The sequence below is a fragment of the Nonomuraea sp. JJY05 genome, from assembly GCF_043496855.1.
In the GTDB taxonomy this organism is placed as follows: domain Bacteria; phylum Actinomycetota; class Actinomycetes; order Streptosporangiales; family Streptosporangiaceae; genus Nonomuraea.
Genome location: NZ_JBIEIS010000057.1, coordinates 1 through 55,030, shown reverse-complemented (window position 1 = coordinate 55,030; position 55,030 = coordinate 1). Strand labels below are relative to the sequence as shown.

Annotated in this window: 53 protein-coding genes and 3 pseudogenes (1 of these 56 cut by a window edge); 33 read left to right on the top strand and 23 right to left on the bottom strand. The window is 71.9% G+C overall.

Features of this window, described 5'->3' with window-relative positions:
* A protein-coding gene (locus ACFKCF_RS53370; protein WP_394504061.1) for a tyrosine-type recombinase/integrase crosses the window boundary here: on the top strand, positions 1 to 347 show its 3' end. The gene continues 757 nt to the left of window position 1, outside the view; 347 of the gene's 1,104 nt are visible here — the last part of the coding sequence; its start codon lies off the left edge, out of view; it ends in the stop codon at positions 345 to 347.
* Between the two features lie 497 nt (positions 348 to 844).
* Here ACFKCF_RS53370 and ACFKCF_RS53365 read toward each other — a convergent pair whose 3' ends face one another.
* Positions 845 to 1,621 (bottom strand): class I SAM-dependent methyltransferase, encoded by a 777-nt coding sequence (locus tag ACFKCF_RS53365; RefSeq protein ID WP_394504059.1) that lies wholly within the window; start codon positions 1,619 to 1,621, stop codon positions 845 to 847.
* A 167-nt stretch (positions 1,622 to 1,788) separates the two neighbouring features.
* Here ACFKCF_RS53365 and ACFKCF_RS53360 point away from each other — a divergent pair, with 167 nt between their 5' ends.
* Both ACFKCF_RS53360 and ACFKCF_RS53355 read left to right on the top strand, forming a co-directional pair.
* Complete coding sequence (locus ACFKCF_RS53360) at positions 1,789 to 3,003, top strand: sensor histidine kinase (protein ID WP_394504057.1); 1,215 nt, start codon at positions 1,789 to 1,791, stop codon at positions 3,001 to 3,003.
* Positions 3,000 to 3,626 (top strand): response regulator, encoded by a 627-nt coding sequence (locus tag ACFKCF_RS53355; RefSeq protein ID WP_394504055.1) that lies wholly within the window; start codon positions 3,000 to 3,002, stop codon positions 3,624 to 3,626. Before ACFKCF_RS53360 ends, ACFKCF_RS53355 begins: the two co-directional genes overlap by 4 nt.
* Before the next feature lie 231 nt (positions 3,627 to 3,857).
* Here ACFKCF_RS53355 and ACFKCF_RS53350 read toward each other — a convergent pair whose 3' ends face one another.
* The 6 genes and pseudogenes from ACFKCF_RS53350 to ACFKCF_RS53325 form a co-directional block, all read right to left on the bottom strand.
* Positions 3,858 to 5,636: a Tn3 family transposase gene (locus tag ACFKCF_RS53350; protein WP_394504099.1), complete on the bottom strand. Its 1,779-nt coding sequence runs from the start codon at positions 5,634 to 5,636 to the stop codon at positions 3,858 to 3,860.
* An 823-nt stretch (positions 5,637 to 6,459) separates the two neighbouring features.
* Positions 6,460 to 6,855 (bottom strand): annotated as a pseudogene (locus tag ACFKCF_RS53345) (DUF4158 domain-containing protein); the annotation flags it as partial.
* Positions 6,856 to 7,165: 310 nt separating this feature from the next.
* Complete coding sequence (locus tag ACFKCF_RS53340) at positions 7,166 to 8,407, bottom strand: RNA polymerase sigma factor (RefSeq protein ID WP_394504053.1); 1,242 nt, start codon at positions 8,405 to 8,407, stop codon at positions 7,166 to 7,168.
* Entirely contained in the window at positions 8,404 to 8,727 is a 324-nt protein-coding gene (locus ACFKCF_RS53335) for a YciI family protein (protein WP_394504051.1), read from the bottom strand. The genes ACFKCF_RS53340 and ACFKCF_RS53335 overlap by 4 nt, the downstream gene beginning before the upstream one ends.
* Positions 8,728 to 9,599: 872 nt before the next feature.
* Positions 9,600 to 9,995, bottom strand: a complete 396-nt coding sequence (locus ACFKCF_RS53330) for a hypothetical protein (RefSeq protein ID WP_394504049.1) — start codon at positions 9,993 to 9,995, stop codon at positions 9,600 to 9,602.
* Positions 9,996 to 10,120: 125 nt separating this feature from the next.
* Positions 10,121 to 10,735 carry a class I SAM-dependent methyltransferase gene (locus ACFKCF_RS53325; RefSeq protein WP_394504048.1) on the bottom strand — a complete coding sequence of 205 codons (615 nt, stop codon included), beginning with the start codon at positions 10,733 to 10,735 and terminating at the stop codon, positions 10,121 to 10,123.
* Between the two features lie 20 nt (positions 10,736 to 10,755).
* On the opposite strand from ACFKCF_RS53325, the gene ACFKCF_RS53320 reads away from it, so the two are divergent.
* Positions 10,756 to 10,974 (top strand): hypothetical protein, encoded by a 219-nt coding sequence (locus tag ACFKCF_RS53320; protein ID WP_394504046.1) that lies wholly within the window; start codon positions 10,756 to 10,758, stop codon positions 10,972 to 10,974.
* Between the two features lie 125 nt (positions 10,975 to 11,099).
* Positions 11,100 to 11,267: a hypothetical protein gene (locus ACFKCF_RS53315; protein ID WP_394504101.1), complete on the top strand. Its 168-nt coding sequence runs from the start codon at positions 11,100 to 11,102 to the stop codon at positions 11,265 to 11,267.
* A gap of 296 nt (positions 11,268 to 11,563) precedes the next feature.
* On the opposite strand, the gene ACFKCF_RS53310 is transcribed toward ACFKCF_RS53315, so the two are convergent.
* Complete coding sequence (locus tag ACFKCF_RS53310) at positions 11,564 to 12,478, bottom strand: hypothetical protein (RefSeq protein ID WP_394504044.1); 915 nt, start codon at positions 12,476 to 12,478, stop codon at positions 11,564 to 11,566.
* 831 nt (positions 12,479 to 13,309) lie between these two features.
* Between ACFKCF_RS53310 and ACFKCF_RS53305 the strand changes: the two are divergent.
* Positions 13,310 to 13,884: pseudogene (locus tag ACFKCF_RS53305) on the top strand (response regulator); the annotation flags it as partial.
* Here the strand turns inward: ACFKCF_RS53305 and ACFKCF_RS53300 are convergent.
* Positions 13,872 to 14,162: a phosphatase PAP2 family protein gene (locus ACFKCF_RS53300; protein ID WP_394504097.1), complete on the bottom strand. Its 291-nt coding sequence runs from the start codon at positions 14,160 to 14,162 to the stop codon at positions 13,872 to 13,874. The pseudogene ACFKCF_RS53305 and the gene ACFKCF_RS53300 sit on opposite strands and share 13 nt — an antisense overlap.
* Before the next feature lie 403 nt (positions 14,163 to 14,565).
* Between ACFKCF_RS53300 and ACFKCF_RS53295 the strand changes: the two genes are divergently transcribed.
* Together ACFKCF_RS53295 and ACFKCF_RS53290 are read left to right on the top strand one after the other, a co-directional pair.
* The gene (locus ACFKCF_RS53295; protein ID WP_394504042.1) at positions 14,566 to 14,781 is read left to right on the top strand and encodes a hypothetical protein; all 216 of its coding nucleotides are present in this window, start codon (positions 14,566 to 14,568) and stop codon (positions 14,779 to 14,781) included.
* The gene (locus ACFKCF_RS53290) at positions 14,750 to 14,881 is read left to right on the top strand and encodes a hypothetical protein (RefSeq protein WP_394504041.1); all 132 of its coding nucleotides are present in this window, start codon (positions 14,750 to 14,752) and stop codon (positions 14,879 to 14,881) included. Before ACFKCF_RS53295 ends, ACFKCF_RS53290 begins: the two co-directional genes overlap by 32 nt.
* Positions 14,882 to 15,017: 136 nt before the next feature.
* Here the strand turns inward: ACFKCF_RS53290 and ACFKCF_RS53285 are convergent, their stop codons facing one another.
* Positions 15,018 to 15,914 carry an NAD(P)H-binding protein gene (locus ACFKCF_RS53285; protein ID WP_394504039.1) on the bottom strand — a complete coding sequence of 299 codons (897 nt, stop codon included), beginning with the start codon at positions 15,912 to 15,914 and terminating at the stop codon, positions 15,018 to 15,020.
* A 62-nt stretch (positions 15,915 to 15,976) separates the two neighbouring features.
* On the opposite strand from ACFKCF_RS53285, the gene ACFKCF_RS53280 reads away from it, so the two are divergent.
* On the top strand, positions 15,977 to 16,717 hold the full coding sequence (locus tag ACFKCF_RS53280) for a helix-turn-helix transcriptional regulator (protein ID WP_394504037.1): 741 nt from the start codon (positions 15,977 to 15,979) through the stop codon (positions 16,715 to 16,717).
* On the opposite strand, the gene ACFKCF_RS53275 is transcribed toward ACFKCF_RS53280, so the two are convergent.
* On the bottom strand, positions 16,699 to 17,022 hold the full coding sequence (locus tag ACFKCF_RS53275) for a MerR family transcriptional regulator (RefSeq protein ID WP_394504095.1): 324 nt from the start codon (positions 17,020 to 17,022) through the stop codon (positions 16,699 to 16,701). The two genes, ACFKCF_RS53280 and ACFKCF_RS53275, sit on opposite strands and share 19 nt — an antisense overlap.
* Before the next feature lie 143 nt (positions 17,023 to 17,165).
* Between ACFKCF_RS53275 and ACFKCF_RS53270 the strand changes: the two genes are divergently transcribed.
* The 4 genes from ACFKCF_RS53270 to ACFKCF_RS53255 all read left to right on the top strand — a co-directional run bounded on the left by ACFKCF_RS53270 (position 17,166) and on the right by ACFKCF_RS53255 (position 19,733).
* Positions 17,166 to 17,291, top strand: a complete 126-nt coding sequence (locus ACFKCF_RS53270) for a hypothetical protein (RefSeq protein WP_394504036.1) — start codon at positions 17,166 to 17,168, stop codon at positions 17,289 to 17,291.
* A gap of 28 nt (positions 17,292 to 17,319) precedes the next feature.
* Positions 17,320 to 18,651: an MATE family efflux transporter gene (locus ACFKCF_RS53265; RefSeq protein ID WP_394504035.1), complete on the top strand. Its 1,332-nt coding sequence runs from the start codon at positions 17,320 to 17,322 to the stop codon at positions 18,649 to 18,651.
* Entirely contained in the window at positions 18,615 to 18,860 is a 246-nt protein-coding gene (locus ACFKCF_RS53260) for an SDR family oxidoreductase (protein ID WP_394504033.1), read from the top strand. Before ACFKCF_RS53265 ends, ACFKCF_RS53260 begins: the two co-directional genes overlap by 37 nt.
* Before the next feature lie 318 nt (positions 18,861 to 19,178).
* Positions 19,179 to 19,733, top strand: coding sequence for a dihydrofolate reductase family protein (locus tag ACFKCF_RS53255; protein WP_394504032.1), 555 nt, complete (start codon positions 19,179 to 19,181; stop codon positions 19,731 to 19,733).
* 87 nt (positions 19,734 to 19,820) lie between these two features.
* Here ACFKCF_RS53255 and ACFKCF_RS53250 read toward each other — a convergent pair whose 3' ends face one another.
* From ACFKCF_RS53250 to ACFKCF_RS53230, 5 genes are all read right to left on the bottom strand, one after another.
* Positions 19,821 to 20,750, bottom strand: coding sequence for a hypothetical protein (locus tag ACFKCF_RS53250; RefSeq protein ID WP_394504030.1), 930 nt, complete (start codon positions 20,748 to 20,750; stop codon positions 19,821 to 19,823).
* Positions 20,751 to 20,869: 119 nt separating this feature from the next.
* Positions 20,870 to 21,265 (bottom strand): hypothetical protein, encoded by a 396-nt coding sequence (locus ACFKCF_RS53245; RefSeq protein WP_394504028.1) that lies wholly within the window; start codon positions 21,263 to 21,265, stop codon positions 20,870 to 20,872.
* Positions 21,266 to 21,325: 60 nt separating this feature from the next.
* Positions 21,326 to 21,970: a response regulator gene (locus ACFKCF_RS53240; RefSeq protein ID WP_394504026.1), complete on the bottom strand. Its 645-nt coding sequence runs from the start codon at positions 21,968 to 21,970 to the stop codon at positions 21,326 to 21,328.
* Positions 21,961 to 23,046 (bottom strand): sensor histidine kinase, encoded by a 1,086-nt coding sequence (locus ACFKCF_RS53235; protein WP_394504024.1) that lies wholly within the window; start codon positions 23,044 to 23,046, stop codon positions 21,961 to 21,963. Before ACFKCF_RS53235 ends, ACFKCF_RS53240 begins: the two co-directional genes overlap by 10 nt.
* Complete coding sequence (locus ACFKCF_RS53230; RefSeq protein WP_394504023.1) at positions 23,030 to 23,647, bottom strand: DedA family protein; 618 nt, start codon at positions 23,645 to 23,647, stop codon at positions 23,030 to 23,032. Before ACFKCF_RS53230 ends, ACFKCF_RS53235 begins: the two co-directional genes overlap by 17 nt.
* Positions 23,648 to 23,748: 101 nt before the next feature.
* Here ACFKCF_RS53230 and ACFKCF_RS53225 point away from each other — a divergent pair, with 101 nt between their 5' ends.
* Positions 23,749 to 26,481, top strand: coding sequence for a DEAD/DEAH box helicase (locus ACFKCF_RS53225; protein ID WP_394504021.1), 2,733 nt, complete (start codon positions 23,749 to 23,751; stop codon positions 26,479 to 26,481).
* Positions 26,478 to 27,605, top strand: a complete 1,128-nt coding sequence (locus tag ACFKCF_RS53220) for an SWIM zinc finger family protein (RefSeq protein WP_394504019.1) — start codon at positions 26,478 to 26,480, stop codon at positions 27,603 to 27,605. Before ACFKCF_RS53225 ends, ACFKCF_RS53220 begins: the two co-directional genes overlap by 4 nt.
* 32 nt (positions 27,606 to 27,637) lie before the next feature.
* On the opposite strand, the gene ACFKCF_RS53215 is transcribed toward ACFKCF_RS53220, so the two are convergent.
* On the bottom strand, positions 27,638 to 28,513 hold the full coding sequence (locus ACFKCF_RS53215; protein ID WP_394504018.1) for a LysR family transcriptional regulator: 876 nt from the start codon (positions 28,511 to 28,513) through the stop codon (positions 27,638 to 27,640).
* Between the two features lie 70 nt (positions 28,514 to 28,583).
* Between ACFKCF_RS53215 and ACFKCF_RS53210 the strand changes: the two genes are divergently transcribed.
* A complete protein-coding gene (locus ACFKCF_RS53210; protein ID WP_394504017.1) occupies positions 28,584 to 29,270 on the top strand; it encodes a gamma-glutamyl-gamma-aminobutyrate hydrolase family protein in 687 nt (228 codons plus the stop codon).
* Between the two features lie 11 nt (positions 29,271 to 29,281).
* Here ACFKCF_RS53210 and ACFKCF_RS53205 read toward each other — a convergent pair whose 3' ends face one another.
* Genes ACFKCF_RS53205 through ACFKCF_RS53185 form a run of 5 tightly spaced genes read right to left on the bottom strand, consistent with a single transcriptional unit; the run spans position 29,282 to position 36,993 of the window.
* Positions 29,282 to 30,514 (bottom strand): hypothetical protein, encoded by a 1,233-nt coding sequence (locus ACFKCF_RS53205; RefSeq protein WP_394504015.1) that lies wholly within the window; start codon positions 30,512 to 30,514, stop codon positions 29,282 to 29,284.
* Between the two features lie 7 nt (positions 30,515 to 30,521).
* A complete protein-coding gene (locus ACFKCF_RS53200; protein WP_394504013.1) occupies positions 30,522 to 30,968 on the bottom strand; it encodes an SRPBCC family protein in 447 nt (148 codons plus the stop codon).
* Complete coding sequence (locus ACFKCF_RS53195; RefSeq protein ID WP_394504011.1) at positions 30,968 to 34,054, bottom strand: BTAD domain-containing putative transcriptional regulator; 3,087 nt, start codon at positions 34,052 to 34,054, stop codon at positions 30,968 to 30,970. The genes ACFKCF_RS53200 and ACFKCF_RS53195 overlap by 1 nt, the downstream gene beginning before the upstream one ends.
* Positions 34,055 to 34,089: 35 nt before the next feature.
* The gene (locus ACFKCF_RS53190; RefSeq protein ID WP_394504009.1) at positions 34,090 to 35,421 is read right to left on the bottom strand and encodes a serine hydrolase domain-containing protein; all 1,332 of its coding nucleotides are present in this window, start codon (positions 35,419 to 35,421) and stop codon (positions 34,090 to 34,092) included.
* An 18-nt stretch (positions 35,422 to 35,439) separates the two neighbouring features.
* Positions 35,440 to 36,993, bottom strand: a complete 1,554-nt coding sequence (locus tag ACFKCF_RS53185) for a hypothetical protein (protein WP_394504008.1) — start codon at positions 36,991 to 36,993, stop codon at positions 35,440 to 35,442.
* A gap of 268 nt (positions 36,994 to 37,261) precedes the next feature.
* On the opposite strand from ACFKCF_RS53185, the gene ACFKCF_RS53180 reads away from it, so the two are divergent.
* From ACFKCF_RS53180 to ACFKCF_RS53155, 6 genes are all read left to right on the top strand, one after another.
* Positions 37,262 to 37,972 (top strand): phosphoribosylaminoimidazolesuccinocarboxamide synthase, encoded by a 711-nt coding sequence (locus tag ACFKCF_RS53180; RefSeq protein ID WP_394504006.1) that lies wholly within the window; start codon positions 37,262 to 37,264, stop codon positions 37,970 to 37,972.
* Positions 37,969 to 38,589, top strand: a complete 621-nt coding sequence (locus ACFKCF_RS53175) for an SDR family oxidoreductase (protein ID WP_394504004.1) — start codon at positions 37,969 to 37,971, stop codon at positions 38,587 to 38,589. Before ACFKCF_RS53180 ends, ACFKCF_RS53175 begins: the two co-directional genes overlap by 4 nt.
* Before the next feature lie 62 nt (positions 38,590 to 38,651).
* The gene (locus tag ACFKCF_RS53170; RefSeq protein WP_394504003.1) at positions 38,652 to 39,806 is read left to right on the top strand and encodes an NAD(P)-dependent oxidoreductase; all 1,155 of its coding nucleotides are present in this window, start codon (positions 38,652 to 38,654) and stop codon (positions 39,804 to 39,806) included.
* Positions 39,803 to 40,759: an HD domain-containing protein gene (locus ACFKCF_RS53165; protein WP_394504001.1), complete on the top strand. Its 957-nt coding sequence runs from the start codon at positions 39,803 to 39,805 to the stop codon at positions 40,757 to 40,759. Before ACFKCF_RS53170 ends, ACFKCF_RS53165 begins: the two co-directional genes overlap by 4 nt.
* Complete coding sequence (locus ACFKCF_RS53160; protein WP_394504000.1) at positions 40,759 to 41,961, top strand: MFS transporter; 1,203 nt, start codon at positions 40,759 to 40,761, stop codon at positions 41,959 to 41,961. The genes ACFKCF_RS53165 and ACFKCF_RS53160 overlap by 1 nt, the downstream gene beginning before the upstream one ends.
* Positions 41,958 to 42,755 carry an HAD family hydrolase gene (locus ACFKCF_RS53155; protein WP_394503999.1) on the top strand — a complete coding sequence of 266 codons (798 nt, stop codon included), beginning with the start codon at positions 41,958 to 41,960 and terminating at the stop codon, positions 42,753 to 42,755. The genes ACFKCF_RS53160 and ACFKCF_RS53155 overlap by 4 nt, the downstream gene beginning before the upstream one ends.
* Here the strand turns inward: ACFKCF_RS53155 and ACFKCF_RS53150 are convergent.
* A complete protein-coding gene (locus ACFKCF_RS53150) occupies positions 42,676 to 43,593 on the bottom strand; it encodes a sigma-70 family RNA polymerase sigma factor (protein ID WP_394503997.1) in 918 nt (305 codons plus the stop codon). The genes ACFKCF_RS53155 and ACFKCF_RS53150 overlap by 80 nt on opposite strands.
* 164 nt (positions 43,594 to 43,757) lie before the next feature.
* Here ACFKCF_RS53150 and ACFKCF_RS53145 point away from each other — a divergent pair, with 164 nt between their 5' ends.
* The 11 genes and pseudogenes from ACFKCF_RS53145 to rsgA all read left to right on the top strand — a co-directional run bounded on the left by ACFKCF_RS53145 (position 43,758) and on the right by rsgA (position 54,987).
* On the top strand, positions 43,758 to 45,488 hold the full coding sequence (locus ACFKCF_RS53145) for an FAD-dependent oxidoreductase (protein WP_394503995.1): 1,731 nt from the start codon (positions 43,758 to 43,760) through the stop codon (positions 45,486 to 45,488).
* Positions 45,489 to 45,618: 130 nt separating this feature from the next.
* The gene (locus ACFKCF_RS53140) at positions 45,619 to 46,374 is read left to right on the top strand and encodes an SDR family oxidoreductase (RefSeq protein ID WP_394503993.1); all 756 of its coding nucleotides are present in this window, start codon (positions 45,619 to 45,621) and stop codon (positions 46,372 to 46,374) included.
* Between the two features lie 26 nt (positions 46,375 to 46,400).
* Positions 46,401 to 47,189: a class I SAM-dependent methyltransferase gene (locus tag ACFKCF_RS53135; protein ID WP_394503991.1), complete on the top strand. Its 789-nt coding sequence runs from the start codon at positions 46,401 to 46,403 to the stop codon at positions 47,187 to 47,189.
* A complete protein-coding gene (locus ACFKCF_RS53130) occupies positions 47,189 to 47,419 on the top strand; it encodes a hypothetical protein (RefSeq protein ID WP_394503990.1) in 231 nt (76 codons plus the stop codon). Before ACFKCF_RS53135 ends, ACFKCF_RS53130 begins: the two co-directional genes overlap by 1 nt.
* Positions 47,420 to 47,461: 42 nt before the next feature.
* The gene (locus ACFKCF_RS53125) at positions 47,462 to 49,234 is read left to right on the top strand and encodes a ferritin-like domain-containing protein (RefSeq protein ID WP_394503988.1); all 1,773 of its coding nucleotides are present in this window, start codon (positions 47,462 to 47,464) and stop codon (positions 49,232 to 49,234) included.
* Positions 49,231 to 49,782 (top strand): annotated as a pseudogene (locus ACFKCF_RS53120) (alpha/beta fold hydrolase); the annotation flags it as partial. The gene ACFKCF_RS53125 and the pseudogene ACFKCF_RS53120, both read left to right, overlap by 4 nt.
* A gap of 259 nt (positions 49,783 to 50,041) precedes the next feature.
* Positions 50,042 to 50,944 (top strand): RNA polymerase sigma-70 factor, encoded by a 903-nt coding sequence (locus ACFKCF_RS53115; protein ID WP_394503986.1) that lies wholly within the window; start codon positions 50,042 to 50,044, stop codon positions 50,942 to 50,944.
* Between the two features lie 170 nt (positions 50,945 to 51,114).
* Positions 51,115 to 51,840: a sigma factor gene (locus tag ACFKCF_RS53110; RefSeq protein ID WP_394503984.1), complete on the top strand. Its 726-nt coding sequence runs from the start codon at positions 51,115 to 51,117 to the stop codon at positions 51,838 to 51,840.
* 50 nt (positions 51,841 to 51,890) lie between these two features.
* A complete protein-coding gene (locus ACFKCF_RS53105; protein WP_394503982.1) occupies positions 51,891 to 52,388 on the top strand; it encodes an Ohr family peroxiredoxin in 498 nt (165 codons plus the stop codon).
* 79 nt (positions 52,389 to 52,467) lie between these two features.
* Positions 52,468 to 53,580 (top strand): ABC transporter substrate-binding protein, encoded by a 1,113-nt coding sequence (locus tag ACFKCF_RS53100; RefSeq protein ID WP_394503980.1) that lies wholly within the window; start codon positions 52,468 to 52,470, stop codon positions 53,578 to 53,580.
* Between the two features lie 324 nt (positions 53,581 to 53,904).
* Complete coding sequence (gene rsgA / locus ACFKCF_RS53095) at positions 53,905 to 54,987, top strand: ribosome small subunit-dependent GTPase A (protein WP_394503978.1); 1,083 nt, start codon at positions 53,905 to 53,907, stop codon at positions 54,985 to 54,987.
* Positions 54,988 to 55,030: the final 43 nt, after the last annotated feature.

Here is a 55,030-nt window from a genome sequence, read left to right as displayed (position 1 = left end):
AACGCCCTAGCGACGCCGCCGCCAGCACCGGCCCGTCCGCCCTGTTCCTATCGGCCGCCTCCATCGCCGCCCGCCGCCCGAACGGCCGCTTGTCGCCGCGCTCGATCAACACCATTCTCGGGGAGATCGGCCACCTGCACGACGCCCAGACCCCCGACCCGAGCCGCAAGCTCGGCCTGCTGCGTCCGCACGACGCCCGGCACACCTTCGCCTTCCAGCTGTCACAAGCCTCCGGGCACAACCGCGCCGAGCTCGAACGCCGCCTGGGCCATGCCAACGACCGCTACCTGCGCCTGTACACCAACCCACCCGACGACATCGCCGCCAGCTATATCGAAGATCTCTAGGACCTGGAGCAGGGACGGTCCAGGGCGGGGCCACGCTTTCCTCACCGAGGTTGTCGAAGGGGGACCCCAGAACTCGCCACTCCAGGCCGAGGTGAGCACCCACATCGGCAAACATCCCAGGGCCCGTGCGATTGAACGGGAACGTACGCCAACGTCCTCCACTCAACGACGATCACGCACTACCAGTGAGCTGGGCGAACGGGCTTAGCGTACGTTTTCGGTCCTCCACACTCCAAGGGCCGTGTCCTTGGTTGCGTTCGTCAAACGTTCGTTAGATGAACGCGCCGGACACGGCTACGGAAGGTCGTCTGCGTCCGTGGAGCGGGCGTCTGGGAAGGCCCCGGTTGGTGTCAGGCCGTTAGCGGAAGACCGAGATCCGGTCGTTGAGCATGGCGAAGCTGGCGGTGGGGTGCTGCGACGGGGTAGCGGGTTTTGCGGCTTATGCGGCGGCGGATGGGCCGCATACCGACCCACCTACCAAGATCTTCAAGACATTCCTAGCGCCGGTTGGTGACCCGGAGCTTGGACTGGCCGTGCGGGAGTTCCTCCCAGTCCGTCATGAACTGTGCGGTCAGGCCGTGCTTCTCGGCGAGGGCGACAAGCGTCTCGGTACGGTAGTAGAAGTCCTCCCGCAGGACGTGGTGTTCCTTTCCCTCCGTACGGTCGTAGGTGAAGTCGAACCAGCCGCCCGGCGCGAGCACCCGGCCGACGTTGGCCAGGCACTCCTCGATGACCGGGAGCGGCGAGTGCGAGAAGACGCTGTGCGCGTGGACGACGTCGAAGTGGGCGGCGGGCAGGAACCTCAGGGTGAGGTCTCGCACGGGCGTCAGTGTGGGGAGCCGCGTCTCCAGCCCCATCTCCACGATCGTGTCCTGGGCGGCGATGAGGATGTCCGGCGAGATGTCGATGCCGTGGTAGTGGCCAGGCTCCAGGTGCCGGATGAACCGCCAGCCGCCACGCAGGTTGCCGCACCCGATCTCCAGCATGCGGTGCTCGGGGCGCAGACCATGGCCGAGAAGGTAGTCGAACTGCATCGCGCCCAGCGCCAGCCAGCGCTCCCGGTTGCGGCTGCCGACTGCCGCGTCCGGATCCGCGCGGGTGTCGGAGCGCATCACAGCGCGGTAGTAGGCGATGTGGTCGGGGTGACGGTAGCGCAGCCAGGCGTCCCGGGCGGCGCGAGCCAGGTGGCGGGGTACCCGGGCGGGGTGGCGCAGGGCGTAGGCGAGGCGGTGGCGAAGGGTGGAGCGGTCGGCGGTGAGGTTCTTGGCGGGCACGCGCTTCGGTCCTTTCCGAGGTGGCCGGATCCTTGCTGGACAGCATCGGGGCGCGGGCAGGGCGTCCGGTTCGGTCAACTGGAGCTGGTTCAGAAGTGGTTCAGGTGACCCCGATGTCAGCCGATCGGATGATGCGGGTCCCGTGTCGGTCACGCTAGACATGGACGATGGACCGCACCGACCCGGACGAACGCTGGCTGGTCACGATCGTGCACGTCGCGTTCTTCCTGCTGCTCGGCTCCTCGTTCGCCCGCTTCCTGATCCGCGGCCAGGGCGGGGCGCTGACGGGCTGGGTGGTCGCACTGTTCGCGATCTTCTGCCTGCTTTACACCCTCGGGCACTTCCTGGCCCCAGGGCCGCGACCGGGCTCCGCGCCCACCGCCCGCCATCTGGTCTGGCTGGCCTCTGTGTCCGCAGTCTGGCTCGTCCTGGTCGCCCTCGCGCCGAGCGCCACCTGGTGTGCGATGCCTCTGCTGTTCGCCGGTGTGCACGCGCTGCCCTCACGGATCGCAGTGGCGCTGGCCGCCGTACTCACCATTCTGGTCGTCGCCTCCCAGATACGCGTGTCCGCCGGGCCGCTCAACCCCAACATGGTCGTTGCCCCGATCGCCGTCGCCGCGGCCGCCACCGCCGCACTGGTGTATCTCCAGCGGCAGGCGGCCCGGCAGCGCCTGCTGATCGACGACCTGGTCCGGGCCCGTCGTGACCTCGCGGCCACCGAGCGGCGGGCGGGTGTCCTGGCGGAGCGGCAGCGGCTGTCCACAGAGATCCACGACAGCCTCACGCAGGGCCTGTCCAGCCAGCAGATGTTGCTGCAGGCCGCGGAGCGCGTGTGGCTGACGGACCCGGACACGGCTCGCGAGCACATCAGGAAGGCGTCCGGGCTCACTTCGCGCAGCCTTGCCGAGGCCCGCCGTTTCGTGCATGACCTGGCGCCGGCCGACCTCGCCGAGCTTTCCCTCCCCGCGGCCCTGCGCGCGCTCGCCGAGCGGGAGAGCGGCCCGGGCCTCACGGTGGAGTTCCGGCTCGACGGCGACCCGCGCCCTCTCCCGGAACGCACCGAGGCGGCCCTGCTGCGCATCGCCCAAGGCGCGCTGGCCAACGTACGCGAACACGCCGCCGCGACTCGCGCCGCGCTCACCCTGACCTGTCTGGACGACCAGATCTCGCTGGACATCGCCGACAACGGACGGGGTTTCGACGTGGCCGCCCTGCCGGCCGCGGCCCCCGGCCGGGCACGCGGCCACGGGCTGCCGGCCATGCGCATCCGGGCCAGGCAGTCCGGCGGCACGCTCACGGTGGAATCCACGCCGGGCGAAGGCACGGTCGTATCGGTCGCGATCCTTCTGATGCCCGCCCCTCAGAAGGCGCCGGTCGCATGAGAACGCCGATCCGTCTCCTCCTCTGCGACGACCACGTCGTCGTACGGGCCGGGCTGCGAGCCCTGCTGTCGAGCGCCGACGGCATCGAGGTGGTGGGCGAGGCGGGCAGCGGCGATGAGGCGCTCGCCATGGCCGCCCGCACCCACCCGGACGTCGTGCTGATGGACCTTCAACTCGGCGACGGAATGGACGGCGTGACGGCCACGAGGAAGCTGACCGCGGGGGAGGGCCCGCGCGTCCTGGTGCTGACCATGTTCGACACGGACGCCGACATCACGCGCGCGATCGAGGCGGGCGCCACAGGGTATCTGCTGAAGGCGGAACACCCGGAGGAGCTCTTCACGGCGATCCACAGCGCGGCGTCCGGCCGTACGGCCCTGTCGGCTCCGGTGGCCGACCGCCTCCTGGCCCGGATGCGCAGCCCGCGCCCCGCCCTCTCCGAACGCGAACAGGAGATCCTCGGCTACCTCGCCCGCGGCCTGGGCAACCGCGCGATCGGACGGGCCCTGTTCATCAGCGAAGCAACGGTGAAGACCCATCTCGGGAGGATCTACGGCAAGTTGGGGGTGGAGACCAGGGCGGGCGCGGTGGCGGTGGCCAAGGAGCGACGGCTGCTGCCGTGACGCGGGCAACACAGGCGGCCGTGGCCCCGGTCGCTCGCGCCTCTCCTCCAACTCGTCCAGCAGTTCGTCGAGTTCGAGGAACGTGGCGAGGACTACGAGCGGCAAGCCGCCATGCTCGCGGCCATCGACCAGACCACAGGAGCAAGGTGCGAGGGGGCTTGCGCTCGAATTGCTCGATCACGTTTTCGATCATGTTGTGGCGGGCGTTCAACACCCGCTGTTCGCCGCTGGTCAGTTGGGGCGGGTGAGTGAGACGCCCTCCAATTCCAGGTGGCGGCTCATGTCGAGCTCGAACCGCCCGTACAGGTTCAGATGGGACCAGAACAGAGCCGTCAGCCCGCGCCGGTCGGCCGGGCTCAGCCGTTTTCGCCAGACCGGGTCGCGCAGCACGATCTGGATCAGGTGCGTGTTGAGGTAAGTGATGGCGGCGGCGATCAGATGCAGCGCCAGCGCGGAAACTTCAACGTTCTCGCGGTCGTCGCCGGTCAGGTCGCCCGCCTTGCCGTAGAACAGGTCCTTGCTGGCCGAGTTGAAGTTCTCCACCACGTTCAGGCCCTCGCTGATCTCCCTCCTGAGTCCCTCGTCCGCAAGGTAATCACAGATGGAGATCGTTCTGATGACGCGGCCGAGTTCCTCGATCGCCTGGTAGGTGGGATGCTTGGGGCCGCCGCGGGTGAAGCGGCACAGCATCTGGTGGGACTCGGCGGTGCGCAGCCGCAGCGCGGTCGCGTACTTGATCATCTGGTCGTAGTGGCGGGCGATCACATCCCAGTCGATGGTCTTGTTCGACAGCACCGCCTCCAGGCGCGGCCACGCCTCATCCTCGCCGGTCCCGGGCCGATACAGTCGGGCCGAGCCGATGTTCTTCAGCCGCGGCAGCAGCTTGAATCCCAGCAACTCCGAGAAGGCAAACCCGACGATCGAGGCGCCGTGGGTATCGGTGTACTGGCGATCGATCTCCGCATCCGTCAGGTGCCGAAGCAGACCCTCGATCATCGAGGCCACCTCGGAGGCGGTCGTGGAGGTCACCTGGCTGTAGATGCACACCGACCGCCGTTCGACGTGCCAATACACCATGATCCCCGGCCCGTGATAGCGCTGATGCCACTCGGTCATGAAATTCGCCGACCACGACCCGAACTTGCGCGAATCGGACGCGCACGAGGTGCCCTCGCCCCACAGCACAGTATCGCGCGCCTTCAGAGTGGCGTTGACGATCAAGCGGATCGCCTCGCGCAGGTTGTCCCGGTTGATGAACAACCGGCGGGTTCGTCGCAGCGCCGCCTCGTTGTCGATCTGCCCGGGCGGCAGCGCGGCCGCGGCCACGCCGTCGGCCACTCGCTTGATCCCGACGTTCGTCCCCAGCCCGTACAGGCAGAGCAACAGCCGTCGCTGCAGCACCGCCGGGTCGATGACGATTCGCGAGGCCACCGAGGTGAAAGCGTCGGTGTAGTCGGTGACGTGGGCCACGTCTTTGAGCACGTCCAGCAGGTCGATCACGCCCCAGCGGCGGGAGATCTCCGTCTTCAGCGCCTTCAAGCCCCTCGGCTCCTCCTGCTTGCCCAGCGGCGGGACGCTGATCCACGGCTCACCCTTCTTCCGGGTGATCTTCACCCCGCCGGTGGTGTCATTGTGCATCGCCTTGTCCAGCCGGTCGAGGGCGGCGGTGTGGCGGCGCTGCAGGTCGGCGATGAACGCCGCCGGGTCACGGGGCTTTTTCAGGGCCTCGTAGTGCACGTCCCGGTTGTCGTCGAAGTCGGCCGGCAGGTCCGCCTCGGGGTTGCGCCAGATCGTGCCGCCCTCGACCCAGATTTCCCGCCGGCGGATTGCCTTGCGCAGCGCCACAAGAACGCACAGCTCGTACGGGATGCGCTCGATCCGGCCGCGTTCGTCGACCACTGCCTCCTGCCAGTCCTCCGGTACTACATGCTCGATCGGGGCCGTCTCGGCGCGGTCGTAGAAGACGGCCTCGGAGTCGGCGTAGCGGTCCAGCAGCTTCAGTGCGTCCATCACCGGCTGGAAGGTGGGTGTTGTTGCAGTGAAAGTCCAGCGCGCGCAGCAGTTTGGGCAGCCCACGCCGATAGTGGCGCGAGTAGGAGCCACGCAGCTTGACCCGCACCCGCGTACGGAGCTCTTTCTCGTTCGCCTTGGCCTCGGCGATGATGTCGGCCAGCGTGGCCGTGCCCACCACCGGGTAGATCGCCTTGCGGACGAGTTCCTCGGGCAGGTCCAGCGCCGCCTGGGCCAGCTGGGCCAAGATGCCGTACTTGCCCTGCACCCGCCGGAACTCACTGCTCAGCTCGTTCTCGACCTTCTTCTCCGCCCGCACGCTGATCTTGTGCACGAGCTGGATCAGCAGCTCCACCAGCCCGTCGATCATCTCCGCCTTGCGCACCCAGCACAGCGCCGCCAGCAAGGTCAGCCGGATCGGCTCCGGTGCGGCGGCGAAGTCGGACGGGTACATGCGCATCGCCCGTGCCCGCCACGCCTCCACCACCTTCTCCGACACACCCTCGAACAGGCCCTCCGGTAACCCGATGGCCTTGACCCGCTCCAGCTTGACGATCTCGGCCAGCAACGTTTCCAACTGCAGAGGCCCGGGGTCCTCCTTCAGCTCCTGCAGGAAGCTGCGCGCTCCGGCGGCCCCGGCCTCGCCCTCGCCCTCCGGGTCCGGGTCGGGAACCGCGATCAGATCCTCCAGCGCGGCCACCGCCGAGACCGGCAACCTCCGCGTCGTGGTGGCGGTGAATTCCCGCTCGAACAACGCCTCGGCCGCACCGGCCAGCCGCTCGATCTGCTTGGGCGTGGGCGGCTCGGTTCGCTCCTCGCGGCAGCGGGCCAGCAGCGCGGCACGCAGCCGCTCCCGCGACGTCTCCACCGGGCACATCTTGTCGGCCAGCCAGAACGTCAGTTTGTCCTCATCGGCCACCGTCGGCTCTCGAAAGCCGTGGAACCGGCGGACCTGCGCCCGGTGATACTCGATCGTGCTACCCGACCAGCGGTACTCGGCGAACCGGGCGGCATCGACCTTCACCTGGCCGGCCATGTAGTCGACCGCGGCCTTCGGCACGTCCTCCCGGCGCGGAAAACGGCCTTCCAGCTCGAAGAACTTCAGTATCAGCGCGAACCCGAGACGGGTGGCACCGCTCTTATTCGCCAGTAACTCGACCTCGGCCTCATCCAATGTCCAGCACTCGATGAGGTCTTCCAGCTCCCACTCTCTGCGCATCGACAGGGACCCTTCTCCCCCGATCGCACTGAAGATTCGCAAGCACCCTGCTCCGCACAGATGTCGCTACGGTCTGGTACTGCTCATCCGTGACCGCTACGTGGCGATCCTGAGACATTACAGACAGCTAGTTTGGGGCCGGTCGCATGGACCCGAGTGAGGGGCCATCGCCGCAGCGTACCGCCGTACGTGTCGATGGGCCGACCCGCGGCCTTGCCCCGGGGCGGCGGTCCGGGCGGCTGGTGTTTCGGTGGGGGATCGCCTTGGGGAACACCCACCGGACCTCCCGCGCGAGATGAGTCCGTGGGCGCTACCGCAGTTGGTCGCGGCGGCGGGTCAGGGAGGCGGTCTCGGCGGTGTTGCCCGCCAGCTCGATGGCTTTGTCGTAGGCCGCGCGCGACTCATGACCGCGGCCCAGCCGGCGCAGCAGGTCGGCGCGGGTGGCGTGGTAAGCGTGGTAGCCGGCCAACCTGGGCTCAAGACGGTCGACGACCGCCAGCGCCGCCTCCGGGCCGTCGAGCTCGGCGACCGCGATGGCCCGGTTGAGGGTGATGATCGGCGAGGGGTCGAGGCGGACGAGCTGGTCGTAGAGGGCGAGGACCTGCGACCAGTCGGTGTCGCGGATGTCGCGGGCGGAGGTGTGCACGGCGTTGATCGCGGCGAGGATCTGGTAGCGCCCCGGGGCCGCTCCGGCGGCGGCAGCGGCGAGGCGCTCGCGCACCAGCCGGTGGCCTTCGGCGATCAGTTCCGCGTCCCAGGCGCCGCGGTCCTGCTCGTCGAGAGCGACCAGTTCGCCGCAGGCCGAGACCCGGGCGGGGCGGCGGGCCTCGGTCAGGAGCATCAGCGCCAGCAGCCCGGCCACCTCACCGTCGTCCGGCAGGAGGGCACGGATCAGGCGGGTGAGCCGGATCGCCTCGGTGGTCAGGTCGTGCCGTACGGGATCGGTGTCGGGGCTGGTGGCCAGGTAGCCCTCGTTGAAGACGAGGTAGAGGACGGCGAGGACGCCGGAGACGCGGGCCGGGAGATCGTCGGCGGAGGGCAGCCGATAGGGGATGCGCGCCGCCTTGATCTTGGCCTTGGCGCGGGTGATCCGCTGCCCCATGGCGCTCTCGGCCACCAGGAAGGCGCGGGCGATCTCGGGCATGGTCAGGCCGGCGACCATGCGCAGCGTCAGCGCCACGCGGGTCTCCATCGCCAGTGCGGGGTGACAGCAGGTGAAGATCAACCGGAGCCGGTCGTCGTCGATGGCGCCGACAGGCTCGGGCGGTTCATCGTCATAGACCATCTGAGCCTCCTTCTGCTTGTCGTCGCGCTTGTTCTCGCGCCGGATCCGGTCGATGGCCTTGCGGTTGGCGGTGGTGGTCAGCCAGGCGCCCGGATTGGGCGGTACGCCGTCGGCCGGCCACCGCTGGACGGCGGTCGCGAACGCCTCGGCCGCCGCCTCCTCGGCGATGTCGAGGTCACCGAAGCGCCTGGTCAGGGAGGCGACCACCCGTGCCCACTCCTCATGGTGCGCCTGGGTGATCGCCTCACGGACGTCGATCCTCTTCACAGGAACGGCCGCACCTCGACTTTCCGATTGCAGGCCTTCGACCCCTCGGCTTCCAGCTTGAGCGCCACGTCGGGGCCGGCTGCCTCGATGATCCAGAAGCCGGCGAGATACTCCTTCGGCTCCAGGAAGGGCCCGTCGGTGACCATCGTCTCCCCACCCCGGTTGTCGATGACGGTGGCCGTGTTGGGCGAGGCGAGGCCGCCGGCGAAGACCCAGTGGCCCTCGGCCTGGAGCCGGTCGTTGAACACGTCGATCGCAGCCTGCTCGTCCGGGGTGGCGAGGCCGGCCTGGTCGTGGATCACGGAAACCAGGTACTGCATCTGAAGATCATCTCCTGTGGTGTCAAGACAGTGTGGTACGGGCGGTCGGGGATTTCAAGGCGGTGCATACTGCGGGCGCCCGGCCGGCCGGTAGACCTGGATCGTCACGCCCTTGGAATCGACTCGCGACTCGACCAGGTCGAGCGCAAGATCCGGGCCGGCGTGCGGGAACAACCGCGCGGTCGACCAGATCGTTCTCCAGTAGCCACCGGGTGAGGGTGCCGCTGCCGTGTACCTGCAGCTCACCCCCCTGGCTCGGCCTTCAGGTCCGCGATGGCGGTCGCAAGGTCGTCGGACACGACGGTGGATCGGCGAGGGTGGTCGAGGCCACGTACTTGGGCCGTGTGTTCAACGCCCGCACGACGGGCTCCCAGCCAGGGACATCCTGGACCGTCCAGGTCCCCAGGAGCCGGCGAACAGCTCGTAGATCCGCCGGCCGAACAGGAACGGCGCCGCCCCCTTGCGGGCGGCCTCACCCCTGCTACGAACGCCACCGCCCCGATCCGAAACCGCCTCCCGGACTTCCTTGCACGTCGTCGGCGCTCGCCGCCCCAGATACTGCGCCGCCAGCCGAAGATGGCCCGCTGGCAAGAATCGCGTCATGTGGCCCAAACGGCGGCATCGTCGCACGTCACCGTGCGCAACTACGACGGCTGCTGAGGACGAGTTTCGGTCCGGGCGTTCGGGGATGAAACCGGCGCACGGCCGCACGACAACGCGGTGGGAGGCGTTTTCCCAGGTCGCGTCGCCCGGTGAGGACTCTTAGGTCAAGCCGTCCGAGACCCTCCGGTTGCGAAGGGCTGCTTTTCCCCTGGTGACACGAGCCCGAGGGTGGGCCTTCAAGATCGACTCAATGCGGGGACGGTGCCCGCTCAGCCGTCGGCAGTGTCTGGGTTGCCACCGATGCGCGCGAGCACCTGTTGACTGAGCACGACGTCGTGTGGCAGCCGCCTGAGCACGGCCGCGTCGACAATGACTCCCTGCCGCTGGGCGATCTGCTGGAGCGCGGCCCAATGGTCTGCTTCCATGTCTTCCCGGGAGCGGCCGCTGGACGGCTCATCGGGCCCAACCACCGTCCGCGTCGTCTCTTGTACGTCTGCCACCGACGTCGCGGCCCAGCCTTGCGATGAGCCCCAACCTCTGTCGTTCAGCAGCAGCACCCGAGTTCCGTCGACGAGCTCTGCCTCGTGACGCGCCGACACCGAGACGGTGTCAGCCGCCTGATCGTCGACGTCGACGAACGTCACCAGACGTGTGACAGCAGTCATACACCTCATCCTCCTGCAAGTATCTGCGACTGCAGCGGCGCCGGCCGCGCCTGCCCGCCGGACGACAGCAGCGGCCCTCCTCGAGAGCTGGCGTAGTTCGTGTGTGAGCGGTTCCAACGGCACAACTAGCGGCCGGGTTTTTCCCAGGTCAGCGAGTACCGGCGGAGCACGTGTCGGCGGTAGCGCATGCCAGGCAGCAGTCGCCCCGCCGCGGCCCGCACCTGCCCGTAGCTCATCCGTGCGTCGGTCGCCGGCATCCCCTGCGGGCCGTGCGCGCGGCGCAGTACCTTGATGATCCGCACGACGGGGGCGGCCGCGATCGTCACTGCCCAGTCCGCCGGGGTCGTCTCGCGGGCCAGGCCGACCACCACCAGCGTGCCGCCGGGGCGCAGCAGCCGGCGCATGCGGGTCAGGGCCGCCTCGAAGTCCATGTGGTGGATCGCAGATACCGAGCAGATGAAGTCGTAGCCCGCGGCGGACAGGTCGGCGGTAAGGAAGTCATCCTCGACGAAGGTGAGATCCGGGAAGCCGTCGGCGAGCTCACGGGCGCGGGCGATCATCCGTGGCGAGTTGTCGATGCCGGTGACACGCTTTGCCCGCTCGGTCAGCTTCCGCGCGAGCAGGCCGTCCCCGCAGCCGACGTCCAGCGCATCGCGGCATCCCTCGGGGACGGCGCGGAGGATGCCCGGGTGCCGGGCGACGTTGGTGTTCCAGTAGGGCTTCGGGTCGGCCTGGCGCATCGGATCATCCTAGGGGTGTAGTGGCAGCCCTTCTGCCCCGACTGTTGCGCCTGCCGGACGGCACCATCCGCACCCACGGCCCGCTGTTCCTGTCCGAGCGTCGCCCGGTCCCAGCCCAGCTCATCATGGGCAAGACCCGGCACAAGAACCCCCGCACCGCCATGCGCTACGTCAAACCCGGCGCCGAGGCCATCGCGGCCGTCACCGCTCACCTCGCGCCGCCCCGCCGTACCCACTAACCAGCTCTTTCCCCGGAGAGAAGAGGGCACTGTCCCTTTCTCCCGTACTTGGTCTGCCCCCCTATCTGCCCGATGCAGTCGCGGCGGGGAACGTCACCGCGTACCGGCATTTTTGGGCGCTGGCGGTGCTGTTGTGCCTGCGCGATGGGCTGCGCTCGGGGGATGTGTTCGTGCCGGGCTCGCGCCGGTACGCCGCCCCGGCCTCCAACTTGTACACGCCGGTGCAGGGGCAGGCCAAGCGGATCGAGTTCGGGTGCGGCTCTCCTGAAGTGAGCCTGTTGGTCAGGCTGTGAGGGCGTATCCGTCCTGGTAGCGGGTTCGGTGGACACGGTCGTGTTGGCGGGCGAGGTGGTAGCGCCAGTAATCAGCGAGATGACCGTTGGCAGTCACGGCGCGTAGCTTCAACACCGCTTCGGCTCCGGCCAGGCCCCATCTGGCTCCGGCCAGGGCGAATCTGTCGGCGATCAGATGGCGGCAGGCGCCTTCGATCACGCCGGTCGCGACCGGCCATCCCGCTTCAAGCGCTCCCCACTGGTCTCGACCAGGCCCGGACGGCGGCGCAGGCATCCGGACGACGCACTCCGTACGCTCAGTGTGGCCGACGGGCGAATTGGCGGGCGACCGCGTGGAAGGACTGTTTCGGTTCCCAGTGCCATCTCGACGGAGAGTCTTTGATCGTTTTGACCAGGCTGTAGCTGGCCATGTCGAGGTCAAGGCGCGGCTCGCGGCGGTGCGGGGCGTCGGGGGTGACGAACTGGTAGACCATCGCCCCGTACAGGTTCATCGAGTCGAAGACCTCCAGGACGGTGGACAGGTAGTCGGCCTGGGTTCGCTCGCTGCGGACCAGGTTGCCGACGACCTCCTCCTGCGGCTTGCTGTAGTCCACGACCTGCCAGGCCATGCCGCCTGCCTTCGGGGCGCCCTCATAGGTGCAGGCGCCGCACTCGCTGACCAGCACCGGTTTGCCCCACCTCTGGTAGGCGGCCAGCTCCTTGACGTACCCCGACCTGCGGCGGAAGTAGGAGTAGTAGTTGACGCTGACGATGTCGAACAGATTCCAGTCGACCTGGTCGCCGTCGGCCGCGCCGTACGTCAGAGGGCCTTGAAAGACCGACCTGCCGACGGCCGCGGAGCGGTTGATGAAGTCGGCCAGCCGCTGCCGCAGCCGTTTCGGGTCCGCCTTTCCCTTGGACAGGTTCTCGATCCGCTCCACGGCGTTGTCACCGGGGACGATGCCCGGCACGAACAGCACGAACTCGCAGCCGACGCTGAGGATGACGCGGGCGCCCTGCCTGCGCAGCCGTTCGGCGTGCCTGCCCGTCTCGGCCAGGTGTTCGAGGATCTCCCGCTGCGGCCGATCGCCCAGGCGCGGCTGCAGGTAGACGTGCAGTCCACGCTCGGCCGCCTCCGAGGCCGTGGCCTTGAGCCGGTCGACTCCATCGCCGAAGACCGCAAGCGTGTTGGCGTGCAGCCGATCCCTGATCGTCCGGATGTCGGTACGCATTCTCGTCGCGTTCCACCCTGTCGCGGGGGTCTCTCCAGTGGCAACCTCGTACATGACGCCCCGATGTCTCAGCCCGCTGTCAGTCGCCCGTGCCGGGGCCGGCATCAGCAACGGGCCTGCCACGGCGGCGGCCCCGACGGCGGCCGCCCGGGTGAGGAACTGCGCTCGGTTCATTGGGCTTCCCATGTGCGCGGACATACAGCCCAAGTGTGGTCAGAGGCGGCAGGGGGACGCATCAGCCGTTGGTCTGCCTGACCACGACCAAGGTATGCCGCCGCCCAGGCCCAAGCCGACAATATGCGCGAGCAGATCGCCGAGCTGACGCAGCGGCTGAGCGCGGAAGACGGGCCTGGTGGTGGACCTGCGCACGGAAGAGGACGGCCCGCCGCCGGAGGCGATGGCGGAGCGGGCTTTGCGGCGGGTCGTGCAGGAGGGCCTGACAAACGCGGCCAAGCACGCACCCGGCGCTCGCGTGAGCGTCGTGCTGGAGCACTCCGCTGACGAGAGCGCGGTGACGGTGACCACGTACCGGGCGCGCACCCGCGAGCTGGAGGCGCCGACGGGCGGGCGCGGGCTGGAAGGGCTCAGGGAGCGGGTGCTCCTGTGCGGGGGCACGCTGCGTGCCGGGCCGTCCGGGGACGGGTTCGAGCTGAGCGTCAGGCTGCCGCGCCGCCCGCCGAGCCGCCCCGGCCGCGAGGGGCTCTCTGTCGTTTCTACGGCACGCACCTCAACCCCTTCGACGAGGCCCGGCGTGAGCTGTACCGGGTGTGCTTCCGTGACGGCCGCCTGGTATCCAAGGATTTCCTGCCCCACTCGTGAAGGAGCTATGACGTGGTGCGAGTCGTCCTCGCCGACGACGAGGCGGCGATCCGCGCGGGGGTGCGGATGATCCTCTCGGCCGACCCGGACATCGAGGTGGTCGCCGAGGCCGCCGACGGGCACGCCCTGATCGAGTCCGTCCGCGCGCACCGCCCCGACGTCGCGCTGGTCGACATCCGCATGCCGCGCCTGGACGGGCTGACGGCCACCCGGGAGCTGCGCTCGGTGGCCCCCGCCACGCGGTCCTGATCATGACGACGTTCGGGTCGGACGCCTACATCGCCCGCGCGTTGGGCGACGGGGCGGCCGGGTTCCTGCTGAAGACCGGCGATCCACGCGAGTTCGGCCTGGGGGTGCGGGCGGTGGCCGAGGGCGGGGCCTACCTGTCGCCCGGAGTGGCGGCTCGAGTGATCAAAGAGCTGACCGGGGATCACCTCGCCAGGACGGTGGTCGCGCGTGACCGCGTCGCAGTACTGACATCGCGTGAACGGGACGTGCTGGCGCTGGTCGGGCTGGGACTGTCCAACGCCGAAATCGCCCGCAGGCTGCACCTGGCCGAGGGCAGCGTCAAGACCTACACCAGCAGCAGGCCCGACACCACGTCGAGCGGATAGTGGACGCCGAGGAACACCCGCGTCCCGCCGCCCAACAGCGCCAGCGGCACCGCGAACGGCGCCAGCGCCCGCCAGGCCAGCACCAACCCGGCCGCCGCGGCGGCCGCCGGCGTGGCGTGATTGCTCGGCCAGGACCAGTCGCCGGCCTCGGGACACGGCAGGATCGTAGCCACCCCACGCAGCGCCCGGCACGGCCGGTCCTCCCGCACCAGCTCCTTGACGACCTCGCTGACCGCGTAACTCGCGACCATGCCCACCGGCACGAGCAGCGCAAGAGCCATCGACTCGCCTGCCATCCGCCGGGCCCGCCACCACGCGGCGAGCATCAGCCCGGCGAATACCACCAGCACCCCGTCGGTGCCCATCTCCGCCGGCGCCCGCACCCACCCGGGGGCGTCCGCAGCGATCTCCACAACCACCCCGTACAAAGGGTCGTCCACCACGTTCTCCTCGTTTCTCCTGATGAACAGCTCTGCAAAGGTAGAAATGAGGAGAGCCCGCGCACGGTCCCCGATCGTCGCCGACCACCCTTGACTTTCGTCAACCGCTCACACGCGGGATGGGGGTCCGGGAGTCTACTGGTGGGTAGTAACTCTGGCGCTACGCCACCAGGGGCTTGCATTCGGTACCTAGGTACAGGTTCGCCGTCGAGGTATGACTCAGAACGTTGCCCTTGACCTGGGATGGGCCCCCTCCGCTTGCACGCTGCCCACCGCAGAGCAGCCGCTGCGCGCGGCGGAGTTCGACGCCTTGTTCGCCGAGGCGGTGCAGGGCGTGGCACGGCCCGAGCACATCCGGCTGCGGCTGGAGCTCGTCTTCAGCCCGGACAACGCCGCCCGTGCGGTGGCCGACACTGTGGCTGCGCTCTGAGTCCGAAGAGGCGATCGTGATGGACCGCATCAGCCGCGAGGACCTGCTCGCGCTCCTGGAGCCCGGGGCCGTGCAACTGGTGGAGGGGCTGCCGGCCTAGGCCTTCGCCGCCGAGCACATTCCCGGTGCCCGCGATATCCCCGTCGAGGTGTCCGCTGAGCTCGCCGAGCAGGTCGCCCCCGATCGGGCGGTCCCGCCGCCGGCGTACCGGAGGTTCTGACACCAGGTAGTGGTCGTCACCCGGTCGCGTCGAGGGCGGGACGGAGTTCGGCCCAGGCCCATGCTCCGAGCGTCGTGTCGGTCGTGGTCACGGGGGTCCGCGGCTGCTCTGGGACGAATCCCTCGCGCAGTCCGGTCGACATGCCCGTGATGGCCTCGACCTGCGCCGGGGACATGCCGGCGCCGGCCAGCGTGGCGCGCATGTCGTCGTCGGCGACGCGGTGGGCGGTGACCGTACGACCCAGGACGTCGCCGACCACGGCCAGGGCGTCGTCCCAGGACAGATCCTGTGGCCCGTGCACGCCCTGCACCAGGCGTCCCGACCAGTCGGCGCGCAGCAGCAGGGACGCGGCCACCGCGGCGATGTCGGCCGGAGCGACCCACGAGAACGGCTTGCCGGTGGGCAGGAGCACGGGCACGGTGCCCGAGCGGATGCTGTCGAGCTCGAACAGCAGGTTGCTGAAGAAGTAGCCGCACCGCAGGTGGGTGACGGCGAGACCGGCGTCCTTGGCGACGACCCGGTCCAGCGTCTCCTCGACGCGGGCCAGCCCGTCGATCTCCCCGGCGCCCTCGCGCAGCTCCGCTCCGACGCTGCTCTGCAGGACGGTGCGGGGGATGCGGTTCTCGGCGACCGCGGCGGCGACGATCTCGCCGACCTCGGCGTACGCCGCGACGGGGTCGTCGGCCTCGCCGGGCGGCACGATCAGGAACAGCGCGTCGACGCCGCGGGTCGCCTCGGTGACGGCCGCGGCGTCCCGCAGGTCGACCTCGCGGGCGTCGACGAGGTCGCCCCAGGTCGCGCGGGGCTGCTCGGGGTGGCGGCTCAGCAGCCGCGGACGGACACCGGCGCGGACCAGGTGACCGACCAGGAAGCGGCCGACGTTGCCGGACGGTGCTGTGATAGCGATCTCCATGACGTCCACCGTACGGGGAGATGTGGCCGGATCCTGTCCGCGATTGTGGCGACACTAGAGTCATGACCGACTTCGTCCCCGCCGACGGCGATCCCGCCGGGCGGACCCTCCGGCTGCTGGAGTTGCTGGCCGCCCGGCCGAGCTGGTCGGCTTCCGAGCTCGCCGGGCGTCTCGAGGTCAGCACCCGCACCGTGCGTCGCGACGTGGCCCGCCTGCAGAGCCTCGGCTACGCCGTCGAGAGCCGGCCCGGGCCGGGTGGCCACTACGCGCTGCGCCCGGGGAGCCGGATGCCGCCGCTGGTCTTCCAGGACGACGAGGTCGTGGCTCTGGTGGCGGCCCTGCGCATGGTCGAGGGAATCCTGGCCGGGGACGCCGCGTACCGGGCGCTGGCCAAGCTGTCGCAGGTGCTCCCGCGGCGGCTGCGCACCGTCCTGGACGCCGCCGCCGCGGGCAGCGAGAACGTCGGCGGCGAGCACGAGGGCGTGGAACCCTCGACCCTGGCGGTGCTGCTCCGCGCGGCCGATCAGGACCTCGTGCTGCGGTTCGTCTACCGCGACCGGCACGGGGCCGTCAGCCGGCGGAGGGTGGAGGCGGTGCGGTGCCTCTACGCCCGCGGACGCTGGTACGTGCTCGCCCACGACCTCGACGCCGACGACTGGCGGGTGTTCCGCCTCGACCGCGTGCGGGAGCCGGAGGCGGGGGAAGCGGGCTCCGGCGACCGCGGCCGGCCGGCCGAGGACCTCGCGACCTGGCTCGCCACGGACTTCGGCCGTCATCCAAGGGCTCAGAGCGGCACCGGCTGACTACTCAGAGTGCGCCGGTCTCGGCCCTCGCACCACGGCCCGCCAGTCCTGGCCGTCACCGTGCCGATCTCTTCCAGGCTCATCAGGCCGGTCTCCTGCCACGTCCGGATCGAAGCGATGCGGTGCAGGTCCTCGGCCCGGTAATGACGCCGTCCTGACCGGCGTTCGGGCGCCGGCAGCAGGCCGCATTCGTCCCAATAGCGCAGGGCGGAGGTTGCCACCCCGAACCGCGCCGCTACCTCACCGATCGGAAGGAGTCCACCAGCCGTGATCCTATTTGACCAACAACGTGGCCCTGGCCTCACGGTGCGACAAATCCCGTCACCCCTGCCGGTTTCACCGATGGCGCCCACGTCCGGATCGACATCGGCTGGGACCACGACGAGATCCGCTCGATGCCGCGACCGAGCCCAGTTTCGTTCACGTCGATCTCTGGACGAAGAACTCGATGATCCGCGATGGTCAGATCGTGCCCATCCTCGACCACGAGCGTGCCGTCTGCGGCGATCCGATCATGGAGGCCGGACGCGGTCACACCGCCACCACGACTTACAACTTCGGCCGTACCCGGTGACACGCTGATGGGCCGGCGCGGATCGGCTGTGCGCGATCACACGCAATCGCTGGGCAGCCGCCCGATCGGGCGGCTGCTGTGGTGGACCTGCTCGCAGACGACGCTCTCGGTGGGCGTTTACGGGATCTACGCACTCACCAATGCCTGGTTCGTCGCCCAAGGTGTCGGCGAGACAGCGCTGGCCGCGGTCAACCTCGTCGCACCGATCATCTTGATGCTGGGTGCGGTCTCGACGACCGTCGGCGTCGGCGGCGCGTCCGTGGTCTCGCGCATGCTCGGTGCCGGCCGGCCCGATCAGGCCGCGCGCGCCGCGGGAAACGCGTTCGTCGTGTTCTGGCTCGTGGCGTTGTCCGTCACCGTGGCCGGCCTGCTCGCGCTCGATCCGCTGCTGGCCTTGCTGGGTGCATCCGGTCCGACGATCGAATACGCGCGGCCCTACGCGGCAGTGATCATCGGGGGAGCGATCTTCTCGACCGGGTTCTCGGCTCTTGTGCGCGCGGAAGGGCGGCTGCGGTTCTCGACGATGCTGTGGGTCGTACCCGTGCTGGTGCAGATCGTCCTCGATCCGCTGCTGATCTTCGTCTGCGGCCTGGGTGTCGCCGGCGCGGCTCTCGGCACGGTCGGTGGCCAGGCCGTGTCGGCCGGCATGGCGATGTGGTTCTTCTTCGTCCAGCGCGGCCGGCCGTACCGGATCGGGCCGGCTGACCTGCGCCCGAGGGCGGCGACGATCGGGGTCGTGCTCGCGGTGGGCGCCCCGTCCTTCCTCGCCGGGTTCGGCGCCACGTTGCTGGCAGCCCTGATCAACACGACCCTCGCCGCCACTGGCGCGGTCGCTCTGGCCGCTTACGCGGTGTGCGCGCGGGTGCAGACCTTCGTGTTCACGCCGCAGATCGGCATCACCCAGGGTATTCAGCCGATCGTCGGCTACAACGCCGGCCGCCGGCTGAGCGGCCGCGTCAACCGGACCCTCACGCTGGCCCTGCGCGCCACCGTCATCTACGGGGCGACAACCGCGGCGCTTATCGCCCTGCTCGCGCGGCCGCTCGTGGGACTGTTCATCGGCGATCCGGAAACGGCGGCCGTCACGGTGGATGCGCTGCGCATCATCGCGATCGGATTCGTCTTCGCCGGCATCCCGCCTCTGATCTCCGCCTACTTTCAGGCTCTCGGAAGAGCCACGCCGTCGTATCTGATCTCGATCGGCACGCTGTTGATCATCAAGGTGCCGCTCGTCCTGGCGCTCGGGATGCGCGGGCCCACGGGAATCTGGATCAGCCTGCCGATCGGTGAAGCGATCTCGGTCGTGGCCGCCGTCGGCCTTCTGTGGAGGTTCGGCAAACCCGGGACCCGGGAGGCGTGACTCACCGCCGGCCGGTCATCACTCCCATGGTCGAGCGCATGGTCCACGCCGGGGAACTGGACATGGACGCCGCCCTTGCCGCCACTCCGATGGCACGGCTCGGCAGGGCCGAGGAGATCGCCTCGGCCGTTGTGTGGCTGTGCGGTCCGGGCGCGAGCTTCGTCACCGGCGTCGCGCTTCCGGTCGATGGTGGATACACCGCACGATAGTCGCCGGCCACACCGCATCGCCGGTGGCACCTCGCCTGATCCCCAAAGCGGTGAGCTGGGTGGGCCGGCTGACGAGCGCCGGGCTGAGCGAAGCTGAAGACATCGATCGAGTGGTCGGTGACCTTGCCGTGGCCGGTCGCGCCGCCTCCAATCGGCGCGAGAAGGTTTTCACCACGACACCGACGTCCAGGAAGGCCGCTTCACCTCGGCCCCCGACGGCCCCGGCCCATCCAGGAAAGCTCCGCCCTGCCTGCGATGAGTTCCGGCGCTCCATCGGGTCTCCACTCCGGACGACCGCTGCGACCAAGGAGGAGTTTTATGGGCAAGGTCATCTACTGGATGAACACCTCGATCGACGGCTACATCGAGGATCCCGACGGTGGCATGGACTTCATGGACCCGGACGAGGACTTTCGGCAGGCGGCGAACGACCATGTTCGCCGGATCGCGGCGTTCCTGTTCGGGCGGCGGCTGTATGAGGCGATGGAAAAGCCCTGGACGCAGGACCTCGGCAAGGAGGGCGCCCCGGCCCTCGAGCGGGAGTTCGCGCAGATCTACAAGGAGACGCCGCGGTACGTCTTCTCCGACACCCTCCAGACTGTCCCCGAAGGGCTCACGATCGTTCGTCGTAAGGACGCCGCGTCCGTGGTGACGCGCCTCAAGCAGGAGATCGACGGCACCCTCCAGCTCGGCGGCCCCGAGCTGGCCGCCTCCCTGGTGGACCTGATCGACGAGTTCTGGGTGTACGCATCTCCCGTGATCGTCGGGGGCGGCAAGCCGTACCTGCCCGTGCGAGAACAACTGCGGCTGCGCCTGGTCGAGCACCGTTCCTTCGCCTCAGGAATCATGTTCCGGCGCTACGTACGACCCTGACCGACCCGGAGCGGACCCCGCGCGGGCGCACCCATGGGGGCCCAGTGGCCGTACGCCCGCGCGCGGCCCTGGATGAAGTGGCGCCTCTCACTTGCGGCGCGCGGGGGCGCTGAGGACGTCGGCGAGGTCGTCCACCGCGAGGCCCCGGCCCGGCTTCGCCTCGGGCGCGGTGATCGTCATCGGCTTGTCCCAGTTCCGGTACTGCGTGGCCAGGTGACCCCGCAGGATCCGGTCGTGCCCGAGCCCTTTGACCTGGGGCCGCGGGTGCGCGTAGAAGCGCCAGCCGACCCGGTACGGCCATCCGCGGTCGTCGTACATGTACGTCCACGTCACCTCAGACGTCCCGAGGACGGCAGCCGTCCCCGCGGCCTCGCGGAAGCTGGGGGAGACGCGATAGAGCTCCTGGAGCTTGATCGTCCCGGTCAGGTTGTAGATCCGCTGCTTGCGGCCGGTGGTGTGATCGGTGGTCCAGGGCCCGACGCTCTTGCGGGTCTTGGTGGCCAGCAGCTTGCGCAGTGTGGCCGGCTCCAGGACGTTGACGAACTGGTCGCCGTACGCGGCCGCGGCACCGCCGGCGCGGCCGGTACGCACCCAGGTCTTCGCCCCCGGCGCGAGCTGGTACTGCCAGCCGCCCACGCTGATCGTGCGCAGCGTCCCCATCGTGGCGAGCACGCCGGCGAAGTAGGGGTCCTTGGCTGCCTCCTCCACCATCAGCTCCTTGCTCTCCACGCTGAGCTGCCGGGTGTGCTCCGAGGCGACCACGCCCGCCCGGCCCAGCTTGACCTTGCTGGTTCCGCGCACTCCCATGCCGCACCCGATGAAGGTGCGCCTGCCGTTGCTCAGCCGCACCTCCTTGGACAGGTCCGTGGAGGCCTGGCCGTAGAACTCGGCCGTCGCGCCGGCACCGCGGGCGAGCAGCGAACGCAGGCCCGCCACCGGGTCGGGTTCGGCTGTCCGGGCGTGGGCGGTGGCGGGAGCGGCGGTGAGCAGGGCTAAGGCGACGATGAGGGGGCGCATGCCGTACATCCAGGTGGTGAGTGATCCAGGTGGTGACTGAAGATCAAGTATGACTGGAGTGGACCCTGCCAACGGATGTGACGGCGTCCAGACCCACGCCCCGGTCCCCGACGCGCCGGTCAGCGGCCGCCCGTGAACGGGGGCTCGCCGTCCTTGAGGGCGCGGAAGCGGAGCGCCGACCACACCTCGTCCACCGCCACCTGCCCGTTGGGCCGCAGCCCGTACTCGCCCACGATCGGCCAGAGCGTCTCGCGGTTGATGTCGGACCTGTTTCCCTTGGGGTAGGCGATCCACAGCACCGGCGGCGCGCTCACCTGGTCGCGATGGCGGTCGAGGAGCTGCCGTGCCGAGGCGGCGTCGGCGGCGAAGACGAGCGCCACGTCCGCCTCCTTGAGGTCCTCGACGTGCGCGGCGCCGTCGGGCAGCGGCTCGATGAGCGGCAGGTGGGCGGCGTCGGAGACCCACACCCGGGACCCCGGCTTGATGAGCAGCTTGGCCGCGACGGTCTTCACCATGAGGGGTTCGGCTCCTTGTCTGGTGGAATGCCCCACCATTTCACCAGACAAAACGGCAGGTCAGGACTCCAGGAAGTGCAGCACGGCCAGCACCCGGCGGCTGTAGCCGGTCGTGTGCGACAGCTGAAGCTTGTCGAACAACGAGTTCACGTGCTTCTCCACCGCGCTCTGCGACACGTGCAGCGCCTGGGCGATCGAGGCGTTGGTCAGCCCTTGTGCCATCCGTTCCAGCACCTCCCGCTCCCGTGCCGTCAGCCGGGACAGGGAATCGACCTGTGTCGTACGGGCCAGCAGTTGCCGCACCACCTCCGGGTCGAAGGCCGCCCCGCCCGCGCCCACCCGCTCCAGCGCGTCCAGGAAGTCGCCGACCTGCGCCACCCGGTCCTTGAGCAGGTAGCCGACGCCTTCGACGTCCGCGCTCATCAGCTCGGTGGCGTACCGCTTCTCCACGTACTGCGACAGCACCAGCACCTTCACGGCGGGCCAGCGGCGCCTGATCTCCAGGGCCGCTCGCAGGCCCTCGTCGGTGTGGGTCGGCGGCATGCGGACGTCCACGACCACGATGTCCGGCCGGTGCTCGGCCACCGCGGTGACCAGCGCGTCGCCGTCGCTGACCGCGGATGGGACCTCGTGGCCCTCCTCCAGCAGCAGCCGCACCAGGCCCTCGCGCAGCAGCGTGGAGTCCTCGGCCAGGATCACCCGCACGGCAGCACCGCCGTGATCGTGGTCGGCCCGCCGACCGGGCTGCTCACCTCGAAGCCGCCGTCCAGCGCCGCCACCCGTCTGGCCAGCCCCGACAGGCCGCCGCCCGCCGCCTGCGCGCCGCCCGCGCCGTCGTCTCGCACCCGTACGAGCACCGCAGCGTCCTCCTCGTGCACCTCGACCGTGATGAGCATGGCGCCGGCGTGCTTGGCGGCGTTGGTGACGGCCTCGCACACCACGAAGTACGCCGCCGTCTCCACCGCCATCGGCGGCCGACGCCGCAGGTCGCAGGCTACCTTGACCGGTACGCTCGACCGTTCGGCCACCCCCGCCAGCGCCTCGCCCAGGCCCAAGGTGTCCAGGCCGGCGGGATAGACCCGCCAGGCCACCTCGCGCAGCTCGGCCAGCGCCTGCTGGGCCTCCTGGTGCGCCTGCTCCAGCAGCTCGGGCCGGCCCCGCTTGGCCCGTCCGACCAGCATCGACAGCGCCACCAGGCGCTGCTGCAGCCCGTCGTGCAGGTCGCGCTCGATCCGTCGGCGTTCGAAGTCCACGGCGGCCACGATGCCGGCGCGGCTCTCGGACAGTTCGGCGATCCGGCGTTCGAGGGCCCGGGTCGGGTCGGGGGCGAGCATGCGCACCGCCAGCCGCCGTTCCAGGGCGTGCACGCCCACCACGCCCGACAGGTCGAGGAACAGCAGGACGATCCCGGAGATCGCGAAGTAGGCGATCAGGGGGAGCGAGGGTGCCATCCCGTCGAACCGCTCGCCGCGCGCCCAGGCGGTGAGGATGAGGACGGCGAAGCCGGCCCCGAACACGAGCAACATGATCACCAGCCCGCCCAGCACCCCCACCGGGACGCGGGCGGCCAGATAGGGCACGGGCCTGCCGTCCTGGAGGGCGTCGGGGTCCAGGCGCAGGCGGCGTGCTTCGAGGCGGGCCAGCCGGCGGGCCGCGGCGGCGACGTGCGCATTGCCCTGCAGCGGCAGCGCCAGCAGCAGGAAGACCAGCTCGGCCAGCGCGGTGACGGCGCCCAGCGTCACCGCGCCCAGCAGCCGCAGCCCTTCAGCGGCGACTCGCATGCCTGCCCTTGCGCCGCTCGGCCAGCCGCACCCCGACGAACACCACGAGTGCCAGCACCACCAGCCCGAGCACCACCTTGGAGCCGATGCCGACGTATGTCTCCACCAGCGACCAGTTCTCGCCCAGCAGGTAGCCGGCCATCACGAAGATGGTGTTCCAGATCAGGCTGCCGGTGGCGGTCAGAAGCGTGAACGACAGCAGCGGCATCCGCTCGACGCCCGCCGGCACGGAGATGAGGCTGCGGAAGATGGGGATCATCCGCCCGAAGAACACCGTCTTGCGGCCGTGCTTGAGGAACCACGCCTCGGTCTTCTCGATGTCGGCGGGCTTGACCAGCGGGAGCTTGGCGGCGATGGCCAGCGTGCGCTCGCGGCCCAGCAGCGCCCCCACCCAGTACAGCGCCAGCGCCCCGATCACCGAGCCGAGGGTCGTGCACACCAGCACGTCCAGCAGGTCCATCTCGCCTCTGGACGCGGTGAAGCCCGACAGCGGCAGGATCACCTCGCTGGGCAGGGGAGGGAAGAGGTTCTCCAGCGCGATCGCGAGCCCGGCCCCGGGCGCGCCGAGAGTCTCCATCAGTCCAACCAGCCAATCAGTCATAGGGTAAAGCCTAGGCATGATCGGATATGCCTGGAATGAGGCGGACTTCTGATTGCGGGGTGCGGTAAACCCCACCCCCAGGTACCGTACACTGTACGGTCGTGAGCAACCTGACCCGGCACGCGGCAGTCTTCCAACCCGGCGACCCACCCAGGTCCGGTCATATCACCTTCCTCGACCCGGACGGGCCGTCCGCGGTGACCGTGGCCGAGGAGCACGACGGCACCGTGCGCACGCGCGAGGTCGCGGCCACCCTCGTCCCGGTGGGGGAGGCGGTGGCGGGGCTGGCCAGGGCGCGCATGGACCCGCGGGCCCACCCGGCGGCGCGCTTCTGGGGCGCGGCCGCGCTGGTGGCGCTCCAGCTGGTCACCCGGGGCCGCATCCTGCCGGGAGTGTCGGCGGGGGAGCACGACTCGTGGCGCGCGGGCCCGCTCGACGCCGCCGACATCCAGCGGGTTCGCGAGCTGGCCGCCGCCATGCCCGCCGCGGCCCGCGCCATCCCCCTCCAGCCCGGACAGCAGGCCGAGCTGTGGCTGCCGGAGGCCGAGCCGCTCGTGCGCGCGTTCCTCGACGCCGTCGCCGACGCCATGCCGCGCTCGCCCGGCGCCGTGCGGGCCACCGGCACCATCGCCTTCGCCGCCGTCAAGCCCGTCAAGGTGCCACACCTGCGCCCCTGGGCCGAGGAGGTCGCGGCCGGCCTCGACTCGGGCGTACGGCTGTCGCTGCGCCTGGAGGCCGACGACCTGGCCGCCGCCGAGTTCCGCGCGATCGTCCAGCTGCACAGCCTGGCCGACCCCTCCCTCGTCATCGACGCGGCCGACCTGTGGCAGGGCCGCGACGCGGGCTTCGGCCCGCGCGCCAGGATCGAGGCCACGCTGGCCGTGCGCCGGGCCGCCCGTACCTGGCCGCGCCTGGAACGGCTGCTCGACAGCGCCGTCCCCGACGAGCTCGCCCTCACCGACGGCGACGTCGAGCAGCTGCTCGCCGGTGCCGCCGAACGCCTGGCCGCCGCCGGCGTCGAGGTGCACTGGCCCAAGGCCCTGGTGCGCGGCCTGAGCGCGCGCGCCGTCATCGGCGAGCGTGACACCAAACCGTCAGACCTGCCGTCGTTCCTCGGCGGGCAGCACCTGGCCAGCTTCAACTGGCAGCTCGCGCTCGGCGGCGAGCGCCTGAGCGCGGCCGAGATGGACCGGCTCGCCGAGGCCCACCGCCCGGTGGTGCGGCTGCGCGACCAGTGGGTCCTCATCGACCCCGACCTGGCCCGCAAGGCCCGCCAGCGCGACCTCAAGCCCCTGACCGGCATCGAGGCGCTGGGCGCGGCCCTGACCGGCTCGGTCGAGGTCGAGGGCGAGCAGGTCGCCGTGGAGCCCACCGCCTGGCTGCGCGACCTGCGCGAACGCCTGAGCGAACCCGCCGACGCCGGCCCTCCGGAAGGGCTGGCGGCGACACTGCGCGACTACCAGCTGGCCGGGCTGCGCTGGCTGGCCCAGATGACCTCGCTGGGGCTGGGCGGCTGCCTGGCCGACGACATGGGCCTGGGCAAGACGATCACGCTGATCGCCCTGCACCTGCACCTGCACCTGCACCGCGCCGGCGACGGCGCCGGGCCCACGCTCGTGGTCTGCCCGGCCTCGCTGCTGGGCAACTGGGAGCGGGAGATCACCAAGTTCGCGCCGGGCGTGCCGGTGCGCCGCTTCCACGGGACCCAGCGAACGCTGCCTGATGAAGGGTTCGTGCTGACCACGTACGGCACCATGCGCCTGGACGCGGCCCGCCTGGCCGCGCACCCGTGGGGCCTGGTGGTGGCCGACGAGGCCCAGCATGTCAAGAACCCCGCCTCCGGCACCGCCAAGGCCCTGCGCGAGATCCCGGCCGCCGCGCGCGTCGCGCTGACCGGCACCCCCGTGGAGAACAACCTGTCGGAGCTGTGGGCCATCCTCGACTGGACCACGCCGGGGCTGCTGGGCCCGCTGGGCAGGTTCAGGGCGCGGTGGGCCAAACCGGTCGAGTCCGGCGACAGCGGGGCGGCCGAACGCCTGTCGCGGCTGGTGGGGCCGTTCCTGCTGCGGCGCCGTAAGAGCGATCCCGGCATCGCGCCGGAGCTGCCGCCCAAGACGGAGACCGACCGCCCGGTCGCGCTCACCACCGAGCAGGCCGGCCTGTACGAGGCCGTCGTACGCGAGAGCATGGCCCAGATCGCCGAAGCCAGCGGCATGGCCCGGCGCGGCCTGATCGTCAAGCTGCTGACCGGGCTCAAGCAGATCTGCAACCACCCCGCCCAGTACCTGCACGAGGCCGCGCCGCGCCTGGCCGGCCGCTCGGGCAAGCTGGAGCTGCTGGACGAGCTGGTCGACACCATCGTGGCCGAGGACGGCGCGGTGCTGGTGTTCACCCAGTACGTCACCATGGCCCGCCTGCTGGAGCGGCACCTGACCGCCAGGGGCGTGGCCAGCCAGCTGCTGCACGGCGGCACCCCGGTCGCCCGCCGCGAGGAGATGGTCGCGCGCTTCCAGGACGGGCGGCCGCCGGTGTTCCTGCTGTCGCTCAAGGCCGCCGGCACCGGCCTGAACCTCACCCGCGCCGACCACGTCATCCACTACGACCGCTGGTGGAACCCCGCCGTCGAGGACCAGGCCACCGACCGCGCCTACCGCATCGGCCAGACCCGGCCCGTCCAGGTGCACCGGCTGATCGCCGAGGGCACGATCGAGGACCGCATCGCCGAGATGCTCGCCGCCAAACGCGCGCTGGCCGAAGCTGTGCTGACCTCCGGGGAAGCCGCCCTGACCGAGCTGACCGACGCCGAACTCGCCGCCCTCGTGGAGCTCAGATGACCGCCGCCCGCGGCTTCGCCGCCTTCCCGCCGCAACGCGCCGGAGCCCGTTTCGCCACCTCCTGGTGGGGGCGGGCCTGGGTCAAGGCCATGGAGGACACCTCGCTGGACCAGGGGCTGCTGCGCAAGGGCCGCGCGTACGCCAAGACCGGCCAGGTCGGCCCCATCACCGTCAGCCCCGGCCGCATCGCCGCCGTGACCGAGAGCGAGTACGACACCGTCGTACGCGTCGAGCAGCTCACCGACGCCGCATGGGAACGTTTCCTCGATCAGGTGGCCGCCAAGAGCGGGCACATCGCGGCCCTGCTCGACCGCGACATGCCGCACGACCTGGTGGCGGCCGCCGAGGACGCCGCCGTGCCACTGCTGCCGGCCGTCGGGGACCTGGAGCCGGAGTGCTCCTGCCCGGACTGGGGGCATCCGTGCAAGCACGCGGCCGCCCTGTGCTACCAGGCGTCGTGGCTGCTGGACGCGGACCCGTTCGTGCTGCTGCTGATGCGCGGGCGCGGCGAGCAGGAGCTGCTGGAGGCCCTGCAGGGGCGCGCGGCCCCGCCCGTGCCGGCCCCGGCGCCGGCCGCGGCCGTGGCGACGCCGGCGGTGCAGGCGTTCGCGGCGGGCGTGCCCGCGCTGCCCGAACCCCCGCCGTTCGAGGTCGCCTTCGCCCCGCCCGTGCTGGACCCGGCGCCGGGCGTGGACGTGGCCGCCCTGGAAGTGCTCACCGCCTCGGCCGCCTGGCGGGCGCGCGAGGTGCTGCTCCACGGGCGGCTCCCGGAGCTGTCGGAACACCAGGACCGGGTACGCCTGGCCGCCGACCACGACCTGGACCTCGGGCTGGAGGCGGCCGTGCGGGCCTGGCGGTACGGCGGCGCGCCCGGCCTGGAGGTGCTCGAGCACGCCTGGACGCCGCCCCGCCAGGACCTGGCCAGGTCGCAGGCCCTGCTGGAGGCCGGCTGGGAGGGCGAGCAGCCGCCGCCGCTGGAGGCGTGGCGCAACCGCTGGACCCTCGGCCCCCTGCAACTGCGCTACGGCCGCGACGGCCGCTGGTACCCCTTCGCGCAGGTCGAGGGGGAGTGGTGGCCCGCCGGCCCGCCGGAACGCGACCCGGCGGCGCTGGTCAGCGGGTGAGCGTTCAGGCGCGGCGGCGGTAGGCGCCGCTGTCAGCCGGACAGGACGGCGGCCAGGTCGGCCGCCGGGCCTGGCGGCAGGGCGCCGTGCAGGAGCTCGACGCGGTGCACCAGCCGGGGCGCGGCCAGCGGCACCCCGCACGCGGCCGGCGCTTCCCCGGACACGGCGGAGGCGGGAAGCAGGGTCAGGCCGTGGTCGGCGGCGACCAGGTTGAGCACGGTGTGCACGTTGTCCCCGTGATAGTCCAGCCCCACCGGGAACCCGTCGCCCACCAGGTCGCGCAGCCGGGCCAGCGGGCACAGCGGGGTCTGCAGCCAGCGCGCGTCCGCCAGGTCGGCCAGCCCCAGCGCCGCCCGGCCGGCCAGGGGATGGCCGGCGGGCAGGACCACGACCAGCTCCTCCTCGCTCACCCCGACGGCCGCCATCGGCCCGGCGTCCAGCAGCCGCAGCGGGTCGGACGGGGCGGCCAGCCCGTCGGCCAGGCCCAGGTCGGCCTGCCCTTCGGCGACCATCGCGACGGCCTGGTCGCGCCCGCAGGTGTGCAGGCTCACCTCCAGGCGCGGGTTGCCGGCACGCGCCCGCGCCAGCCGGGCGGCCACGACGGGATTGACGGCCAGCGGAGTGGCGGCCAGCCGCAGCCGGTGCCCGGGCCGGGCGGCGGCGCGCAGCACGTCGGCGCGGGCCGCGCGCAGGCGCAGCAACAGCGGCCCGGCGTGCTCCAGCAGCCGCCGGCCGGCCTCGGTGGGCTCGACCGGGCGGCGCAGCAGCAGCGGCAGGCCGAGGTCGCTCTCCAGCGCGGCGATCTGCTGGGAGACGGCCGACTGGGTGTAGCCGAGCTCGGCGGCGGCCGCGGAGAACGAGCCGTGCCGGGCGACGGTCACGAACGTGGTCAGCAAATGAGGATCCATCAGTGTTGCTTATAGCAGATGCAGAAATCATCGTTGGCGCTTAAGCAGGCGTCGCGGTCAGGATGAGGGCATGAAAATCGCCCTCGTGGGGGATCGGTCCCCCAGCGTTCGTTCGCACGCCCGGATCCCGCTGGTCCTCGAGGCGCTGCGGGAGCGGGACGGCATCGCGCTCGACCCGTACTGGATCGCCACCACCGACGTGTCCGGCCTGGAGCGCTTCGACGGCATCTGGATCGTGCCCGGCAGCCCGTACCGGGACGAGGAAGGCGCCGTGGAGGCGGCGCGCGTCGCCCGGGAGCATCGGATCCCGCTCCTGGGCACGTGCGCCGGGTTCCAGCACCTGCTGCTGGAGTTCGCGCGGCACGTGTGCGCGCTGGACGTGGCGCACGCGGAGAACGAGCCGGACGCACGCGACTTCCTGCTGACGCCGCTGGCGTGCTCGCTGGCCGGGCACGAGGGGCGGGTGCGCATCTCGCCCGGGACGCTGATGGAGCAGATCATGGGCGAGTCCGTCACGATGGAGTCCTACATCTGCTCCTACGGCCTCAACGAGACCTACACCCGGACGCTGGCCGAGCACGGCCTGGTGTTCTCCGCGCACGCCGACGACGGGGCGGTGCGGGCGGCCGAGCTGCCCGGTCACCCGTTCTTCCTCGGCACGTTGTTCCAGCCGGAGCTGGCGGGTGACGGGCGGCGCCCGCACCCGGTGATCGCCGCCTTCGCCGCCGCGGTGGCCCGCCAGGCGGTCGGCACCTGACCTTCGCGGGTTCAGCCGGCGGCGGGTTCGGCGTGGCGGAGCGCGCGCAGGCCGGGCAGCGCGACGGCGCCGAGGCGGGCGCCGCTGCGCGGGTCCAGACGCAGCACCTGCTCGCCCGCGCCGGCCAGCAGCTCCCCGTTCAGGTACGCCAGCCCGCGCGCCGGACCCGGCAGGTCCCAGGCGGCCTGCCGGGCGAGCGTGGCGCCGTCGCAGACCAGCAGCCGCCGGCCCGCCGCCAGGAACAGCCGCCCGCCGCCCGCCGCCGAGAACGCCTCCCCGGCCGCCACCGTGGGGGCGCCCGCCAGGCCGGACCGGACGATCGTCAGGTCCGTGGTCGAGGCCAGGACCGCGCGCCCGGTGGAGGCGTCGAACACGTACAGCCGCTGCCCCTCCAGCGCCAGCGTGTGCGCCTCGGCCGGGCCGAGCCCGAACGGGGTGGGCAGGTCCAGGCAGAACGCCCAGCGCTGGTCGAGGTGCAGGACGTGTACGAAGGCGTGCACGCCGGGGCTGAGGTCGCGGCCCGCCTTCAGGTCGCGGGTGTGCAGGTGGTCGTCCTGGTGGGTGTAGAGGGTGAACAGGACGTTCTGGCCGGGGTCGAAGACGGCCTGGCGGCCCTGGCCGCGCATCTCCTCCTCCTGGCCGGGCGGGATCTGCCGCTTGTCGCGGGTCTGCAGGGCACCCAGCTTGCCGCTGTCCAGGTCGTAGACGCGTACCCGGTAGCGGTCGGGCGCCGAGGCGGGCAGGCGGTCCAGGACGTACATGGCGCTGCCGTCGGTGGAGAAGGCCTCCGGCTCGACGTTGCCGTCGAGGTGGAGGGTGCGCCGCCGCCCGGCGTCGGCCAGGGTGATCGTGGTGCGGGCACGCGGGCCGGGCGGCGGGCCGAGCGCGGCCAGGCCCATGGAGACGGCCTTGATCCGCGGCGGCCCTTCGCCGGCCGGAGCGACGGCCAGGTCGTCGATCAGGATGCCGGTGCCGGCCTGGTAGGTGCGCAGGTGGCCGTCGTGGAGCTGGTAGAGCCTGGCCCAGCGCGGCTCGGCCACCCCTCCGGGGTAGCTGGCGCGGAGCGCGCCGGTGGCCAGGTCGACGACGGCCAGCCCGGCGGCGGTCTCGGCGAACAGCCGGCCGGGCCGGGCGGCTCTGGCGGGCGAGGGCTGGGGCCCCGGCCGCTCGTCGGGGGCGCAGGCCGCCAGAACGGCCGCGGCGCCGCCCAGCGTGATCGCTTGGCGTCTGGTGCAGGAAGCCATGCCCTGTCTACACCGCCCGCGCCTCCTGGGTTCCCGAGGTCAGCAGGCCGGACAGGTTGCGCAACGAGTGGCGCAGGAGGGCGACGCTGACAGGCCGGACGAGCGGCCACAGGGCCCGGCCCAGCGGCCCGAACGGCAGCCGCAGCCGCTCGGCCCAGATCACGCGGCTACCGCCGTCCTCGGGCCGGATCCGGATGGCGCCATGGCCGCGCACGAACCGGCCCGTGTGGGTGACCAGCACCAGGGTCGGCGGCTGCCAGGTCGTGATCGTCATGGTGTCGAGGAATCCGAACGGCCGCACCCCGGTGTAGGCCTCGACCGCGTGCTCGCCGACCTGGCGGGCGTCGGTCATGAACATCCACTCCCGGTGCCGCCGCCAGTCGGTGATCAGCGCGAACACCTGCTCCGGCGGCGCCGGGACATGCAGGGCGGCGCCCGCGTACACGTACCTCATCAAGCTCCTCCGGTGGCCAGCTCCACGGCGCGGGCACGGTCGAGGGCGCGGCCGCGGGCGAAGGCGGCGGCGAAAGCCTCCTCGCCGAGGCTCTCGCGCAGGCGCACCGCCACGCGGGCCACGTCGGGGTTGGCGGCGTCGGGCGCGCCGCGCAGCTGTTCGGCGGCGCCGAGCGCGGTGGCCCCCGCCAGCAGGTCGCCGCGTGCCGCGCGCAGCTCCGCCACGGCCACCGCGACCCGCGCCAGGACCGGCATGTCGGCCGCCGCCATCACCAGCTCGGCCGCCCGCCGCGCGTGGCGGGCCGCCGTCTCGTGGTCGTGCGCGGCCACCGCCAGGTGGGCCTGCCCGACCAGCAGCAGCGCGCGGAACTGCGGCGCGATCGCCGTCCCGTCCTCCATGGCGTGCCCGGCCGCGGCGTAGTGGCGCTCGGCGGCCCGCAGGTCTGCCTCCTGGCGGGCCAGATGGCCCAGCTCGACATGCGCGAACGCGACGTTGCGGGCGGGCGTCCCCCGGCCCTCCGGCGCGTCGGTCAGCGCCCGCAGCACGGTCCTGGCCCGCTCCAGGTCCCCTTTGCGCACCAGGATGGAGGACTGCCAGACCCGCTGGTGTGCGACGTCGGAGTCGGGGTTGAGCTCCAGCAGCAGCCGTACGGCCTCGTCCATGGCCTCCAGCCCCCGGTCGAAGTCCCCGAACACGGCATGCGTCTCGGCCAGCGACGTCAGCGCGATCGACAGCCCCCACCGTTCGCCGGCCTGCCGCAGCTCGGCGCAGCCGGCCAGCAGGTCGGCCCGCGAGCCGGCCATGTCGCCGCCGTTCTCCCTCAGCGCGGCCCTGGTCACGTAGAGCATGCCGCGCGTCCACGGGTTGGGGTGCGACAGCCGCTGCTCGATCACCGCGAGGCCGAGTTCGGCGTCGTCGGTGAACAGCGCCAGCGCCGGCTGCAGCATCGCCAGCACCGGGTGCTCGGCCTCGTCCCCTTCTTGCAGGCTCGCGGCCCGGCGCAGCTCGCGCGCCGCCGGGCCGACCATGGTCTGGCGGCCGTCGAGGCTGGCGTTGATGACGTAGACGGCGGTGGCGATCAGCCGCTCCCGCGCGGGCGTCTGACCGGGTACGTCCAGCGCCCGGCCGATCCAGCCGGCCGACTCGGCGCGGGTGCCGCGGATGGTCCAGAAGATGCCCATGGCGGCGGCCAGGCGGATCGCGGTTGCGGCGTCGGCGCTGTCGACGGCGTAGTGCAGCGCGGCCAGGATGTTGTCGTGGTCGGCCAGCAGGCGGGCGATCCAGGTGAGCTGGTCACGGCCGCGGAGCCGCGGCTCGGCGTGTTCGGCCAGGTCGCGGAAGTAGGCGGCGTGCCGGGCGCGGACGGCGGCGATCCGGCCGTCGGCGGCCAGGCGTTCGAGCCCGTACTCCCTGATGGTCTCGAGCATGCGGTAGCGGCCGTCGTCGGCGGGCTGGACGAGGGATTTGTCCACCAGCGCGGCGACGAGGTCGAGGCTGCCGCCGACGTGTTCGGCCGCGGCCAGGTCGAACCCGCCGGAGAAGACCGCCAGCCGCTCTGCCAGCCGGCGCTCGGGCCCGTTCAGCAGGTCCCAGCTCCAGGCGACGACCGCGCGCAGCGTCTGGTGGCGGGGCAGTGCCGTACGGCTGCCGCCGGTCAGCAGCAGGAAGCGGTCGTCGAGCCGGGCGGCCAGCTGCTGGGGCGTCAGGGTGCGCAGCCGGGCGGCGGCCAGCTCGATCGCCAGCGGCAGCCCGTCGAGGCGGCGGCAGATCTCGGCGGCCACGGCGGGCTCGATGCTCAGGCCGGGGCTGGTGGCGGCGGCGCGTTCGGCCAGCAGCCGCACGGCCGGCTCGGGCGGCAGGGGCGGCACGGGGCTGAGGGTCTCGCCGAGGATGCCCAGGGGTTCGCGGCCGGTGGCCAGGACGCGCAGCGAGGGGCAGCGGCCCAGCAGCTCCTCGGCCAGGTGGGCGGCGGCCTCGACGAGGTGTTCGCAGTTGTCGAGCACCAGCAGCACCTGCCCGCCCGACAGGGCTTCGACCAGGGCGGCGGTGGTGTCGACCGCGCGGATGGGGTGGCCGATCAGCGAGTGGTTGCCCAGGGCGGCCAGCACGGCCTGGGGCAGGTCGGCGGGGTCGGTGACGGGGGCCAGCTCGACCAGCCAGACAGCGCCGTACTCGTTCAGGAGCTCGGCGGCGACGGTGGTGGCCAGCCGCGTCTTGCCCGCGCCGCCGGGGCCGACCAGGGTGACCAGCCGGCCGGCGCCCAGCTGCCGGCGGAGGCGGGCCAGCTCGGCGTCGCGGCCGACGAAGCTGGTCAGCGGCGCGCGCAGGTTGGTGCGCGGGGGGCGGGGCGGCTCGGAGCGCAGCACGGCCAGATGCACCTCGCGCAGCTCGGCGCCGGGGTCGGCGCCGAGCTGGTCGGACAGGTGGCGGCGGCACTCCTCGTAGGCGGCCAGCGCCTCGGCCCGCCGGCCGTCGGCGTGCAGCGCCTTGACGCGCAGGGCGTGCAGGCGCTCGCGCAGGGGGTGGCGGGCGGCCAGCTCGCCGAGCTCGCTCGCCAGCGCCGTCAGCGTTCCGGCTCCATCATCCGGCGGGCGGCCGGGCCGGGTGAGCAGGGCCAGCTCGGCCTCGGCGCGGTCCTCGACGGCCGTCAGTCGCGCCTCCTCCAGGCGCGTGGCGTACCCGAGCGCGAACGGGGCCGCCGCCACCTCGCCCAGCGCGGCCCCCCGCCACAGGAGGAGGGCCTGCTTCAGCAGCGCGGCCCTGACCGCCGGGTCGCCGTGCTGCCTGGCCCGGGCGGTGAGCCGGTCGAACTCGCCCGCGTCGGTGTCGGCCTCCAGCCGGTAGCCGCCCGGCACCGACACCAGCGCGCCGGCCTCCGGCAGCGTACGGCGCAGGCGGGAGACCAGCGACTGCAGGGCGTTGCCGGGGTCGGCGGGCGGCTCCTCGGGCCACAGGTCGGCGGCCAGCTCCTCGACGGTGACGGCGCGCCCGGCCGCCAGCGCCAGGCGCACCAGCAGCCGGCGCAGCCGGGCGCCCCCGACCGCGGCGGACTCGACCTCCAGCGGCCCCAGGATCGCCACACGCACACGACCATGCTGCCACCTTGGTGGCGGCGTGCCTCTCAGGCTTGCCAGTCGCCGGCGCCGCCCGGCACCGGCGCCTTCGGGTCGTACGGGGTGCGGGTGAAGATGAACGTGTTGAGGTCGAGGTGGTCGGCGGCCACCCGCAGCGTCTCCCCGGCGTAGTAGCCGTCCAGCCCCAGCCACGTCCCGTCGGCCTGCGGCACGAACCGCGAGGCCCGCCCGCCGCCCCCGACCGGCTCCAGCGACAGGGCGCGCTCGGGCAGCAGCCGCAGCGTGTACGGCTTGGGCCCCCAGTGCCACAGCCCGGTCAGCGCCAGCAGCCCGGGATCGGCGGCGACCGGCTGCCATTCGTCCGGCAGCCGCGGCTCGTACTCCTCCAGGATGTCCAGCAGGTCGGTCAGCAGCGAGCCGTTCATCCCCGAGGTGGTGTTGGCCATGAACAGCACGCCCACCCCGTCGGCGGGGTCGGCCCACACCGTGGCCACGAACCCCGGCATCGATCCGCTGTGCCCCGCCAGGCGCCGCCCGCCGGGGCGCGACAGCTGCAGGCCCAGCCCGAACCCGACGGTCCAGGAGTCCCCGTCGTCCACCCCGACCGGCTCGCGCATCTCGGCCAGCGTGTCGCCGCACAGCACCCCCGCGGTGTCGCCACCCAGGAACGCCGCCCATCGCGCCAGGTCGTGCGGCGTGGACCACAGCTGCCCGGCCGGCCCCATCGCCTCGGCGTCGTGCTCCGGCTCGGCCAGCACCACGTCGGCGTACGGGTGGACGGCGTATCCGGTGGCGTGCGGGGCGCGCGGCCGGGCGGTGGTGTCGTTCATGCCGAGCGGGTCGAGCACCTCCGACTGCAGCGCCTTGAGCCAGGCGGTGCCGCGCAGCCTGGCCACCAGCTCGCCCAGCAGGGCGAAGCCGACGTTGGAGTAGTGGAAGCGGCGCCCGGGCCGGTGCTTGAGCTCGCCGGGCCCGAGGCGCTCCAGCAGCTCGGCGACGGGGACGCCGGGAGTGCGCTCCCACCAGGCGGTGGGCGGCTCGGCGGTCAGGCCGGCGGTGTGCGACAGCAGCTGGGCGATGGTCAGGTGGCCCAGCGGGGTGCCCGGCAGGTGCGCCTGCAGCGGGTCGGACAGCCGCAGCGCGCCCTCGTCGCGCAGCCGCATGACCACGACGGCGACCATGCTCTTGGTGATCGACCCGATCCGGTACTGGGTGGCCGGGGTCGGCGGCGCGCCGTCCACCCGGCCGCGCCCGCCGAACCATGCCACTCTCCCGTCGCGCACGATCGCCGCCGCCAGCGACGGCACCCTGCATTCGGCCTGTTCGACGGCCAGCCTGCGCAGCAGAGCGCGCGCCGTCGCGTGTCCCACCTGGCTCATGAGCGACAAGATTAGCCGTTAGACGAGCACCAGCCGCGGGCCTATCAGCTCTCCTTGGTGCGGCTGCGGGTGGGCCTGGTCGTGGTAGTAGTGGCCGGCGTACCAGACCACGACGTTGGTGCCGTCCAGGCTCTCGCCGTTGAGGAAGCGGTTGAGGGCGGCGCGGTCGCGCGGGCCGGGGTTGCCGTCGTCGAGCTCGCGGGGGTGGTGGCGCAGGAACCACAGGTCGGACACGCCGTAGGCGTCGGCGGTGCCGTCGAAGTCGCCGGGGTGGATCTGGTAGCCGCGGCCCGAGGACTTGTCGCGCACCTGCCAGTACAGGGCGGGGTGGCGGCGCTTGCGGGAGGTCTCGCGGATGATCGGCACGGGTTCGGGGATGATCGAGCCGGTGTCGTCGATCTGCTCGATCACGTCGTTGGCGGCGCCGTCGATGTCGAAGTCGAGCCGCCAGTAGGCGTGGTGGCGGTGCACCATGCACGTCATCGGGTTGGCGGTGGCGGCGAATCCGAAGCGGGGGCTGATGTCGCCGTTGTCGGCCAGGCGCCAGTCGCTGGCGTAGCGGTACCAGCCGGCGGCCAGCTCGCTGACGATCCGCAGCTGCTCCCCGTCGTGGTGGAAGGCCACGCCCTGGAAGTTGCCGGCGTCGGTGGAGGGCCGTTCGAGGATGGTACGGGGCGGGCTGTCGCACAACCGCCACCCCCAGCCGACCGGGTCCGTGCCGACCGCGTTGAAGCGGGTCTCGAAGCTGACGTCGTCGCGGAAGGTCGTGCCCTCCTCGTACTCGACGTTCAGGACGGGCACGTGGGCCTGCCGGAGCACGAGCCGGCCGCGGTAGCGCACCTCGCGCAGCTCGACGCCGCCGCCGACTCCGGGGTTCTGCGGGGCCGAGGCGCGCGGGCGGACCACCAGCAGGTTCCACAGCTCGGTGGATCCGCGGTGCACGCGCACCCGTACCTGGTCGGGGCCGCCGTGGTCGGTCAGCGCGTCGACGCCCTCGGGGACGCTGTGCTCGCAGTCGTGGTGCATGCGCACATTGATCCCGGACGGGGTCCAGTCGACGGCGCGGTTGACCAGGTCGACGGCGACGATGCGGTGGCGCAGCCCGGTGGGCTCGCCGGGGGTGTAGACGCCGAGGGTGGGGCGGCGCACGGTGGTGCCGTCGGGGTTCTCCAGGTCGGCCAGCGGCGGCATGGGCCGGTAGACGACCACGTCCTGGCCGGCCGGGAAGCGCGGGTCGGCGCGCAGGACCTCGGCGGCGGCCGCCAGCTCCTCGCGGCTGGGCTGCGGCCGGTAGGCGCTGGGGCGCAGCTCGGCGCGTTCGGGCCGGTCGAGGGTGCCGCGCAGCTCGACGGCGCGGTTGCCGACCGGGTCGAACACGGTGGCCTGGAACGGGGCGTTCTCGCCGGGGTCGTGACCGAGGCCGGGCGCGAAGGCCACGGTGAGCCGCTCGGGGTCGGCGACCTCGAGCGCGGCCAGCGCGTCGGGGTGCTCGGCGACCGCCTGGCGCAGCTGCTGCGCGGTCAGGCCCGCGCGGGGGACCGCTTCGATCGTGACGCGTACATCGTCGCTCATGGGCTGTCTCCTGGGCGGCTGGTCGGCAAGGGCCACTGGTGCGTTATCGGACCGGGACGCCGCGACGTTAGCCCGGGCCGCCGTGGTCGTTCCCTGCGGCGCGGCTCATGCTTAAGGCGGATATCGACGCGTATTTCACTCATCCACCAGGGAGGAGGCGGGTGAAAATACAAATGGCCTGATCTATGAATATCTCCTGAAAGGCCTTGGTATTTCCACTCTGAATTATGCTTGACATCGTCATCCATACGAATGACCATGCTGTTCTGTGACCCCTCCAAAGAATGGCATTACCGGCCCGCCTGCCGCCGAAGGCCGCAGCAAAAGGATCTGGCTGCGCGACGACGGCACCTGCGTGATCGAGCTCATCCCCAGCCTGCGCAGCCACACCTTCGACCGCGACGAACTCGTTCCGGCGACGGCGCGCCTGCGCCTCGACTTCTACGAGCGCGCGGCCCGCGCGCTGCACGCGGCCGGCATTCGCACGGCGTTCAGGGAGCGGCTCGGCGAGACGACCTATCTTGCCGACTACGTGCCGGCTCCGCCCTTCGAAGTCATCGTCAAAAACCGGTCCGTCGGATCGACCCTGCGCAAGTATCCCGGCCTCTTTCCCGAAGGCCATGTCTTCCATCCCCCGGTGGTGAAGTTCGACTTCCGGATCGATCCCGAGGACCAGCCCATCGGTGAAGACTACCTGTGGGCCTATGGAGTGGATGTAGAGGAGTTCCGGCGCATTGCCCGAGAATGCAATGACTGCCTCCGCAAGTGGCTGGAACCACTCGATCTCTGGGACTTCTGCCTCATCATCGGCTCGAGGGCCGACGGCGATCTCATCATCAACTCCGAAATATCGCCCGACTGCATGCGGCTGCGCGACCGCCAGGGCAACTCGCTGGACAAGGACCTGTTCCGGCAGGGGGCCGGCCATGAGCACATCGTCTCCGTCTGGTCCCAACTGGTCGGCAGGCTGCCGGCATGACCCAGGCGCACCACCCGGTCGCCATCGTGACCGGGGCCAACCGGGGCACCGGTCTGGCCATCGCCGCTGAGCTCCACGCGGCGGGCTGGGACGTATGGGGGCTCAACCGCACCTCGGCGGACAAGCCCTGGCTCCCCGAGGCCCCGTGCGACCTGGAGTCGGCTGATGCGGTGACGGCCGCCGTCGAGACGGTCGCGCACCGGCGGGGGCGCATCGATGCGCTCGTCGTCAACGCGGTGGCGCGCTCACTGGGCCGGATCGGCACGCTCAGCCTGCCCGACTGGCGGGCCGCGTTCGACGTCAACATCGTCTCCGTGCTGCCGCTGCTCCAGGCGGCGCTGCCGTACCTGCGCTCAGGCCGGGGCAGCATCGTCCTGATGGGCAGCCACGCCGGCAGCCGCTACTTCGAGGGCGGCGCGGCCTACTGCGCCGGCAAAGCGGCCCTCAAAGCGCTGGCCGAGGTGCTCCTGCTGGAAGAGCGCCCCAACGGGGTCCGCACCACGCTGATCAATCCCGGCGCGATCGCCAACGAGATCGGTGACGACTCACCGTTCAAGCTGTCCACGTCCTCCGTCGCCCAAGCCGTGCGGTGGGTGGTCGAACTCCAAGCGGTCTGAAAGCCGTCCTGCCGGCGTCGAGACGCGCCGCAACCTCTCCATCTCTCCCAGGGGGACTTTTCATGACATCCATTCTCGAGCGCGAACCCGCGCCGTCACGCGCCGGACACGCCTCGCGGGCCTGCGACCTGCCCGTGCTGCGCAGCGCCCAGGCCGACTGGCCGATGCCGCCCGCCCGTACGATCCTGATCGCGCACCTGCTCGACACCGCGGTGCCGTACGTGCGGTTGCTGAGCCGCTCCACCGAGCTCGCCCACATCGTGCCGGTCCCCTACAGCGCCCAGCCGGAGGCGCTGTCGCTGCTGGGCGACCTTCCGGTGAGCATGCCGGCCTCGATCGAGGAGGTCGGGCCCATGGCGGTGGCCGCCGCCCAGCGGGCCGCCCGGCAGGGCGAGTCGCCCGTGATGATCCAGGAGGTCGGCGGATACTGCGCCGGGGCGGTGACAGACCTGGCCGGGGTGCCGGGCTTTCGCGGCATCGTGGAGGACACCAAGCAAGGGCAGTGGCAGTATGAGCGCGCCGCGCCACTTCCCCTGCCGGTTTTCACCATCGCCGACAGCCCGCTGAAGGCACTGGAGGATGTCCAGGTCGGCCGGTCGGTGGCCTACAGCGTCGAACGGCTGCTGCGGCTGCGCTTCTACCGGCTCCTCAGCGAACGCCGCGTCCTCGTGCTCGGCTACGGCGGGATAGGAACGGCCCTGGCCGAGCACCTGCGGCGCGCCGGCGTGCAGGTCGCCGTCTACGATCCTGACGACATCCGGATGTCGGCCGCCGTGGTGCACGGATTCCGCGTGGGCGCCCGCCAGGACCTGCTCTCCTGGGCCGAGGTGATCATCGGCGTCTCCGGCCACCGCGCCCTCACCACGGCCGACCTGCCGCACCTGCGCGACGGCGTCGTGCTGGCCAGCGGAAGCTCCAAACAGGTCGAGTTCGACGTCAAGGGCCTGCGCCGCGCGGCCTCGGCCTCGGCCGAGGTCGACGAGGTGCTCGAACTGCGGGTCGCCGATCGCACCGTCTATCTGCTCAACGACGGCAAGCCCGTCAACTTCATGGAGCACAGCATCCTCGGATCGGTCCTTGACCTGGTCTACACCGAGCTGTATCTGTGCACGCGTGAGCTGGCCAGGCAGACCTGGGAGCCGGGGCTGCACCGCCTCGACCCGCGGCTGCAGCAGGAGCTGGCGCAGCGCTGGCGGGAGGAGTACGGACAGCGGTGAATGCGATTGTGGAGAAGGTACGGGCCCGCGTGGCCGTCGACTTCGCGAGCGCCGACTCGGCCCACGACCTCGGCCACCTCGACCGGGTCGCCGCCCTGGCGGAGGAGATCGCGGCCGGGACGGGGGCCGACCCCCGCATCGCGCGGGTGGCCGCCTACGTCCATGACTACCACCGGGTGGAGGAGGCCAGGCAGAACCGGCGGCCCATCAGGCCCGAGGACGCCCGCGCGGCCGTGCTGGAGGTGCTGGAAGGGTGCGGCGTGCCACAGGACTGGCATCCGCCCATCTTGCGCGCGGTCGAGCTGACAGGCCGCTACCGCTTCGCCGACGAGGAGCTCGACGATCGGTGCGCGATCGCCGCGGCGGTGCACGACGCCGACAACCTCGACGCGATGGGGGCCGTCGGCATCGGCCGGGCCTTCGCCTACGGCGGGCTGCTCGGCGAGCCGCTGTGGGACCCCGGGACCGCTCTGAAGGAGCTCTACAAGGAGGGCGAGACCTCGTCGGTGCTGGCCCATCTCTACGAGAAGCTGGTCCGGCTGGAGCAGGACATGCTCACGGAGCCCGCGCGCCGGATGGCGGCCGACCGGGCGCTGCTGCTGCACCGGTTCGCCGCCGGGTTCCGGTCCGAGTGGGACAGAGGCCAGGCCGCCGGCGCGCGGGCCCAGTGGGATCCGCGCACCCGCTTCCTGTCGGTGCAGGAGCCCCGTGATGACGCCGACGAGCCGGTCGTCCGCGTCAGCTTCCGCGGGCAGGTCTCGCTGGACTTCGACGAGCAGGGACAGCCGGCGGCGGTCCACCTGCCGGACGTGCCGGATCCGCCGGCCACCGGCGTGCGGATCGTCCTGGCCCAGGGCCGGCCGCACCACCGTATCGAGGGGATCGGGGACATCGAGCTGCAACTGCGCAAGAACCGGCCCGTGGCGCTCCATCTGCACCTGCGGGGCCGGTGATGGGCTACTTCAGCCTGCTCCGGGCCCCGTACGTGACCCGGCTGCTGCTGGGGACGCTGGTCGGGAGGCTGCCCAGCGCGATGGCGGCGCTGGCGATCCCGCTGGTCCTGCGGCAGGCGGGCGCGAGCTACGATTTCGTCGGCCTGGCCGCCGGAGCCTTCGCCATCGCCGCCGCCGGCGGCGGTCCGGTGCTCGGCCGGCTGGTGGATCGGGTCGGCCAGGTCCGGGTCCTGGTGCCGGCCGCTGTCGCGGCCGGCGCGGGCCTGATCGCGATCGCGGTGGCTCCCTCCGAGCCGGTGGCCGTCATCGCGGGCGCCCTCCTGGCGGGGGCGGCGACCCCGCCGCTGGAGCCCTGCCTCAGGGTGCTGTGGCCCGACCTGGTTCCGTCCGCTCGGCTCGAGTCGGCCTACGCCATGGACTCGGCCTCCCAGGAACTGGTCTTCGTCGGCGGTCCGCTGGTCGTGGCCGGCTGCGTGGCGGCCGGATCCGCGGCGGGCGCCCTGTGGGTGGGGGCGCTGCTGGGTCTGCTGGGAGTGTTCGTGGTCGCCACCGCGTCGCCCACCCGCGACTGGAAGGCGCCGCTGCGTTCGCCCGACTGGCTCGGTCCGCTGCGCAGCCGCGGTCTGACCGTGCTGCTGGTGAGCCTGACCGGGGTCGGCGCGGCCATCGGCGGCCTCAACGTCCTGGTGGTCTTCTACACCGAGCATCGCCACGTGGTGGGCGGGGCGGCCACGCTGCTGGCGTTGAACGCCTTCGGCGCCCTGGTCGGCGGTCTCGGCTACGGCGCCGTGCGCTGGACGTCCTCGCTGCCGCGGCGGACGCTGCTGCTGACCGTCGGCCTGGCCGCCGCGTACGCGTTGCTGTGCCTGGTGCCGTCCCCGCCCTACATGGCCGGCCTCATGATCCTCACCGGGCTCTTCCTCGCTCCCGTGCTGACGGCCGCGTTCGTCCTGGTCGGGAAGCTCGCGCCGGCCGGCACGGTCACCGAGGCCTTCGCCTGGCTGGTCACGCTGATGACCACGGGAATCGCCCTGGGATCGACGGCGGCGGGCCTGGTTCTGGAGCACGCCACGGAGTCCTGGGCCGCTTGCGTCGGGGTGGTGGGCGTGGCCGTCGGCGTCGCCGTCCTGGCGGCCGGGCAGCGGTGCCTGGCGCTCGGGAGCGCCGGCACCGCCGACGACCCCGCGGGCGCCGCCGTATGACAGCGATCCAGCTGGTCTGCACGGATCTGGACGGGGTGCTGCTCACCAGCGCCGGCGGCCTCAGCCGCGACACCAGGACGGCGCTGGCCGACGCCAGCGCCGCCGGCCTCCAGGTCATGGTCGCCACCGGGCGGCCCACCCGGGATGCTCTGGACTGGGCCCTGGACTCCCCCCCCCAGGGGCTGCTCGCCTGCAGCAACGGCGCGGTGATCTGGGACACCTGCGCCGAGCGGGTGCTGTTCGACCACTGCTTCACCGCCGGCCGGCTCGAGCAGGTCTTCGCCTGGGCCGAACGGTCGGTGCCGGGCGGTGTCCTGGGTCTCGACAGCGAGCACGAGCTCGTGCTGCAACCCGGCTTCGCCGACCTGGTGCCCGGCTGCTGGCCCCACGCTGTCGCGGCCTGCCTCATCGGCCGCGCCGGTCGCGGCAACCGGGCGGTCAAGGTACTCCTGGCCCACCCCGAACTGTCGGCGCCACAACTGGCCGACGCGTTCGTCGGCGAGGCGGTCAGCGGGCTGCGCGCCACTTACTCGACCGCGCACTTCCTGGAGATCTCGCCGGAGCACGCCAACAAGGGCGAGTCCTTGCGATGGGCGGCCGCGCACCGGGAAATCCCCCTGACCGCCACGGCCGCCGTGGGGGACATGCCCAACGACATTCCCATGCTCAGGAAGGCCGGACTGCCCGCGGCCGTCGCCAACGCCCACCCCGAGGTCAAGGCGGCCGCCCGGCTCCTGCTGCCCAGCAACGACGACGACGGCGTGGCCTGCCTGATCCGGGCCCTCTTGTGCTGACTGCTGCGGAGAAGCGACGCCGCAGCTGGAAGGGGTGCTCGGCAGCTGCCGGCCGCCTCACGCTCCGGCAGGGCGGGGCGACGATCGTGGCCACCGATCGAGGGGTGAACGCCGTCGGCGAGCGTACCGGCGGGCACTGGGTGAACCTGTCCGGGCCGCGCCCGCTGGGGCACAACCGGTCCGTGAACGCCATTGGGAGCCGGGAGGCCCGTACGACGCCGTCGGAGTAACTGATCACGTCCGCGGCGAAGAGCTCTTCCAGCGCGGTCATGTCGCCGGAGCGGGCGGCGGCGACGAAGGCGATCAGCAGTCTGCGTTGTTCGGTTCTGGTCACGGGGGTGCGGCGTTCGACGAGGACGCGTTTGCGGGCCCTGCTGACCAGCTGGCGTACGGCGGGTTCGTTGAGCTCGATGATGTCGGCGATCTGCCGGTAGGGGTAGTCGAACGCCTCCCGCAGCACGTAAGCGGCGCGTTCGGTGGGCGTGAGGCGTTCCAGGAGCAGCAGGACGGCGAACTCCAGGGCCTCGCCGCGTTCGGCGCCGAGGTAGGGGTCGGCGCCGGTGTCGACGGGTTCGGGCAGCCAGGGGCCGACATAGGTCTCGCGGCGGGCGCGGGCGGACTGCGTGGCGTTGATCGCCAGCCGGGTGGTCGTGGTGGCCAGGAACGCGGCGGGGTCGTTCACCGTGGCGCGGTCGTAGGCCTGCCAGCGTAGCCAGACGTCCTGCACGAGGTCCTCGGCTTCGGTGGCGCTGGCCAGCATCCGGTAGGCGATCCCGAACAGCCGCGGCCGCACACCGGCGAACACCGCCACCGCCTGTTCGAGATCCGTCACCGCCATCGCCCCCCGCTCCGGCGTACCCCTGGTCGGTCGTTACCCCGCGACAGCGAGGCCAGGCCGGCGGCGAGGTACAGTCCTGGAAGATTTCTTCCTGTCACAAATCACGGCGCTGCCTGGTCCTGCTCCCCGTAACGGCTTTCCCCACATGCGGCCAAAGGAGCACCATGCACTCGCCAGAGCACCGGATCGCCACGTCCGTCCTGGTCATCGGCACGGGAGGAGCGGGGCTGCGGGCCGCCATCGAACTCGCCGAGCGCGGGGTCGGCGTCCTCGCGGTCGGCAAACGGCCCAAGGCCGACGCCCACACCTCGCTCGCGGCAGGCGGCATCAACGCGGCGCTGGCCACGATGGACCCCCAGGACAGCTGGCAGCAGCACGCGGCGGACACCCTCAAGGAGAGCTATCTCCTCGCCAATCCGCAGACGGTGCAGATCGTCGCCGAAGGGGCGGCGCGGGGGATCGAGGACCTCGAACGCTGGGGCATGCCGTTCGCGCGCGAACAGGACGGGCGCATCTCGCAGCGCTTCTTCGGCGCCCACACCTATCGGCGAACCGCCTACGCCGGCGACTACACCGGGCTGGAGATCCAGCGCACCCTGATCAACCGCGCCGCGCAGCTCGACGTCCCCGTCCTGGACACCGTGTACATCACGCGCGTTCTCGTGCGCGACAACGCGGTCTTCGGCGCGTACGGGTTCGACCTGACCGACGGCAGCCGCTACGTCATCCACGCCGACGCGGTGATCCTGGCCGCCGGCGGGCACACCCGGATCTGGCGGCGTACCTCCTCTCGCAGGGACGAGAACACCGGCGACTCCTTCCGCCTGGCGGTCCTGGCCGGTTGCCGCATCCGTGACCCCGAGCTGGTGCAGTTCCACCCTTCCGGTCTCATCGCGCCGGAGAACGCGGCCGGCACCCTCGTCTCGGAGGCGGCGCGGGGCGAGGGCGGAATCCTGCGCAACCAGCTGGGCGAGCGGTTCATGTCCAGGTACGACCCGGAGCGGATGGAGCTGTCCACGCGCGACCGCATCGCCCTGGCCGCGTACACGGAGATCAGGGAAGGCCGCGGGACCCCGAACGGCGGTGTCTGGCTGGATGTGTCGCACCTGCCGCGCAAGACGATCATGACGCGGTTGCCGCGCGTCTACCAGACGCTCCTGGAGCTGCAGATGCTCGACATCACCCAGGACCCGATCGAGATCGCGCCGACCGCGCACTACTCGATGGGCGGCGTCTGGGTGCGGCCCGAGGACCACAGCACCGGGGTCGAGGGCCTGTACGCGATCGGCGAGGCGGCCAGCGGCCTGCACGGCGCCAACCGCCTGGGCGGCAACTCGCTCATCGAGCTCCTCGTCTTCGGCCGCATCGTCGGGCAGGCGGCGGCGGAGTATTCCGCGGGCCTGGAGGCCCAGCGCCGCTCGGCCGGGGCGCTCGACGCGGCACGGGCCGAGGTGGACGAGCTCCTGGCCGCCGACGGCCCCGAGAACGTCCGCGCGCTGCAGCGAGCCCTGCGCGACATCATGACCGAGCACGCCGGCGTGGTGCGCGACGAGGGCGGCCTGCGCAAAGGCCTGGCCGAACTCGCCGCCGCGGAGGCACGCATCGCCGACGTCGGCGTGCATCCGGACCTGGCCGGATTCCAGGACCTGGCCCACGCCTTCGACCTCAAGTCCGCGGCGCTGGCCGCCCGCGCGACGGTCGAGACCGCGCTTGAGCGTCGCGAGAGCCGCGGCTGCCACAACCGCTCCGACTACCCCGAGCTCGATCCCGCGCTGCAGGTCAACCTGGTGTGGTCCGGTCCCGGATCGGTGGACAGGGAGGCCATCCCACCCGTTCCCGCCGACATCGCGGCACTCATGCGCGAGGTCTCAACCGTCGGAAAACTCGTCGAATAGCAGGAGCGGGCAGCATCGCGATAAAGAGGAAAAAATTTCGCGACGGCTGTCACAAGCGTGAAGGCTGCCCTGTCTTAGCTGGCGACCGGTCGGCACACGGGTGCCCCGGCGGAGAGTAAAAGGGGACGCCATGAAGATCGTCGTGGTCGGTGGAACCGGTCTGATCGGGTCGAAACTGGTGACCAAGCTGGGGGAGCACGGTCACGAGGCGGTGGCGGCGGCGCCGAGCACCGGTGTCGACACCCTGACCGGTGAGGGGCTGGCGGAGGTGCTGGCGGGCGCGCAGGTGGTGGTCGACGTGTCGAACTCGCCGTCGTTCGAGCCCGCGGCGGTGATGGAGTTCTTCGAGACCTCCACGCGCAACCTGCTGGCCGCTGAGGCGGCGGCCGGGGTCGGTCACCACGTCGCGCTGTCGGTGGTGGGCACGGAACGGATGCCGGACAACGGCTACTTCGCGGCGAAGATCGTTCAGGAGCAGCTGATCGAGAAGTCGGGGATCCCGTTCTCGCTCGTGCACGCGACGCAGTTCTTCGAGTTCGTGCGCGCCATCGCCGACGCGGCCACGGACGGCGACACGGTGCGGATCGCGCCGGTGCAGTTCCAGCCCATCGCGGGTGAGGAGGTCGCCCAGGCGGTCGGCCGGGTCGCGGTGGGGCAGCCGCTGAACGGCCGGGTCGAGGTGGGCGGCCCCGACAACGTCCGGATGGACGAGTTCTTCCGCGACGTTCTGGCCGCCTGGGGGGACCCGCGCACGGTGGTCAGCGACCCGCAGGCGCGCTACTACGGCAGCGTGCCGGGCGAGCGGACGCTGGTGCCGGGCGAGGGCGCGATCCTCGGCACGATCCGCTACCGCGACTGGGCCGGTCAGAACGCCGCCGGCAAGTAACGCGCGCGCCAGGCAGGAGTTTCGCAGTGACCGCATCGGCGATGGTCGCCGAGTTCGATGATGTCGCCGGCTGGACCGCCGACGCCGTCGAGCAACTGGGGGAGCGGCACGCCATACCGGCCGCCTGCCGGGGCAGCGCGAGCCCGGCGGCGCTGGCCTGGCTGGCCGAGGCGTGCGAGCTGTCGGCCGGCAGCACGCTGCTGGACGTGGGCGCGGGGGCCGGCGGGCCGGCGGCCTGGGCCGCGGAGCGGTTCGGGGTCCGGCCGATCCTGCTGGAGCCGATGCCGGCCGCGTGCCGGGCCGCCGCCCGGCTGTTCGGGTTGCCGGTCATCGCGGGGGACGGGCGGCGGATTCCGCTCCGTACGGGGTCGGCCGACGCCGCCTGGTGTCTGGGGGTGCTGTGCACCGTGCAGGACAAAGCGGCGGTGCTCAGCGAGATCCACCGGGTGCTGAGGCCCGGCGCCTCGCTGGGGCTGCTGGTGGTCGTGGCGCGGGGGCCGCAGATCCTGCCGGTGCCGGACGGCAACCACTTCCCCACCCAGGGCGAACTCCTCGATCTGCTCGCCGGCGCCGGGTTCGCGATCGCCGAGCAGATCGACCAGCCCGGCCGGACGCCGAAGTCCTGGTCGCGCCGTGCCGAGCAGGTCGCCGCCGTGATCGCGACCCGCCACCGGGCCGAGCCGGCGTACGCGCTGGCGGCCCACCAGGGTGAGCGCTTCACCCGCCTGTTCGCCTCCGGCCAGATCGCTGTACGGCTGATCCACGCGGTCAGCCGGTCTGCCGGGCATCCACTCAAGCCACCTATGGAGGAATGATGAGCGCTCCCAGCGGCGAGGACGACTTTCTGTATGAGCTCGAGATCGAGGTCGAGGCCGAGGTGAGCCTGGTCGAGTCGAGCCATCCGCAGGAGGTCGCCGAACTGCCGGTCACCGAGTGGCTGTTCGACCCGACGGACGCCGAACGCGAGGAGATCGGCCTGCGGGGCCTGCTCGACGCCGTCGAGGTCCTGGAGGACGGCTCCCGGCCCGGCGATCACCGTGCGTGACGCGCGCGAAGCATCCACCCCCTGCGACAGTCAAGGCAGCTGATGAAACACCCGCAACACCGGCGAACACGGATCGACACCCTCGACAGCCTCCGCGAACACCTGCAGTGGGCGATCGAGCTGGAACACGCGACCCTGCCGCCGTACCTGTGCGCGCTGTACTCGCTCGACCCCGATCGAAACCCCGAAGCCGTCGAGGTCGTCGGCAGCGTCTTCGTCGAGGAGATGCTGCACCTGGCGCTGGCCGCCAACCTGCTCAACGCCGTCGGCGGCCGGCCGCGGCTGGACATGCCCGGGATGCTGCCGCCGCACCCCCGGCCGCTGCCGCACGGCGACCGCTCCCTGGAGCTGTCGCTGGTGCCCTTCGGGCCGCAAGCCCTCGAGATGTTCCTGCGGATCGAACAGCCCGCACCGCCCGGCGCCCCGGCGGAGGCCGACGCTTACGAGACGATCGGGCAGTTCTACACCGCCATCGAGGAGGGCCTGCGCCACCTGTGCGAACGGCTCGGCGAGCAGGCGGTCTTCAGCGGGGACCCGGCCCGCCAGGTGAGCGCCGATCACTTCCGGCACACCGCCGGGCACCTGGTCGAGGTCCGCGACCTGGCCTCGGCGCTGGCGGCGCTGGAGGAGATCGTCGAGCAGGGCGAGGGCACCGCCCGCGGCGGGGTCTGGGACGGCGACCAGGACGTCTTCCACCCCGAACGCCAAGAAGTCGGACATTACTACCGCTTTCAGGAGCTCAAATTCGGCCGCCGCTACCAGCGGGGCGACACCCCCCAGTCGGGGCCCACCGGCGAGACGATCGCGGTGGACCTGACCGGCGTACGTCCGATGCGCCGCAATCCGCGGCTGTCCGACCACGAGCCGGGCAGCGCGATCAGGACCGCGCAGGAGGAGTTCAACCACACCTACTGCGCGGTCCTGCACCTGCTCGAACGGGCCTTCAACGGCAGCCCCAAGCTGCTCCGGGTCGCCACCGGCACCATGTACGCGCTCAAGGGCCAGGCCCAGGCCCTGATGCGGATGCCCGACGAGGACGGCGCCACGGCCGGTCCCACCTTCGAATACGTGCCGCCCGAGCTGCGCCGGTGGAGCGTCGGCGACGGGCAGCGGATCGTCGTCCTGCGCGACGGCCCGTACGTCGTCTACGGCGGCGTCCCGCTCAGACGCAAGCGCAAGATCGTCTCCGCCGAGAACAACGACGCGCTGACCTGGAAGACCGGCGAGCCCCTGGAGACCGAGGACACCTACGCGCTGTGCCGCTGCGGCCACTCCTCGTCGAAGCCGTTCTGCGACGGGACCCACGCCGTGATCGGGTTCGACGGCACGGAGGGCGCGCTCATGCGGCCGTACAAGGAGCTGCAGCACGTGCACGACGGGGTGGGCATCTCGGCGCAGCGGGTGGGGGAGCTGTGCGTCCATGCCGCCTTCTGCATCGGGCGCACCAGGCCGATCGCCGCGATGCTCGCCGACACCGGCGACAGCGACGTGCGCTCCACCGTCATGGGCCGCATCGACCACTGCCCCTCCGGCTCCTACAGCTACGCCCTGGAGCGCGGCGGCGAGACGATCGAGCCCGACCTGCCGCAGGCCATCTCGGTCCTGGAGGAAGAGGACGGGCTGGCCGGCGCGCTGTGGGTGACCGGCAAGGTGCCGGTCCTGCGGTCGGACGGCCGGCCGCTGGAGACGCGCAACCGGATGACGCTGTGCCGCTGCGGCCATTCCGGCAACAAGCCGTTGTGTGACGGCACCCACCGACAGATCGGCTTCCGCGAGGAAGCGGCCGAGCCGAACACCCGAAAGGTCACCTCATGAGCGAGCAGCCCGTCGTCGTCCTGGTCCACGGCGCCTTCGCCGAATCGGCCGGCTGGAACGGCGTCATCCGGCGCCTGCACGACCACCGGCTGACCGCCGTCGCCGCGGCCAACCCGCTGCGCGGCGTGCAGGGCGACGCCGCGTACGTGCGCGACGTGATCGACGGGATCGGCCGCCCGGTCGTGCTGGCCGGCCACTCCTACGGCGGCATGGTGATCACCGAGGCGGCGGCCGGCAACCCGGCCGTGCAGGCCCTGGTCTACGTCGCCGCCTTCGCCCCCGAACCCGGCGAGAGCGCGTTCCTGCTGTCGGGCAAGTTCGAGGGCAGCACCCTGGGCGGCGCGCTGGAGGCCTACCCGCTCGCCACCGGCGGCAACGAGTTCCGCATCGCCGCGGACAAGTTCCACCACCAGTTCTGCGCCGACCTCGACGCCGGCGAGGCCGCGCTGATGGCCGCCACGCAGCGGCCGGCGACCGAACGGGCGCTGACCGACGTCCTGGCGGCGAGCGAGCCTGGCTGGCGCACCACGCCGTCCTGGTTCGTCCACGGCGAGCGCGACCTCAACATCCCGGCCGCGGCGCTGCGCTTCATGGCCGAGCGGGCCGGCTCGGGGGGGGGCCTGCTCGCGATGCACCCGCGAGATCGCGGGCGCCTCGCACGCGATCGCGGCGTCCCAGCCCGACGCCGTGACCGCCGCGATCCTCGACGCCGTCGGCCACGTACGGGGCTGAACGGGCCCGGCCCGGCCGGTGAAGGGGCCACCGGCCGGCCCCGAATCGATGTGGACAGCGAAGGCGTGGGGAAAGATGCATGCGAAATCACTGGAACAGGCGGACACACTCGAACGGGCCGCGTCCGCCTTCGTCGAGCTGCGCCCGCGGCTGTTCGGCATCGCCTATCGGATGCTCGCCAGCGCGGTGGAGGCCGAGGACATCCTTCAGGAAGTCTGGTTGCGCTGGCAGAACACCGACCGCTCGACCGTCGACAATCCCCCGGCCTTCCTGGCGTTGATCACCACCCGCCTGGCCATCAACGTCGCCCAGTCCGCCCGTTCGCGGCGCGAGGCCTACATCGGGCCCTGGCTCCCCGAACCGGTGGACACCAGCATGGATCCCACACTGGGCGCCGAACGGGGCGAAGCGCTCGAACTGGCCTTCCTGCTGTTGCTCGAAAGGCTCACCCCCACCGAGCGGGCCGCGTACGTGCTGCGTGAGGCCTTCGTCTACCCCTATCCGCAGATCGCGGAGATCCTGCAGGTCAGCGCGGTCAACGCGCGCCAAATCGTGAGCCGCGCCCGCAAACGGCTGACCGCCGCGCGTCGCGAGCCCATCGACAAGAGCGAGCATCGACGGCTGCTGGCGGTCTTCCTCGATGCCGCCCAGACGGGGAACGTCGCCGCCCTCGAAGATCTCTTCGCGGCTGACGTCGTCAGCTCCTCCGACGGCAACGGCATCCGGGGGGCGGCGCGATTCCCGCTGCTGGGCGGCGCCCGCGTGGCCAAGTTCCTGGCCGCGTACGCGCCACGGTTCTGGCCGGGCGCCGGCATCACGTGGGTCGAGGTGAACGGGCGCGCCGGTGTGCTCGTCCCCCGCAACCACACCGAGGTCACCCTGTTGACCATCGAGGCCTCGCCGCAGGGCATCCACCACGTCATGTGGATCGTCAACCCGGCCAAACTCGGCGCGTTCGAGCGCTCACGCGGGGGGTGAACGGGTTCGGCCTGCCCGGGGTGTCACAACAAGAGCGGCTGTCCTGTCTTAACTGCCGACTCCGAAAGAACAGAGGACATCGTGCGGACGACCCCGTGGGCCGGCGGCCACACCGGCACCTCCACAGCCTGGAAAAAGGCCTGCTCTCGCGGCTGTGAGGGCGGCCGGCCATGACCGAGGTGAGCGCCGGGACGCTGGCGGAGATGCTCGACGAACGGCAACATCTGCTCGAGATCGCCTTGTGGATGTTCGGCTCGGAGAGCACGGCCGACCGGATCGTCCAGGAGACCTATCGCCGCTGGTACGCCCTCGACGACGAGGAACGCGCCCGCATCGCGGTGCCGCGCGCCTGGCTGACGCGGGTCGCCGGAGGACTCTGCCTGGACCTGCTCGCCGCCGCCCCGATCCCCGCCCCCGACGCCCTGCCCGTACCCGGTACGGCCGGAGCGCCGTTCCCCGCCGCCGCCCCGCCGCCCCGCCCCGAGCCCGCCATGCTCCCGTCCGGCCAGCAGGCCAGGCCGGACCGGGCGATACTCACCCGGCACGACCGTGTCGCGCGCCGCTTCGCCGCGGCCTGCGACCTGGGGGACGCCGCGGCGCTGCGGGCGGTCCTGGCCGCGGACGCGCTGGTCGTCAGCGACGGCGGCGGCAAACTACGCGCCCCCGTACGCCCCATCCACGGCGCGGACGCGGTCGCCCGGTTCGTCACGTCTTTGCTGGCCGGCCCGCCTGGCACCGAGGTGGCCGTGGAGTCCGTGAACGGCCGGACGGGCCTGGTGCTGCGCCGCGCGGGCCGGGCCGTGGCGGTGGCCGGCGTGAGCGTCGCCGGAGCCGAGATCACCGCGGTGTGGATCGTGCTGAACCCCGACAAGTTGCAGCGCTGGCACCGTCCATGACCAGCGTGCCCTCACCACAGGCGCCTCGCGCGCCGCTGAAAGGCGGACCGGTGAACGACCCGATGCTGTCCACGGAGCACGACTACAGCGGCTCGACGTTCAAACCCCTCTATGTCACGCGCGTCGCCGTGAGCGGCGGCAGCTCCGCCCACGGCCGGGCCACCGGCCGGGCCCGCTCCGCCGACGGCGCCCTGGACCTGCGGCTGCGGATGCCCGAGGAGCTCGGCGGCGACAATCCCGGCCCGAACCCCGAGCAGCTGTTCGCCGCCGGATACGCCGCCTGCTTCCACGGCGCCCTCAGCCTGCTGGCCCGCCGGCACCTCCTCGACCCCGCGCCGATCACCGTGGAGGCGAGCGTCGCCTTCGGCCGCGATCCGGCCGACGGCGGCTACCAGCTGAGCGCCGACCTCGTCGTGACCTGGCCCGGAGTCGACCCCGACCGGGTCGCCCCGCTGCTCACCCAGGCCGCCTCGCTGTGCCCGTACGCCAAGATGACCCGCCAGGGCATCCCCGCCACCATCAACCTCGCCCCTGACGCTGGAAGGTGAACCGCCACCGGCCGGCGCGCCGGCGGCGTCGAAGTGCGGGCATACTGCAACCTGATCGTCACAGGGGAGACGCCGACGCATGAAGACGCCACCATCGCCACCTGGAGCGGAGCGGACCTACGGAGCATCCGTCCAGATCGGCGCTCTCGTCCCGCTGACTCGGCCCGGCTGGGTCGAGGCAGGCAGGCACCTGCTCGCCGGACTCGAGCTGGCCGTCGGCGACGTCAATGACGCCGGCGGGATCGGCGGAAGACCGCTCGAGCTGGTGGTCCGGGACACCGCGGCCGATCCGCAGAAGGCCGCGGCGGCCGTGGACGAACTGGCCGGCCTGGGCGTGGCCGCCCTGGCGGGGGAGTACCACAGCGTCGTCGCCCGCGCCGCCGCCGCCCGGGCCGACGCCCTCGGCCTGCCGTTCCTCTGCTCGTCAGCGGTGCTCGACGCGCTCACCGAACAGCCGACGCAATGGGTCGCGCGCCTGGCCCCCGCGCAGTCCCACGGCTGGCAGATCTACGCGGACTTCCTGCTCGGCGCGGGCCGCAGCCGGATCGCCGTGGCGGCCGAGCCGAGTGTCTACTGGGCCTCCGGGGCCCGCGTTCTGCGCGACTACCTCGCTCCACGCGGCGCCACCGTCACCGAACTCGACATGCGCGCGCTCGCCCCCACGGCCGTGTGCGACGAACTCGTCAGCAATGGCGCGACAGCCGTCCTCCTCCTGGTCGGCCACCCGGAGCCGGCCATGTCGATCGTCGGCTCGGTCCGCCGCGACCGGCGCCTCACCGAGATCATGATCGGTGCTCCGGCCGGGCAACCGGAGCTCGCCGAATGGGCGAGGTCGCTGGGCGACGACGGCGCCGCGATCCCGTTCCTGCGCTACCTGCCCGAGCGGCTCGGCCCACTCGGCGCACGAGTCGAGACGGCCCTGCGCGAGCGGCTGGCCGAAGCGCCCTCCTTCGTCGCCTTCGAGGGCTACGACACGCTCGCCGTCCTCGCCGAGGTGCTGCGTTCCCACGGCGCGGACCGGGCGCGCATCGCCGAATCCTGGCCGCGCGTCGCAGTCGAGGGCACCCGCGGGCAGATCCGGTTCTCCCGCACGCCAGGCATCAGCGTCTGGCAGTGGGCTTGGCCGCCGATCCAAGTCGTCGATCGAGATCCGGCGCAACCCGACCGCTTCCGGGTCCTTCACACCGGCTGAAACGGCCACCATCGAGCTCCAGGTTGCCGACGGCTCGCGACAACGGCCAGTGCCGTGGCGTCCGGCCGGCCGTCGGCGGCCACGTGATCTTTGCGGGCGGCCGCTCACGCTGCTATCTTGTCCACCGCAACACACGTTCGTGGCAACAGGGACTCTTCGAGGGAGGTGAGGTTGAATGACCGTCGTGGTGATGGCTGCCATCTGCGGCACTCGGTCCATCCTCACGTCCCCGGGCCTTGGCTGACCTTTCCAGGCGCCTTCCCTGGCGCGGATGCGGCATGTCCCATCCGCCGAGGCCCCCTTTCTGCAAAGGGTTCCATTCCGTTGTCATTCGAGCATTCCTTTGACGATGGCCTGTCCGCGTACGGTTGGGACGCAGGGCTCGAACAGTCCTTCGCCTCCTACCGTTCCGTCGGGCTCGTCCCTGCCCGCGTGGTCGGCGTCGATCGCGGCGCCTGCGACGTCATCACCGAAACCGGCCCGCAGCGGGCCCGCCTTTCGCTCCCGGCGGCGGCGGATCCGGTCGAGGCCCCGTGCACGGGCGACTGGGCGGCGCTGCGCCCCGGCCACACGCCCGAGCTGGTCGCGCTGCTGGCGCGGCGCGGCGTCATCATCCGGTCGTCGGCGTCGCGTTCCTCCCACGGCCAGGCCCTGGCCGCCAACGTCGACACGGCGGTCGTGGCCGTCTCGCTCGGCGGCGCGCCGAATCCGAGCCGGATCGAGCGGCTGCTGGCGCTGGCGTGGGAGAGCGGCGCCCAGCCCGTGATCGTCTTGACCAAGGCCGACCAGTCGGCCGATCCCGGCGCGGCGGTGAGCGCCGTCGCGCAGCTCGCCCCCGGTGTGGAGATCATCGCCACCAGTGCCGCCACCGGCCAGGGCATGGACGTGCTCACCGCCGCGCTCACCGGCACCGTGGTCCTGCTCGGCCCGTCCGGAGCGGGCAAGTCCACGCTGGGCAACGCGCTGCTGGGCAGCGAGGTCCTGCAGACCGGCGCCGTACGCGCGCAGGACGGCAAGGGCCGCCACACCACGGTCCGCCGCCGGCTGGTCCCGCTGCCCGGCGGCGGCGTGCTGATCGACACCCCCGGTCTGCGCGGCGTCGGTCTCCTGGACGCCGACGAGGGCCTGCAGCAGGTCTTCGCCGACATCGAGGAATTCGCCGGGCAATGCCGTTTCAGCGACTGCGGCCACGACTGCGAGCCCGGCTGCGCGGTCCAGGCGGCCATCGCCTCAGGTGATCTGAGCGAGCGCCGCCTCGACAGCTACCGCAAGCTCCAGCGCGAGAACGCCTGGGCCAGCTCCCGCAGCGACGCGCGCCTGCGCGCCCAGCACGACGACCGCAAGAAGGCGATCACCCGCTCGCTGCGGGAGACCTACGCCTTCCGGGACCGGCAGCGCCGGTCGTGACCCGGGCGCGGGCCGTGGCGCGAGCCTGCCCCGCGGCCCGCCG

Excerpts from the sequence above, each read along its gene's own strand:
- ACFKCF_RS53360 (WP_394504057.1), top strand. The coding sequence starts at position 1,789 with ATGGACCGCACCGACCCGGACGAACGCTGGCTGGTCACGATCGTGCAC.
- ACFKCF_RS53355 (WP_394504055.1), top strand. The coding sequence starts at position 3,000 with ATGAGAACGCCGATCCGTCTCCTCCTCTGCGACGACCACGTCGTCGTA.
- ACFKCF_RS53350 (WP_394504099.1), bottom strand. The coding sequence starts at position 5,636 with ATGGACGCACTGAAGCTGCTGGACCGCTACGCCGACTCCGAGGCCGTC.
- ACFKCF_RS53335 (WP_394504051.1), bottom strand. The coding sequence starts at position 8,727 with ATGCAGTACCTGGTTTCCGTGATCCACGACCAGGCCGGCCTCGCCACC.
- ACFKCF_RS53330 (WP_394504049.1), bottom strand. The coding sequence starts at position 9,995 with ATGACTGCTGTCACACGTCTGGTGACGTTCGTCGACGTCGACGATCAG.
- ACFKCF_RS53325 (WP_394504048.1), bottom strand. The coding sequence starts at position 10,735 with ATGCGCCAGGCCGACCCGAAGCCCTACTGGAACACCAACGTCGCCCGG.
- ACFKCF_RS53310 (WP_394504044.1), bottom strand. The coding sequence starts at position 12,478 with ATGCGTACCGACATCCGGACGATCAGGGATCGGCTGCACGCCAACACG.
- ACFKCF_RS53300 (WP_394504097.1), bottom strand. The coding sequence starts at position 14,162 with ATGGTCGCGAGTTACGCGGTCAGCGAGGTCGTCAAGGAGCTGGTGCGG.
- ACFKCF_RS53295 (WP_394504042.1), top strand. The coding sequence starts at position 14,566 with ATGACTCAGAACGTTGCCCTTGACCTGGGATGGGCCCCCTCCGCTTGC.
- ACFKCF_RS53285 (WP_394504039.1), bottom strand. The coding sequence starts at position 15,914 with ATGGAGATCGCTATCACAGCACCGTCCGGCAACGTCGGCCGCTTCCTG.
- ACFKCF_RS53280 (WP_394504037.1), top strand. The coding sequence starts at position 15,977 with ATGACCGACTTCGTCCCCGCCGACGGCGATCCCGCCGGGCGGACCCTC.
- ACFKCF_RS53270 (WP_394504036.1), top strand. The coding sequence starts at position 17,166 with ATGATCCGCGATGGTCAGATCGTGCCCATCCTCGACCACGAGCGTGCC.
- ACFKCF_RS53255 (WP_394504032.1), top strand. The coding sequence starts at position 19,179 with ATGGGCAAGGTCATCTACTGGATGAACACCTCGATCGACGGCTACATC.
- ACFKCF_RS53250 (WP_394504030.1), bottom strand. The coding sequence starts at position 20,750 with ATGCGCCCCCTCATCGTCGCCTTAGCCCTGCTCACCGCCGCTCCCGCC.
- ACFKCF_RS53245 (WP_394504028.1), bottom strand. The coding sequence starts at position 21,265 with ATGGTGAAGACCGTCGCGGCCAAGCTGCTCATCAAGCCGGGGTCCCGG.
- ACFKCF_RS53235 (WP_394504024.1), bottom strand. The coding sequence starts at position 23,046 with ATGCGAGTCGCCGCTGAAGGGCTGCGGCTGCTGGGCGCGGTGACGCTG.
- ACFKCF_RS53230 (WP_394504023.1), bottom strand. The coding sequence starts at position 23,647 with ATGACTGATTGGCTGGTTGGACTGATGGAGACTCTCGGCGCGCCCGGG.
- ACFKCF_RS53220 (WP_394504019.1), top strand. The coding sequence starts at position 26,478 with ATGACCGCCGCCCGCGGCTTCGCCGCCTTCCCGCCGCAACGCGCCGGA.
- ACFKCF_RS53215 (WP_394504018.1), bottom strand. The coding sequence starts at position 28,513 with ATGGATCCTCATTTGCTGACCACGTTCGTGACCGTCGCCCGGCACGGC.
- ACFKCF_RS53210 (WP_394504017.1), top strand. The coding sequence starts at position 28,584 with ATGAAAATCGCCCTCGTGGGGGATCGGTCCCCCAGCGTTCGTTCGCAC.
- ACFKCF_RS53205 (WP_394504015.1), bottom strand. The coding sequence starts at position 30,514 with ATGGCTTCCTGCACCAGACGCCAAGCGATCACGCTGGGCGGCGCCGCG.
- ACFKCF_RS53200 (WP_394504013.1), bottom strand. The coding sequence starts at position 30,968 with ATGAGGTACGTGTACGCGGGCGCCGCCCTGCATGTCCCGGCGCCGCCG.
- ACFKCF_RS53190 (WP_394504009.1), bottom strand. The coding sequence starts at position 35,421 with ATGAGCCAGGTGGGACACGCGACGGCGCGCGCTCTGCTGCGCAGGCTG.
- ACFKCF_RS53185 (WP_394504008.1), bottom strand. The coding sequence starts at position 36,993 with ATGAGCGACGATGTACGCGTCACGATCGAAGCGGTCCCCCGCGCGGGC.
- ACFKCF_RS53175 (WP_394504004.1), top strand. The coding sequence starts at position 37,969 with ATGACCCAGGCGCACCACCCGGTCGCCATCGTGACCGGGGCCAACCGG.
- ACFKCF_RS53170 (WP_394504003.1), top strand. The coding sequence starts at position 38,652 with ATGACATCCATTCTCGAGCGCGAACCCGCGCCGTCACGCGCCGGACAC.
- ACFKCF_RS53160 (WP_394504000.1), top strand. The coding sequence starts at position 40,759 with ATGGGCTACTTCAGCCTGCTCCGGGCCCCGTACGTGACCCGGCTGCTG.
- ACFKCF_RS53155 (WP_394503999.1), top strand. The coding sequence starts at position 41,958 with ATGACAGCGATCCAGCTGGTCTGCACGGATCTGGACGGGGTGCTGCTC.
- ACFKCF_RS53150 (WP_394503997.1), bottom strand. The coding sequence starts at position 43,593 with ATGGCGGTGACGGATCTCGAACAGGCGGTGGCGGTGTTCGCCGGTGTG.
- ACFKCF_RS53145 (WP_394503995.1), top strand. The coding sequence starts at position 43,758 with ATGCACTCGCCAGAGCACCGGATCGCCACGTCCGTCCTGGTCATCGGC.
- ACFKCF_RS53140 (WP_394503993.1), top strand. The coding sequence starts at position 45,619 with ATGAAGATCGTCGTGGTCGGTGGAACCGGTCTGATCGGGTCGAAACTG.
- ACFKCF_RS53130 (WP_394503990.1), top strand. The coding sequence starts at position 47,189 with ATGAGCGCTCCCAGCGGCGAGGACGACTTTCTGTATGAGCTCGAGATC.
- ACFKCF_RS53125 (WP_394503988.1), top strand. The coding sequence starts at position 47,462 with ATGAAACACCCGCAACACCGGCGAACACGGATCGACACCCTCGACAGC.
- ACFKCF_RS53115 (WP_394503986.1), top strand. The coding sequence starts at position 50,042 with ATGCATGCGAAATCACTGGAACAGGCGGACACACTCGAACGGGCCGCG.
- ACFKCF_RS53110 (WP_394503984.1), top strand. The coding sequence starts at position 51,115 with ATGACCGAGGTGAGCGCCGGGACGCTGGCGGAGATGCTCGACGAACGG.
- ACFKCF_RS53100 (WP_394503980.1), top strand. The coding sequence starts at position 52,468 with ATGAAGACGCCACCATCGCCACCTGGAGCGGAGCGGACCTACGGAGCA.